This is a genomic window from Thiomonas sp. FB-6, assembly GCF_000377645.1.
Lineage (GTDB): Bacteria > Pseudomonadota > Gammaproteobacteria > Burkholderiales > Burkholderiaceae_C > Thiomonas_A.
In genome coordinates, this window is record NZ_KB898477.1 from 57185 (window position 1) to 113545 (window position 56361).

Genomic DNA, 56361 nt, shown 5'->3' on the forward strand with positions numbered 1-56361 from the left:
GAGTAGTTGGGTTGCACGAAGTGGTCGGCCCAGTCGACGCGGCCGCCGTCCAGCGTGATGCCGCCGATGCGCAGGCTCAGCGGCAGGGCATTGGCGCGGCCGGCGGAGCCCTGGGCGGGCGCCGCGCGCGCTGGCGGCGCGGCCGGCGAGGTGGGCGCGGAGGCGGCGGGGGCCGCGCCGGCCGGGCGCAGCACCTCGGCCACGTTCAGGCGGGCCTGCGGGCTCAGCGTGAGGCGGGCGTAGAAGTTGCGCAACAGCACCTGCCCGATGTCCACGTGGGTCGCCGGGCTGGCGGCCGGGTCCACCTGCACGTGCAGCGGCTGCAATTGCAGCGAGCGCCAGCCGAGCAGGCTCGCGTCGGGCTGCTGGGTGTTGAGCGCGAAGCCGTCGAGCGAGGCCTTGCCGTCGAAGCCCAGGCGCGGCCCGCCCGCGGCGAGCGACACGTCGAGGCTGCCGTCGGCGTCCGCGGTGCCACGCACCACGCGGGCATTCACGCGCGGCAGGTAGTCGCCGGCCACCTGCACCGGCAGGCCCTGCGCGCGCAGCTGCCCGTGCAGGCGCCACGGCGCGGAGCGCAACTGGCCCTGCAGGCTGATCAGCGCGCCGGCGGCGGCGCCACGCGGCCCCGAGGGGATGGGGGCCTGGCGGGCGTCGAGCACATGGGCCTGCAGACTCAGGCCGGCGGCGTCGCGCATGGGCCAGGAGGCGTGGTGCAGCTCGGCGTTCACGCCGCTGAAGTACAGCACCACCGGGCGCGCCGCATGGGTGTCGGCGAAGCCCACGGTGGCGCCGCGGATGCTGGCGTCGGCCACCTGCACGCTCCACGGCCGTGCCGCGCCGGCGGGCTGCCTGGCAGCGGGCGCCGCGGCGGACCCCGCGGGCTTGGCCGCCGGCAGCAATCCGGCGGGCAGCATCCGCTGCAGCGACCATGCGCCGCTGGAGTCGCGGGTGACGGCCGCCTGCGGCTGCAGCAGGGCGACGCTGCCCAGGCTCAGGCTGCGCGCGTCCACGTCCACCTTGGCGTCCCGAATCTGCAGGCCTGCCGCGTGCATGCCGGCCGGGCCGCCGATGGACGGCTGCTCGACGTCCAGCGCGCCCGCGCCGATGCGCAGCATGGCGGGGCCTGCGCTCCAGGCCACGCTGGCGTCGCGCAGCACCAGGGCCTTGGCTCGCGGGCCCTGGCCGGCCTCGGGGCCGGCGGGCTGCCAGCTGAAGTCCTGCCAGCGCGCTTCGGGCACCACGGCGTGCAGCGCGTGGCCGGCCCAGTTCAGCCGGGCGCGCGCCTGCAGCACCCCGGAGGGCAGCGGAGCGCCTTGCAGCCAGGGCTCGGCGTAGGGCTGCGCGAGCCGCGGATCCAGGCCCTGCAGGTCCACGGTGGCCTCGGCCTTGGCGGCATCGGCGCTGGCTTGCAGGCTCAGCTTCAGGCCCTGGGGCCCGAGCAGCTGGGCGCTGGCCTGCAGCGGCTTGGCGGTGCCGGCCGGCGGCAGGGGCCATTGCGCCGGGCCCACGCTGAGCTGGGGCATGCGCAGGGTCCAGTCCACCACCGGGTGGACGGTGGCGTCATGCCATTGCAGTTGCGCATCGCGCAGGCTGGCGCCGGCCAGTTCCACCCGCCAGGGCGGCGCCGCGGGCGCCGAAGCCGCGCCGCGGGGCCCGGCCGGAGCCGACGAGGAAGCCGTGGCCGGGGCGGAAGCGGAGGCTGGCGGAGCACTGGAGCGGGTGGCGGCGGCCGGGGCCGGCGCGCTCAGCTCGGAGCGGTCCAGCCGCGCCTGGACGCCGTCGACCTGCAGGCTTCCCAGGCGCACGCTGCGCAGCATCGGCTGCACCGAGACCAGGTCCAGGCCGGCCTTGGCGATCTGCACCATCGCATGCCCCGAACGTTCCAGGGTGACTGCCTGCAGCTGCACGTGCCCGGAGAGCTCAGGGCCTGCGGCGCTGCGCAGCGGCCACTGCATGTGCAGCGTGGTGTCCAGGCTGCCCTGGCTCAGGCGCAACGCCAGGTCCTTGGGCTGCAGCGCGCTCCACGGCGCCAGCGCCAGCTTGTCCAGCTGCAGGTCGACGCGCAGCACGGGCTTGGCGCCGAACACGGTGCCGCCGAAGCGCAGGCTCAGCGGCGCGCCGTCCAGCAGGCCCTTGGCGCTGGCGTGCAGCGTGCCGTCGGCGCTGCCCAGCGTGGACAGGTCGGTCAGCTGCAGGTGCAGGTTGCGCATGGTCGTGCGCAGGCCGCTGGCCTGGTCCTCGTAGGACAGGGTGCCGTCCGTGAGTTCGAAGTCGTCCAGCGAGAAGGCCGGGGTGCCGCCGGACGATTTCGACGAGGGGCTGGCGGCCAGGCGGCGCAGGATGTCCTCGAAGTCCATCCGGCCGGCCGCGTCGCGCACCACGCGCAGGCTCAGGCCTTGCAGGCGCAGCTCGCCGATGCGCGGGTGCAGGCCCCACAGCGAGGTCCAGTCCAGGCGCACGCTGCCTTGCTTCAGGCGCAGCGCATCCGCGTGCCCGGTTGCGTCGAGCACCTGCAGGTCCTGCACCCGCAGGCGCAGCAGCACGGGGTTGAAGCTCAGCGGCCCTACGTGGACGACGCGGCCCAGGCTCTGCTGGCCCAGCCGGGGGATCTCCCGGCGCAACAGGGAAGGCACGGCCCAGGGGGAGACGGCCATCAGCAACAGCACCAGCAGCGCGAGGACGGCGAGGACGCGCAGCGACCAGCGCAGCGAAATTCGAGCGTAGGGCGGCATCATCCTCTCATTATGAACAAAACCCGCGAGAAAAACGTGGGTTCAGCGCAAGTTCCGGCCCGTCAGAGCGGCCGCCCGCTGGCGCGGCCGGCGGGCCACAGCTGGCGCACCAGGTCTTCCGCGCGGCGCTGCACCTGGGCGTCGGGGACGATCGGGCGGCCCCATTCGCGCGAAGTCTCGCCGGGCCACTTGTGGGTGGCGTCCATGCCCATCTTGCCCCCCAGGCCCGCCTGCGGCGAGGCGAAATCGAGGTAGTCGATGGGTGTGTGGTCGATCAGCGTGGTGTCGCGCACCGGGTCCATGCGCGTGGTGATGGCCCAGATGACGTCGCGCCAGTCGCGGATGTTCACGTCATCGTCGGTGACGATGATGAACTTGGTGTACAGGAACTGGCGCAGGAAGCTCCACAGGCCCATCATCACGCGCTTGCCGTGCCCGGCGTACTGCTTGCGCATGGAGACCACCGCCAGGCGGTAGGAACAGCCCTCGGGCGGCAGGTACACGTCGGTGATCTCCGGGAACTGCTGGCGCAGCAGGGGCACGAACACCTCGCCCAGCGCGGCGCCCAGCACGGCCGGCTCGTCGGGCGGCTTGCCGGTGTAGGTGGAGTGGTAGATGGGGTCCTTGCGCCGCGTGATGCGCTGCACTTCGAACACCGGGAACCATTCCTGTTCGTTGTAATAGCCGGTGTGGTCGCCGAAGGGCCCCTCCAGCGCGTGCAGCCAGCCGCCGATTTCCTTCAACGCGACCCCGGTCTCGCTGCGGCCCTCGAAGCCGGGCGCGGCCGGCGGGATGTGCCCTTCCAGCACGATCTCGGCGTGCGCCGGAACCTGCAGCGGCAGCCCCACGCAGTCGGCCACCTCGGTGCGCGAGCCCCGCAGCAGGCCGGCGAACTGGAACTCCGACAGCGAATCGGGCACCGGGGTGACGGCGCCCAGGATGGTGGCCGGGTCGGCGCCCAGCGCCACCGCGATGGGAAAGGGCTGGCCCGGGTGCATCGCGGCGTGGTCGCGGAAGTCCAGCGCGCCGCCGCGGTGCGAAAGCCAGCGCATGATCAGCTGGCGCCTGCCGATGCGCTGCTGGCGGTAGATGCCCAGGTTCTGGCGCGGCTTGCGCGGGCCGCGCGTGACCACCAGGCCCCAGGTGAGCAGCGGCGCCGCGTCGCCGGGCCAGCAGGTCTGCAGCGGCAGCGCGTCCAGGTCCACCGCATCTCCTTCCAGGCATTCCTGCTGGCAGGGCGGGCGGCGCAGGGTGCTGGGGCGCATGTCCCAGACCGCGCGCACCAGCTGGAACAGTTCGCCGGCGTCCTTGAGACCGCGCGGCGGCTCGGGCTGGCGCAGCGCCGCCAGCACTTCGCCGATGCGCCGCAGTTCGCCGACCTCCTGCGCGCCCATGCCCAGCGCCACGCGGTGGGTGGTTCCGAACAGGTTGCCCAGCACCGGCATGCCGTGCCCGGTGGGGTGCTGGAACAGCAGCGCGGGCCCGCCGCGCTGCAGCATGGCGTCGCACACCGCGGTCATTTCCAGGCGCGGATCCACCGGCTGCGCAACGTCGACGAGGTCGCCTTGACCTCTCAGGACATCCAGGAAATCCCTTAGATCGCGGTATTTCATATAACGAAAAGTTTGGTATACAAAAGGCTTATCAATTGACAGGATATAAGCAAGCTCTAAAATGGCGCTCGTTCTCGCACCACCGATGGGTCCTGCTCGCTTGGGGTCAGGGCCTACGCAGCGGCCTACGGGCTTCGCCTCGCGCGGGGCGTGCGATGGAATCGCCCCGGAACCGTCCCGGCCCCGAGCCCGGTGACGGCGTGCCAGCCGCATCCTAGGCCAGGCACGCCCGCTTCGACGCGCCGGTTCCGGATCTGTGCCCGGTGGTGGCAACCGCGGCGCCGCTTGTCGGCCCCGTCTGCCCCGCCAATCGACACAGGAGAAGACGATGTCGCAAGACTCGCAAGTCCGGCTTCCCAGCTGGCGAAGCATCGGTGCGGAGGTCCTTCAGTGGACCCACAACACGCTGATGATGGTGGGTTTTTTCGTGGTTGCGGCGGGTGCCTACCTTTATGTGCATCCGCAATCGGTTCTGTCGCTTGAGCAGAACGTCGTGCAATGGGTGTCCGCGCGCAAGGTGGCGATGCAGGAACTGCAATCGCTCGGCCAGCGCGCCGCGGACATGGGCCCGAGCATCTCCACCGCCGACGCGGCGGTGCTCGAGCCCCAGCCGCTGCAGCCGCTGCAGCCGGGCCAGACGGCGGTGGCCGACTGGCTGGCGCGGCGCTACAGCATCGCCCCGGCGGCGATGCGCGAGCTGGTGGCGGGAGCCTGGGCGGCCGGCCACCAGGAGCACCTCGACCCGACGCTGATCCTGGCGGTCATGGCCGTGGAGTCCTCCTTCAACCCCTACGCCCAGAGCGCCGTCGGCGCCACCGGGCTGATGCAGGTGATGGCCAGCGTGCACCGTGACAAGTTCGCGCCCTACGGCGGCCCGCGGGCCAGCCTGGATCCGCTGACCAACGTGCGCGTGGGGGCCGTGGTGCTGCGCGACGCCATCGCGCGAGGCGGCTCGCTGCAGGCGGGGCTGCGCATGTACGTGGGCGCCACCTCGGATGCCAGCGAGGGCGGCTATGCCACCAAGGTGCTGGCCGAGCAGGCGCGCCTTCGGCAGATCCTCACCTCGGTCAAGCCGAACGCGCCGCGCACCATCGCGGCGCGGGTGCAGACGGCCAGCAGCGAGCCGGTGCGCCAGGCTGCGGCCACCTGAGTCGCGCGGGCCGTGGGCGCGGCCTCCGCGCCGTGCCCGACCCTTGCGACAACGCGCCTTTGCGGGGACACACCGGGCCGGGGGCTCGGTTACCATATGTCCGTTGCGCGACTGGCGATGAGGCCCGGCAACGCCTGTAGCGGCCCCCAGGGCCGCGGCCGGCGTGGCCGCTGCGGGCCGAGGTGGGAGTGACCACCGGGAAGCGCAACCGTTGCCGCCGTTCGCCTGGGCTCTACCACGCCGCCGGCCCGCTCCGCGGGCCGCGGCGGCCGTTCCATGCGCCTGTGTGCGCTTCGCCTCCCGGGAAACCTCCATGTTCGACCGCTCCATCGCCATTGCCCAGGCCGACCCCGAACTCTGGGCCGCCATCCAGAACGAGAACCGCCGCCAGCACGAGCATCTGGAACTCATCGCCTCCGAGAACTACGCGTCCCCCGCCGTGATGCAGGCGCAGGGCACGCAACTGACCAACAAGTACGCCGAGGGCTATCCCGGGCGCCGCTATTACGGCGGTTGCGAATACGTGGACGTGGCCGAGAGCCTGGCCATCGAGCGGGTCAAGCAGCTGTTCGGCGCCGAGGCCGCGAACGTGCAGCCCCATGCGGGCGCGCAGGCCAACGAGGCGGTGTTCCTGGCCTTCCTCAACCCCGGCGACACCATCATGGGCCTGAGCCTGGCCGAAGGCGGGCACCTGACCCACGGCATGTCGCTGAACATGAGCGGCAAGTGGTTCAAGGTCGTGCCCTACGGCCTGGACGCGCAGGAACGCATCGACTACGAGCAGATGCACCGCCTGGCGCTGGAGCATCGCCCCAAGCTGCTGATCGCGGGGGCCTCGGCCTACAGCCTGCACATCGACTTCGAGCGCTGCGCGAGCATCGCGCGCGAGGTGGGGGCCATCTTCATGGTCGACATGGCCCACTACGCCGGGCTGATCGCCGCCGGCGTGTACCCCAACCCGGTGCCCCACGCCGACGTGGTCACCTCGACCACCCACAAGACCCTGCGCGGCCCGCGCGGCGGCATCATCCTGATGAAGTCGCAGCACGAGAAGGCCATCAACTCGGCCATCTTCCCGGGGCTGCAGGGCGGGCCGCTGATGCACGTGATCGCGGCCAAGGCCGTGGCCTTCCGCGAAGCGCTGGCGCCGGAGTTCAAGGTCTACCAGCAGCAGGTGGTGGCCAACGCCCGTGCCATGTCCGAGGCGCTCGCCGCCCGCGGCCTGCGCATCGTCTCCGGCGGCACGCAGAGCCACCTGATGCTGGTCGACCTGCGCGCGAAGAACATCACCGGCAAGCTGGCCGAGTCGCTGCTGGGCCAGGCGCACATCACGGTGAACAAGAACGCCATTCCGAACGACCCGCAGAAGCCCATGGTCACCTCGGGCATCCGCGTGGGCACGCCGGCGATGACCACGCGCGGTTTCCGCGAGGCCGAGGTGGTGCGCACGGCCAACCTGATCGGCGACGTGCTCGAGGCCCCGGAGGACTCCGCGGTGCTCGAGCGCGTGCGCTCGCAGGTGCGTGAGCTGGCGGACGCCTTCCCGGTGTACTCGCCGGGCAGCTGAGCCCGCGGCCGCCGCTGCGGGCGGCCCTTGCGTGGCCCGCTTCGCGGGCCACGCGCTCAAGTTTCGCCGAAGCCTTCGGGGTTGGCCTGCTGCCAGCGCCAGGCGTCGGCGCAGATGGTGTCGATGTCGCGCACGGCCTTCCAGCCCAGCAGTTGCTGCGCCGCGCCGGGGTCCGCCCAGCACTCGGCGATGTCCCCCGCGCGCCGCGGGGCGATCTCGTAGGGCAGTTCGCGTCCGCTGGCGCGTTCCAGCGCGTGCAGCATCCGCAGCACCGAGCAGCCCTGGCCCGTGCCCAGGTTGACGGTGAACATGCCCTCATGGCCCAGCAGGTGGCGCAGCGCCGCCACATGGCCTTCGGCCAGGTCCATGACATGGATGAAATCACGCACCCCGGTGCCGTCGGGGGTGGGCCAGTCGCCGCCGAACACGCGCAGGCGCGGCAGGCGCCCCACCGCTACCTGGGTGATGTAGGGCAGCAGGTTGTTGGGCACGCCGCGGGGGTCTTCGCCGATGAGCCCGCTGGCATGCGCGCCCACGGGGTTGAAGTAGCGCAGGCGCGCGATGCGCCAGCGCGGGTCGGCGCGCTGCAGGTCCGCGAGCATGTCCTCGATCATCAGCTTGCTGCGCCCATAGGGGTTGGTCGCGCTGCGCGGGAAATCCTCGCGGATGGGTACCGTGGCCGGGTCCCCGTACACCGTGGCCGATGACGAGAAGATGATGTTGCGCAGCCCCGCGTCCTGCATCGCCCGCAGCAGCGTGGTGGTGCCGCCGACGTTGTTGTCGTAGTACTCGAGGGGTTGCTGCACCGATTCGCCCACGGCCTTCAGCCCGGCGAAATGGATCACCGCCTGCGGGCGGTGTTCGGCCAGCAGGCGCTGCAGCAGCGCGTGGTCGCGGATGTCGCCCTGGACCAGCACCGGGCGCACGCCGGTGATGCGCTCCACGCGGGCCAGCGATTCGGCGCTGCTGTTGCACAGGTTGTCGAGCACCAGCGGCGTGTAGCCGGCGTCGATCAGGGCCACGCAGGTGTGGGAGCCGATATAGCCGGCGCCGCCGGTGACGAGGATGGGGTCGGTCATCAGGATGTTCGGGGAGTTGCGGGCCGGCTCGGCAGGCCCGATCCCGCCATCCTACGCAAAGCCCGGGCCGGGATGTCCGGGCGCCTCCGACGCGCAAAAACAAAGCCGGCGCGCATCGCGGGCCGGCTTTGTCTTCTGTTCTGGTGGGGGCACAAGGATTCGAACCTTGGACCTACTGATTAAGAGTCAGCTGCTCTACCAACTGAGCTATACCCCCGAAAGCCGCACATCATACCCGAAGATTCGCGGGATGAACAAGGGGGCGTGGAGCATCCCGGGCATCAGGCCGGGGGCGGGCGGTTGGTGATGAGCCAGTAGGCGCCCAGGCTGGCCACGGTCTCTGCGAACTCGCCGAAGTCCAGCGGCTTGCGCACGAAGCTGTTGGCTCCGCTCTCATAGCTGCGCAGACGGTCCATGTCCTCGTCGGAGGAGGTCAGCATGACCACCGGCAGCAGCCGCGTGTGCTCGGCCTCGCGCAGGCGCTGCAGCACCTCGATGCCCGACAGGCGCGGCAGGCCGATGTCCAGCAGCACCACCGCGGGCAGCTGGTTGCGGTCGCGCGAGGCGAATTCGCCTTCGGCCATCAGGTAATCGACCGCCTGCTGGCCGTCGCGCATCACCTCGACCTTGTTGGCCAGGTGGATCTTGCGCAGGGATCGCAGGATCAGCATTTCATCCTGCGGGTTGTCCTCGACCAGCAGGACCGATGGTGGGTTCATGGGTACGGCGCGTCTCAGGTGGGGGTGGGCAGGCCCGCCGGATCCGGGGATCCCGCGGGAGCGGCTTGGGGCGCCGGTTGCGGCGCCAGCGTGAATTCGAAACGGGCGCCCTGGCCGGGAGCGGCCTGCGCGCGCATCGTGCCGCCGTGACGCGTCACGATGCGCTGCGCGGTGGCCAGGCCGATGCCCAGGCCGGGGAATTCGTCCTGCCGGTGCAGGCGCTGGAAGGCGCGGAACAGCCGGGCCGCGTGGGCCATGTCGAAGCCGGCGCCGTTGTCCTCCACGGCGAAGCCGCCGGCGCCGTCGAGTTCGGCCGCGCACAGGCGGATGCGCGCCGGCTCGGCCCGCGCCGTGTATTTCCAGGCGTTGCCCAGCAGGTTGCGCAGCACGGCCTCGACCATGCGCGGGTCGGCCTGGGCCCGCAGCCCGGGCTCGACTTCCCATTGCACGCGCCGCGCGGGCTCCTCGCGCGCCAGCTCGCCCAGCAGTTGTTCGCCCAGGGCCGACAGGTCCACCGGGTCGCGCCGTACCTCGCCGCGGGTGCTGCGGGACAAGGCCAGGATGCCCTCGATCAGTTCGCCCATCTTGTGGCTGGCGATGTCGACCTGGCGCAGGTACAGGCGTCCCTGCTCGGGCAGTTCGTCGGAGTAGTCCTCCAGCAGGGCCTGGCTGAAGCCGCTCATCGCGCGCAGCGGGGCGCGCAGGTCGTGGGACACGGCGTAGGCGAAGGCGTCGAGCTCGCGGTTGGCCGCGCTCAGTTCGGCGGTGCGCTCGGCCACGCGGCGTTCCAGGTCGGCGTTGAGTTGCAGCACCTGCTCGCGCAGCTCTTGCTGGGCCTTGCGCAGATGGGTGACGTCGCGCAGGATGCGCGCCGAGCCCACGGGGCGTCCGTCGATGTCGAGGATGGGCGAGACCGACACGAACACCGTGAGTTCGCTGCCGTCGCTGCGCACGCGCCGGGCCTCGTGGTGCTGCACCGCCTCGCCGCGGCGCACGCTTTCCAGCAGGCGCTGGCGTTCGACGGCGTCGTCCGGGTGGAACAGCATGCCCATGCTGCGCCCGATGGCCTGCTGCGGCGTGTAGCCGAACATGGCCTGCGCGCCATGGCTCCAGCCCATGATCATGCCGTCCAGGTCGGTGCCGACGATAGCGTCGTCCGAGCTTTCGACCACCGCGCGGTACCAGGATGCGGTGTCCGCCTGCAGCTCGCGCGCGCGGCTCTCGGCGCGCTGGGCGCGCTCGACGAACCAGGCCAGCACGCTGGCCAGCACGCCGTTGCCGGCCAGCAGGCTCCACTGCAGCAGGTCGCGCGGATGGGTGACGGAGAAGTTGCCGGGCAGCTGCTGCAGGCCGATGGCGCTGATCAGGCCGCTGAGCGCGGTGCACAGCAGTCCGGGGCCGAGGCCTCCGAGCAGCGCGCACACGGTGATGGGCACCATGAACAGCACCAGCAGCGGACGTTCGCCGTAGACGCCCGCCAGGGCCTCGCGCAGGCTCAGCGCGGCCAGCGGCAGCACGATCGCCAGCGCGTAGGCGGCGCTTCGCCGGGACGGCAGGTGCCTTTCGCGAAGCGGCATGGGCGGGCGCGGGCGGAGGGGGCGGGAGCGCGCGAAGGCGCGGGCCGGAACCGCGCGCCGCGAACGGCGTTCGCCCGGCAATCCGCACGAACATACGGGGAGCCCTCGCGCGCTGTCAACGCCGGGGGCATCGGCGCGTGGAACTCAGGCACCGGTCCATTGACGCACGCGGCCGACGTCCACGTGCACGAAATCCGAATGCGGGTAGTAGCCCACGCCGCCGCCGCGCAGCGACAGCGCCAGCGCGCGCAGGCGCGGCAGGTCGCAGCCGGGGATGCGGATGTCCGCGGCCATGCCCTGCATGTGCAGGCTGCCGCTGGAGACCTGGCCGCTGCGCGCGTGCAGCGCGGCGTTGGTGGCCGGCGAGCGGTAGCCGCTGATCAGCTGGATGGGCCGCGAGGCGCCCAGGCCCTCGCGCATGGCGTGCAGCAGGTTCAGCAGTCCGATGTCGATGGCGTGCACCTGGCCGTTGCGGTAGTCGCGCAGCAGGTGCTGGATGTCGAGCAGGGGCTGTTCCAGGTATTGCCCCTGTTCCCAGTAGACGGTGCGCAGGCTCTCGCCGGTGTGCAGGTTCTCGAAGGCCAGGCTGCGCGCCGCGGCGGGCGCGGCCCGGGCGTGCCGACGCGGCAGCGCGTACAGCGCGCCGCCGGCGGCGGCTGCCAGCAGGCGCCGGCGCGTGGGGCAGGGCAGGAGTTTCGGGGGCATGGGCGGAACTGGCACGGGCAGCGCACATGCTACGCGATGTAACTCATCTTCCCGCGGGCTGGTCGATGCGCCCGGCCAGGCCCTGGGGCGCTTGCAGCAGGGCTTGCGCCCGCGGCCAGTCGATGCGTGCCTGCAGGCCTTCGCGGGCGGCCAGTTCGCGCAGTTCGCGCAGGCTGGCGGCGGCGCTGCCGCGGCGATAGGGATCGGGGTTGGCCTGCAGCCACAGCTGGCCCCCGGGGGGTTCGGCGAGCAGCCAGCTGCGGTAGACGATGTGCACGGGGGTGCCGAGGCGCACGGCTTGCAGCAGCTGCGTCGCGTGGTCGTCGTCCAGCCGGATGCAGCCGTGGGTGCGGAAACTGTGGATGCTGGCGGGCGCGTTCGTGCCGTGGATGCCGTAGCCGGGGGCGTCCAGCCCGACCCAGGCGTGGCCCAGCGGGTTGTCGGGCCCGCTCGGTACCTCGCTGAGCACGGGCTTGCCCTCGCGGCGCATTTCTTCCTGGATGGACAGGGGCACGTGCCACACGGGGTCGCGCCGCAGTTGCGCCACGCGAAAGCGGCCCAGCGGGGTCGGCCAGTCGGGGCGGCCCACCGCCACCGGCCAGGCCGCCACCAGCTGTCCTGCGCTGCGCAGGAACAGCATGCGCTGGGGCAGGTTGATCAGGATTCCGTCGGCGGGCCCGGGCGGCACCACCTGCGGGTTGTCGATGCGCAGGCACTGGCCGGGACGCAGCGGGGCGCGCGCGTCCAGCGCGTTGTCGCTCAGCAGCCGGGCCAGGGGCTCGCCGTAGCGCGCGGCGATCGCCAGCAGGGTTTCGCCGCTGCGCACGCAATGCTGGCCGGGGCCGCCGGCCAGCTCATGCGAGAGCTCGGGCGGCGTCGTCTCGGACGGGCTCGCGCCGGCCGTGGCGGGCAGCGCGCAGGCGGCCCACAGCAGCAGCGCGGCCGCCCGCCGGGCCGCGCCGGTGCACCAGACCCGGCTCACGCGCGCCCGGGCCCGGCGCCGCGCGCCTGGGCTTCGGCGGCGCGCATCTCGCGTTGCAGGCGCTGGCGGATCTGGCCGATGCGCGCGGCTTCCAGGCCGATGCGCGCCAGGCGCGACAGCAGCGGATCGTCGCTGGCCAGCCAGTCCTCGGCGGGGCCGGGCTCGGCGCTGGCCGCGGGCGCCAGCCGGCGCAGCACGCGCTCGCGGCAGAGCTCGATCCATTGCAGGGCCTGCGCGTCGATGCGCCCCTGGGGCTGCAGCTGGGCGCGCAGCAGGCGCAGCGAGACCAGCTGCGAGGCCAGCAGGTAGGCGTGGGTGATGATGCCGGCCAGCTCCTGCGGGGCGCGGCGCTGCGCCTGCGGCTCCTCCAGCATGCGCCCGTACAGGCCGGTAATAGCCGCCAGATTGTCGAACAGCTGCTTGCGCGCCACGCGGAACTCGCGTTCCTGGTGCGCCTGCTGCTCCAGCACGACCTGCGCGTAGCGGCTGAGCGCGCTCAGCAGGTCGCGCAGCTGGCGCGGCGCGTCCAGGTATTCCCAGCGCGGCAGCACATGGCTGGCGGCCCATGCCAGCGCGGCGCCGATGGCCGTGTCCAGCAGGCGCTGCTGCACCAGGATGTGGGTGTTCTCCTGCAGCAGATGCGCCAGCAGCAGAGCCAGCGCGCTGCCCGCAATCGCGGTGAAGCGGTAGTGGGTGGTGACGAAGGTGCGCGCCAGCGCCATCGCCAGGAACAGCGCCAGCAGCAACCAGTCCAGCCCGGGGTTCAGCGCCAGGAACAGCGCCACCAGCACGCAGCCGGCGATGGTGCCGAACAGACGGTCGCGGATGCGCTGGCGGGTGACGCCGTAGTTGGGCCGCAGGATCACCGCGATGGTCAGGGCGATCCAGTAGTCGTGGGTCTGGTGCGAGAACAGCAGGCGCGACACCAGCAGGGAAAGCGCCAGCGCCAGCGCCAGGCGCACCGCGTGGCGGAAGATGGGCGAGCCCAGGCGCAGGTGCGACAGCACCTGCTTCGGGTCGTATTTCCAGGCGCTGACGAACAGCCGTACGTCGGGCACCTCGGGCACCGCGGGCGTGGCCGGGGGCGCGTGGCGCATGGCGTAGGCCTGGTCCAGCGCGCCGATCAGGCGGTCGGCCTGGCGCAGGGTCTGCAGTTGCGCGCCGAGCTGCGCGCGCGCGTCGAGCAGCTCGGGCTCGTGGCGCGGGCCCAGCCAGGCGTCGGCGAGCTGCTGCACGGCGTCCCAGCCCTCGGGCCGGGGCGCGCGCTCGGAGGTGTCGCGGTCGTGGAGCAGGGCCAGCGCCAGCGCGCCCAGCATGTCGGCGCTGTGCTGCATGCCCTGGCCCAGCGCGTCCAGCACGTCGCTGCCGTCGAAGGTCTCGCGCAGCGGGGCCGCGTCGATCTGCGCGGCCAGCTGGGTTTCGAACAGGTCCAGCGCGACCAGCAGCATGTGGGTCCACAGCGCGTCGCGCGGGCCGTGGCCCTCGCGCAGCACCAGATCGCGCGCCGACTGCAGCGCGTCGTTGACGGCGCCTTGCAGCGCGGCCGCCTGCGCGTAGGCGTCGCCCTCGCCGGGCACGGCCGGCCGCGCGGCCTGGCGCAGGTACATGGAGCCCTGCCAGCGCGCGTAGGCGGCCATGCCGTCGATCAGTTCGGCCAGCGCCTGCTGTTTCACGCGGGTGCGCAGCCAGCGCCCGATGAGCAGCGCGTAGCCGGTGTAGGCCAGCGCGCCCGCCAGCAGCAGCGCGGTGCCGGCGGCGAGGTCCCCGGGGCTGCGCGGCGCCGGGATGCCCATGGTGATGATGGTGATGAACAACAGGCAGAAGGCCACCGCCACCGCCCGCTTGCCCCACAGGCTGACCAGCCCGGCGAGAAAGCCCAGCAGCGGCACCACGGCCAGTTGCACCCAGGGATGGGCCACGCTGGCCCAGACGGCGGCGAAGCACAGGGTTCCGGCGATGGAGGCGAACAGCAGTTCCACCGCCTTGAGGCCGACCGGCGCGGGGTTGTCGGCGAAGGACACCATCAGCGCGCCGGTGCCCAGGCTGAGCGCGGCGCCCATGCCGCCCAGCGCGTAACCGGCGAAGCCCAGCACGAAGGTGCCGGTGGCGGAGATCAGCCCGCTGGTGAAATAGCGGCTGAACACCACGCGGCTGAGACTGTCGATCGCCCCCTGGGCCGGTCCCAGGGCGGACCGGCGATCTCCCATCAGGGATTTCACTTAGGCGGCGGCCTTCCGCAGCATCAGGTAAAGCTCGTCCTTGAGCTTGAGTTTCTGCTTTTTCAGGGTCTCGATGGTGACGTCGTCGCCCGTCTCGATGCCTTCCTCCAGGTTGCGGATGCGTTGATCCAGCTCGTTGTGGCGTTCGAACAGCTTGGCGAAGTGGGCATCGAGGGTCTTCAGCTTGGAAATCAGGTCGCGGTATTCGGGAAACACGTTGTTCTCCTGTTCAGGGGCGGGACCTGGCGCCGGGCCTTGCACCCGGCGACGCGATGGCTGCGCGTCCAGTATAGGAAGCCCCCGCCGCCCGCGCCAAGCCGAGGGTGCTTCAGATCGCCGCGTGCGCCGCGTGCGCCGCGCGCCAATCGGCCACGTGGCGGGGCAGGGCCTGCAGCGTGCGCAGCACCTGCACCCCGGCCGGGGGCCGGGACAGCGCGGGCGAGGAACCGCCGGCCCAGATCTCCACCGCGTCGGGCAGGGCCGAGCGCAGGGCCGACAGCGTGTCGCGCACCTGGGCCCGCGCCGGCTGGGCGCTGAAACTCAGCGCCAGCACGTCGGCGCGGTGGGCCGTCACCGCGAGCAGCATGTCGGCCATCGGGGTCTGCACCCCCAGGGACACGCAGTGGCAGCCTTCCAGGGACATCATCGCCTCGGCCATCAGCAGGCCCAGGCCGTGCGGTTCCTGGGCCATGGTGGTCAGCAGCACCCGCGGGCGCTCGCGGGCCGGGGACTCGGCCGCGCTCAGCGCGGCGATGGCGCCGCGCAGCACGCGGTGCATGGTCTCCGAGTACAGGTGCTCCTCGAACACCTGCAGCTCGCCGCGCATCCAGGCCTCGCCCACCTCGGTGGTCAGCGGCGCGACGAGTTCGGTCACGAAGCGCTCCAGGCCCAGGCGGATCTGCGCCTGCTGCAGTTCGCGCCGCAGGCGCTCCGCGTCGTGTCCGCGCAGCACGGCCAGCCAGTGGCCGAGCCCGGGCCCGGCGGGCGTGGCGGCCGCCGCCGGCGCGCGCGGCGCCATGGCCTCGAGCTGCTCGCGGGGCAGGGCCACGATGCGCCCCGGGCGGTGCCCCTGCATCATCAGGCGCCGCAGCAACTGCAGCTTGTGCACCTGCTCGGCCGGGTACAGGCGCTCGTCGGCCGCGTTGCGCAAGGGCGCCGGGAAGCCGTAGCGCCGTTCCCACATGCGAAGGGTGTCCTTCGACAATCCGGTGTCGCGCTCGACCGCGGCGATACTCAGGCCGCGCGCGTCATCCGGCGCGTCCTCGACCGGTTGCACGTTGATTTGCTGGGAATTCGGGAGCTGGGGCATGGCAGGACCGGATGATAATGGGTGCGGACTCTGCGCGCGTCGGGGTCGTCAATTGTCCTGGACATTTGCAGTTCTTGCCTACCTGGCGCGCCCGCGGATGGCGCCGCGCCGCGGGCGGTACCATCACGGCTTCGCGCTCCGGTCGCCGGCGCCGGCCGCGTCGGCCATCCTCGAAGGTTTCCATCATGATCCAGCGCCGCCCCGCCAGTTTCGAACTGCACCCCGACACCGTCGTCGACACCCTGGGCGAGGAGCCCGAGGGCGGCGGCACGCTCGCGTTCGAGGCGCCGGAGCCGGCGCCGGAACACCCCGGCGAGCCGGCGCTGCCCGAGCGCGCCCTGCTCCTGGAGGAATTCTTCAACGGGCGTCTGTGGGCCGAAGGCGTGGTGTGCGACCGGCGCGGACGCGTGCGCCGACGCCTGCGCATCGACATGCAGGCGCTGTGGGAAGGCGACTGGGGGCGCCTGCAGGAGTCCTACGTGTTCGACGACGGCGAGCGCCAGCAGCGCACCTGGAGCCTGCGCCGCTTTCCCGAGCACGAGGGCGTGCGGCGCTACGAGGCCACGGCCGCCGACGTGGTGGGCACCGCGCACGGGCGGGCGCAGGGCCACGAGATGCGCTGGAGCTACCGCATGGACCTGCCGGTCGGCCGCTTCAGGGTGCGCCTGCGCATGGACGACCGCATGTACCTGGTGGGCGACGGGCTGGCGGTCAACCGCATCGAGATCCGCAAGTTCGGCCTGCGCGTGGGCAGCCTGCTGCTGAGCTGCGGCAGGAGCGCCTCGCCCGCGGACCTGGAACTGGCGCCCCCGCCCCGCGCGCGCTGAGCCCCCGGGGGCCCGGCGCGCAAGGAGCCAGGGGCGGCGGCGGGCCCCGGCTCAATCCTCCAGGTTGGCGCCGAGCGCCTGGCGCACGGCCAGCAGTTCGTCGGGCACCCGCGGGGCCAGCCTGGCGAACAGTTCGTCATGCAGCGCCAGTTCCTTGCGCCAGTCCGCGGCGCCGGCCTCGATCACGCAGGCGTAGTTCTCGGCGCTGAAGTCCAGCCCGGCCCAGTCCAGGTCCTCGCGGCGCGGGCTGACGCCGAAGAAATGGTCCTGTCCCTGGGCGCTGCCCTCGATGCGCTCGATCATCCACTTGAGCACGCGGGCGTTCTCGCCGTAGCCGGGCCACACGAAGCGCCCGTCGGCCCCCTTGCGGAACCAGTTGACGCAGAAGATGTGCGGCAGCGTGGCCGACTCGCCCTGCAGCTTGTGCTCGACGTCCACCCAGTGGCGGAAGTAGTCGCCCATGTGGTAGCCGCAGAAGGGCAGCATGGCGAAGGGGTCGCGGCGCACCACGCCCTGCTTGCCGGCCGCCGCGGCGGTGGTTTCCGAGCCCATGGTCGCGGCCATGTACACGCCTTCCAGCCAGTTGCGGGCCTCGGTGACCAGCGGCACCGTGTCGGAGCGGCGCCCGCCGAACACGAAGGCGTCGATGGGCACGCCGGCGGGGTCGTCCCAGGCCGGATCCAGCGCCGGGTTGTTGGTGGCCGCCACCGTGAAGCGCGCGTTCGGGTGGGCCGCCTTCGCGCCGGTGGCCGCGGCGATCTCCGGGGTCCAGTCCCTGCCCTGCCAGTCGATGGCGTGCCGGGGTGCCGGGCCCATGCCCTCCCACCACACGTCGCCGTCGTCGGTGAGCGCGACATTGGTGAAGATCACGTCGCGCTCCAGGCTGCGCATGCAGTTGGGATTGGTCTCGGAATTGGTGCCTGGCGCCACGCCGAAATAGCCCGCTTCCGGGTTGATCGCCACCATGCGCCCGTCGGCGCGGGGCTTGATCCAGGCGATGTCGTCGCCGAGGGTGGTGATCTTCCAGCCAGGCATCGACGCCGGCGGGATGAGCATGGCGAAGTTGGTCTTGCCGCAGGCGCTGGGGAAGGCCGCGGCCACGTGGTACTTGCGCCCGGCCGGGGTGGTCACGCCGAGGATCAGCATGTGCTCGGCCAGCCAGCCCTGGTCGCGCCCCATGCGCGAGGCGATGCGCAGCGCGAAGCACTTCTTGCCCAGCAGCGCGTTGCCGCCGTAGCCCGAACCGTAGGACCAGATCTCCGAGGTCTCGGGGTAGTGGACGATGTACTTGTGCTCGGCGTTGCAGGGCCAGGGCACGTCGGCCTGCCCGGGTTGCAGCGGCGCGCCCACGCTGTGCACGCAGGGCACGAAGTCGCCGTCGGTGCCCAGCAGTTCCACCACCGCGCGGCCCATGCGGGTCATCAGGCGCATGTTCACCGCCACGTAGGGCGAGTCCGACAGCTCGACCCCGATGTGCGAGATCGGCGAGCCCAGCGGCCCCATGCTGAAGGGCACCACGTACAGCGTGCGCCCGCGCATGCAGCCGCGGAACAGCGCTTTGTCGCCGGTCTGCAGCAAGGCGCGCATCTCGGCCGGGTCCACCCAGTTGTTGGTCGGGCCGGCGTCCTCGCGGCGCACGCTGCAGATGAAGGTGCGGTCCTCGACCCGCGCCACGTCGGAGGGGTCGGAACAGGCCAGGTAGCTGTTCGGGCGCCGCACCGGGTCGAGGCGCCGGAAGGTTCCGGCATCCACCAGTTGCTGGCACAGGCGCTCGTATTCCTCCTGGCTGCCGTCGCACCAGTGCACTTTTTCGGCTTGCGTGAGGTGGGCGATGCGCTCGACCCAGGCGATGAGTTTGGCGTTGCGCACGTATCCGGGCACCGTGCCCGGCGCGCTGGCCTGAGGAATGGCGTTCATGGGACTGCTGGCTCCGTGTTCGGCGTCGCCGCGATCGGCGGTGTGCACCGCAACATCGAGCGTAGCCGTCGTTATGGTCGTTGACGGCGCCGAATGCGCCGTGAAGCCAGTGTACTCACCCGCCATGCGTGCCGAGGCGCTTCGTGCACGGCGCCCGCGCCGCCGCCTCAGGCGCGGTAGAAGGCCCAGAAGAATTCGCGCTGCGACTTGGTGGCCTTGACCTGCTGCATCGCGCATTTCGCATGCAGCACCAGATCCGCGGCCTCGCCGGGATCGTCGGGGAACAGGGTCACGCCCATGCTGATCGGGCACTGCCAGAACAGCGCGTCGGACAGCGCATAGGGCACGTCGAAGTCCAGCTGCAGGCGTTCCAGGAGCGGGGCGATGTTGTGCATGCCCTGGATGCCTTCGAGCACCAGCACGAACTCGTCGCCGTCGCTGCGCACGACCAGGTCGGTCTTGCGCAGCGCGCGCTGCAGGCGCTGCGTGAACTGTCGCAGCACGGCGTCGCCGGCGGCGCGCCCGTGGGCCGCATTGAGCTCCTCGAAGGCGTCGAAATCCAGCACGGCCACGGCCAGGCGCTGGCCGCTGCGCCGGCTGCGCTCCAGCGCGGGGGGCAGCATCTCGTCCAGCGCGGCGCGGTTGAGCAGCCCGGTCAGGCCGTCGCGCAGCGGGCTTTGCTCCAGGCGCTGGCGCAGTCCGTCACCGGCCTCGCGGTAGCCCTCGAGCTGCCAGGCCTCGTCGCGGCGCAGGCGCTTGTACAGCGCGCCCATCAGCGGGCGGCGCTGCTGCAGCGACATGCCCGCCGCGAAGAGTTCGAAATCGGCGGCGAAGCCCGAGGACATGGTCATGATCCACAGCGGGCCCAGGCCCCAGGCGTGGAACAGCTTGCCGGTCTCGAGCATGCGCTGCTGCAGCTCGGGCGTGTAGTGAGGCGCCAGCAGTTCGCGGTAATGGGCGGCGTGCAATTCCAGCAATTGCGCCAGCGCGTCCTCGCCCAGCGCCTCGAGCATCTCGCCGCGCCCGAGCAGCGCGCGCGCCTGGGTCTCGAAGGCCGCGCAGGCGGCGTCCGTGCGTGCCAGCAGCGCCGGCGCATGCTCGCGCAGCGCACGCGTCTCGTCGGCGCTGAGCTGCAGAAAATCGAGCAAGGTCTCCATCGTGCGTTCCCCGGCAGTGGGCGGACGGCGGGCGCGCGGCGGTTGCCGGGGCCTGTCCCTGTGCACCATTCTCGGCGTCAGCGGGGCGCCGTGGCGCCCGCGCAGCCCAGGAAAACGCCGTTTGCGTGACCGATTTCACGCCACGCCTCGCGCCGGGGCCGCACCCGGCCACGGCACAGGCCTCAGGCCAGGCGCTCGCGCATGCGGCGGCAGATCTGGTCGAAGGCCTCGCGCGCGGCGGGCAGGGTGTTGGCCATGGCCAGGAAACTGTGCAGCACGCCGGGGCAGCGCTGCATCTCGCAGTCCACCCCGGCCTCGCGCAGGCGCGCGGCGTAGCGTTCGCCCTCGTCGCGCAAGGGGTCGAGCTCGGCGCTGAACAGCAGGGTGGGCGGCAGCACGTGCAGCCGGTCGCCGTGCAAGGGCGATGCGTCGGGGTCCATGCGCAGCGAGGGATCGGCGCAATAGTGGTTCCAGAACCAGTGCATGTCGGCAGCCGTGAGCAGGTAGCCCTCGGCGAAGTCCCGGTAACTCGGCGTGTCGAAGCCGGCGTCGGTGACCGGATAGACCAGCACCTGCAGGTCGGCGCCGCGCGTGCCCGCCGCGGCGGCCAGGCGGCGCGCCGCCACCGTGGCCAGCGTGGCGCCGGCGCTGTCGCCCATGACCACGAGGCGGCGCAGCGGCCGGCCCAGCAGGCGCGCGCCCTCGGCGGCGCCGAAGCGCAGCGCGGCCTCGGCATCGTCCACCGGGGTGGGGAAGGGGTGCTCGGGAGCCAGGCGGTAGTCCACCGACAGCACCGCCGTGCCGGTGCGTTGCGCCAGCAACGCCGTGTAGGGTTCGAAGGCCGCCACCGAGCCGAGCACCCAGCCGCCGCCGTGGAAGTACACGACCAGGCAGTCGGCCGCTGGGTCGTCGGCGTACAGGCGTGCGTGCAGCGGCGTGCCGTCCAGCGCGGGCACGCTCAGGTGGCGCATGCGCGCCAGCGCGGGTGCCGGTCCGAACAGCAGCTCGAACCAGCTGGGGAACTGGCGTGCCTGCTGCACGCTCAGTCCGCTCAGGGGCTGGCGCCCGCGCGTGCGCGTGCGGCGCAGGAAATCGCGCGTGGCCGCGTCCAAGCCGTCGGCGGGAGAGGTCTGGGTCATCTCAGGAACGGCGCCCCTGGCGCCGCGGCTGCCATCCCTGCGCGAGCACGCGGCGCCAGATGGCCTGGCGCTCGGCGTCGCTCATGAACAGCCAGTTGGAAATTTCCGTCAGCGTGCGTCCGCAGCCGCGGCAGACGTCGTCGAAGCAGGCCGAGCAGATGCCCACGCAGGGGCTTTGCGGGAGGTCCGGCGGCAGGGGGGTGGGGTCGGTGGTTTTCATGGGGCCTCGCCTGCGACGGCCCCGCAGCCGTCGGCCTCGAGCAGGCGCACCGCGTCGAGGGCCGCGAGCTGCGGTTGGCACGCGCGCAGGATCCAGTGTGCCAGCGTACAGGTGTCGGTGTCGTCCAGCCCGTCGATGTCGTACAGCGGCTGGTGGTCCAGGCGTTCGAACAGCGGGCGGAACAAGGTCTTGACGTCGCCGAAGTCCACCACCCAGCCCAGCACCTGATCCAGCGGCGCGCTCAGGCCCAGGCGCAGGCGGAAGGTCTGGCCGTGCAGCCGGGCCTGCGCGCTGCCGGCGGGCGCGCGGCGCACGCGCACCGCGCTGTCCAGGCTGAACTCCTTCCAGATGCGGTAGCCCCGGCCGTCGTAGCGCGCGCCGGAGGAGCCGGTCTCGAACACGGACACGCTGCGCAGGGTGTCCAGCGAGGGGCGCAGGCGCTGCCAGATCCAGGCCGCCAGCACTTCGCTGGTGGGGTTGTCCAGGCCCTCGATGTCGTTGAGCAGCACATGGTCCAGACGCGCGGCCAGCGGCGCCCAGTGCGCGTCGAGGGTGTCGTGGCCGGTGCCGGCCGCGCACAGCTCGACCTCGAAGCCGTGGCCGTGCATGCGCCCGCACTTGTGTCCCGCGGGAACCCGGGGCAGGAAGTGCGCGGCCTGGAAACGGTAGCGCCGCAGGCTCAGCAGCGTGCCCTGCGCGTCGCTGCGCACGCCCTGGAACGGGGTGCTGCGCAGTTCCAGGGCCGCCGGCGCCGCATCGGTGCGCAGGCGCGCGGCCAGCCAGGCCGCCAGCGCGGCGTCGTCCGGGTGCTCCAGTAGCTGGTTGAGGTCGCTGTAGCCCAGCGGGTCCAGCGCCCGCGCCAGGTGCTCGCGCATCGCCTGCACTTCCCCGCCGGGTGGCGCGGGCAGCGCCGCTTCGGGCAGCTGGGCCCGCAGCTGGAAGCCGTGGCCGTGCAGGGCGTGCGCGCGGTGGCCGCTGGGCAGGCGCGGCAGGCGCCGCGCGGCCTCGAAGCGCCCGCGGGCGGTGAGCAGGGAAGGAGCGGAGCGGGGTGTTGGGGACGACATGGGCGAACGGCGGCTACGGAGCGCCCGGAGGCGGGGCCGGAAGGCCTTTCCGGGGGCGAGCGGGCGAGCGGGCGCGCAGGGCCAGGGCGGCCGCTCAGGGCGAAGTGTAGCCAGCGGCCCGCTGCGGCGCCTCCTAGAATCGGGGCCATGCGTCGAATACCCGCCGATTCCCCCCTGTTGCCCGTGCTGCTGGGCGCCTTGAGCGCGATGGTCGCCTTGTCCATCGACATGGGGCTGCCGGCGCTGCCGAGCCTGGCCGTCGCGCTGCACGCGCCGCAACGCGACGCCACGCTGACCCTGAGCCTGTTCCTGGCCGGCTTCTCGCTCGCGCAACTGGCTTTCGGGCCGCTGTCGGACCGCTTCGGGCGGCGCCCGACGCTGCTCGGCGGCTGCGTGCTGTTCAGCGTGGGCAGCGCCGCCTGCACCTTCGCGCCGGGCATGGGCACGCTGCTGGCCGCGCGTCTGCTGGCCGGCTGCGGCGCGGGAGCCGGCATGGTGGTGGTACTGGCCGTGGTGCGCGATCTGTACGAGGGCTCGCGGGCGCGCAGCCACCTGTCCACCCTGAACCTGATCCGCGCCATCGCGCCCATCCTGGCGCCGAGCATCGGCGCGTGGATGCTGCGCGTGTCCTCCTGGCGCGGCATCTACGCGTCGCTCACCGGCTTCGGCTGCCTGGTCACGCTGGTGGCCTGGCGAGGCCTGGGCGAGAGCCTGCGCCGACCTGATCCGCACGCGCTGCGCCTGCGCCGGCTGGCGGCGAACTACCGCGACATGCTGGCCCACCCCGAGGCCTTCGGGCACGCGATGGTCAATGCGCTGGCCTTCGGCAGCCTGTTCGCCTACGTCGCCGGCTCGCCGCTGCTGATGACCCGCGTACTGGGCCTGACGCCGGTGCAGTACGGCATCGTGTTCTCCTGCACCGCGCTGGGTATCGTGGCCGGCGCCAGCACCAGCGGCTACCTGGGGCGCCGCCACGTGCCGGGCCATCTTCCGCTGGCCGTCGGCCTGGGCGGCGCGATGGTCGCCGCGTGCATGGTGTTCGCGCTGGGCTGGTTGCCGCGGGCCGGGCTGGGCGCCTACGTGCCGCCGCTGCTGCTGGGCACCTTCTCCTACGGGCTTCTGTCTCCCAGCGCGGTGCACGGGGCCTTGCATCCCATGCCCCATATCGCGGGCGTGGCCGGCGCCTCGCTCGGATTCGTGCAGATGGCCACCGGTTCCGCCGCCTCCGCGATGGTGGCCTGGTTCGACGACGGCCGCAGCGCGCACTCGATGAGCCTGACCATGATGCTCTGCTCCACCTGCGCGCTGCTCACCTACCTGGCGGTGGTGCGCCCCGCGCAGCGCCGGCGCCCGGCGCAGGCGATCTGACAAGGACGATCCGACAAGGACGATGCGATGCGGGCTGCTGCCCGCGCGCCCACCCAAGGAAGCTTTCGCATGACCCTGAAATTCTCGGCACGTGCCCAGGCCATCGCGCCTTTTCTCGCCATGGAGTTCGGCAAGCGCGCCGCCGAACTGGAAGCCGGCGGACGCTCGGTGGTGCGGCTCAACATCGGCGAGCCGGATTTCGGGGCGCCGCCCCAGGTGCTGGAAGCCGCGGCGCGGGCCGCGCAGGGCACGCGCCTGACCTATACCGCCGCGCTGGGCCTGCCCGAGCTGCGCGAGGCCATCGCCGGCTTCTACCTGCGCGCGCACGGCCTGCAGTTGGACCCGCGGCGCGTGGTGGTCACCGCCGGGGCCTCCGCGGCCTTGCTGCTGGTGACCGCGGCGCTGGTCGACGCCGGCGACGAGGTGCTGGTGGGCGATCCCTCCTATCCCTGCAACCGCCAGTTCCTGGCCGGTTTCGGCGCCGACGTGCGCCTGGTGCCCACCGACGCCTCCACGCGTTTCCAGCTCGACGAGGCGCTGGTGCGCCGGCACTGGAGCGAGCGCACCCGCGGGCTGATGATCGCCACGCCGTCCAACCCCACGGGCACCTCGGCGCCGCCGGAGCAGCTCCGGGCGATGTGCGAGTTCGCGCGCGAGCGCGGCGCCTGGCGCGTGGTCGACGAGATCTACCTGGACCTGGCCGACGGCGATGCCTCGGGACGGCCCGCGCCCAGCGTGCTGGCCTGGGACGACGAGGCGGTGGTGATCAACAGCTTTTCCAAGTACTTCGGCATGACCGGCTGGCGCCTGGGCTGGTGCGTGGTGCCGCCGGAGATGGTGCCCGTGGTCGAGCGTCTGGCGCAGAACTACTACATCTGCCCCTCGACGCTGGCGCAGCACGCCGCGCTGGCCTGCTTCACCCCCGAGGCGATCGCCGTGTGCGAGCAGCGCCGCGCCGAATTCGCCGCGCGCCGGCGCCTGGTGCTGGAGGGCCTGCGCGAAGCCGGCCTGCAGGTGCCGGTGGAGCCCGACGGCGCCTTCTACGTCTACATCGACGTCGGCTCGACGCGGCTGGATTCCATGCGCTTTTGCGAGCGCGCGCTGGACGAGGCCGGGGTGGCGCTCACGCCGGGCCACGATTTCGGCGAATGCGGGGCGAGCCGCCACGTGCGCCTGTCCTACGCGGCGTCGCGCGAGCAGCTGAGCGAAGGCCTGCGGCGCCTGGCCGGCTTCGTGCGCGGCCTGGACGCGCAGCGGGGCAGGGCGGCATGAGCCTGGAATCGGTACGCGCCTTCCTCGGCGAGCACGCACCCGATATCGAGGTGCTGGAGAGTTCCGAGCCCACCGCGACGGTGAGCGCGGCGGCCACCGCGCACGGCGTGCTGCCGGCGCAGATCGCCAAGACCCTGTCGCTGTGGCTGAAGGACCATGCGGTGCTGGTGGTGCTGGGCGGCGACGCGCGCCTGGACAACCGCAAGTTCAAGCAGCACTTCGGGGTCAAGGCGAAGATGCTCGGGGCCGAGGAGGTGGCGCACTGGACCGGGCATCCGGTCGGCGGCGTGTGTCCCTTCGGGCTGGCGCATCCGCTGCCGGTGTATGCGGACCTCTCGCTGCGGCGCTTCGAGGTGGTGCTGCCGGCGGCCGGATCCATCCACTCGGCGCTGCGCATCGAGCCCGATCGTCTGGCACGGCTCACCGGTGCCCACTGGGTGGACGTGGCGCAGCTGCCGACCTGAGTGGGCCGGCGGCGCGGCGCCGCGCCGGGGCCCGCGCCGCGCCCTGCAGCTTTCGTGCTCGCGCGCTATGGTTCATGCTGGCTACGCCCTGGAGATCCGCGCATGAGTGAACAAGACACCTACACCCCGCCTCGGGTGTGGACCTGGAAGTCCGCCAACGGCGGGCGCTTCGCGAACATCAACCGTCCCGTGGCCGGAGCCACGCACGAGCGGGAATTGCCGGTGGGGCGCCATCCGCTGCAGCTGTATTCGCTGGGCACGCCCAACGGCGTGAAGGTGACGGTGCTGCTCGAGGAACTGCTGGCGGCCGGGCATGCCGGTGCCGAATACGACGCCTGGCTGATCCGCATCGGTGAGGGCGACCAGTTCGGCAGCGGTTTCGTGGACATCAATCCGAATTCCAAGATCCCGGCGCTGGTCGACCGCAGCGGCCCGAAGCCCATCCGGGTGTTCGAGTCGGGCGCCATCCTGCTGTACCTGGCCGAGAAATTCGGGGCCTTCGTGCCCACCGATCCGGCGCAGCGCGCCGAGTGCCTGTCCTGGCTGTTCTGGCAAATGGGCAGCGCGCCCTTCCTGGGCGGCGGCTTCGGGCACTTCTACGCCTATGCGCCGGTGAAGATCGAGTACGCGATCGATCGCTACGCGATGGAGTCCAAGCGCCAGCTCGACGTGCTGGACCGCCGGTTGGCGCAGTCGCGCTACGTGGCCGGCGAGGCCTACACCATCGCCGACATGGCCATCTGGCCCTGGTACGGGCAGCTGGCGCTGGGCGAGCTGTACGGCGCCGCGGAGTTCCTGCAGGTGCAGGAGTACCGTCACCTGCAGCGCTGGGCGGCGGAGCTGGCGCAGCGGGTGCCGGTGCAACGCGGGCGCCGCGTCAACCGCAGCTTCGGCGACGCCGCGCTGCAGCTGCCCGAGCGCCACGACGCCTCGGACTTCGACAAGCCGCCCCAGGCGCAGCCCGGGCAGGCCTGATCGCGCGCGAGCCGGGCGCGCCCGGCTCGCGGTGCCGGCGACGCTGCCTGGTTCAGTTCAGGGGCGGGGCGCGTTCGGGCAGGCGCGCCCACTGCTCGGGGCTTTGCTCGCGCAGCCAATCGCGGATCTGCATGGCGTCGACGAAGTCGTTGTAGGCGCCCCAGGTGCCCAGCAGCACGACGATCACGCGGCGCCCGCGCAGCCAGGCATCGAAGGCCAGGCAATGACCGGCTTCGTTGATGAAGCCGGTCTTGGACACCACCATGTGCCAGCCGCCGCCGTACAGCAGATGGTCGCTGTTGCGGTAGACCAGGCGCTCGCCGCCGGCCCGCACCACGGTGCCCACGTGGGTGGTGTCGCGGCGGATGGTCGGGTAGCGCGTGGCGGCGTCCACCAGCAGCGCGAGGTCGTGCGCGTTGGAACGGTCGCCGGGCCACAGCCCGGTGGGGTCCACGTAATGGGTGTGCAGCATGCCCAGGCGGCGCGCCTTGCGGTTCATCGCGCGGATGCAGGCAGCCAGGCCCCCGGGGTAGTGCCGTGCCAGCGCATGCGCGGCGCGGTTCTCCGAGGACATCAGCGCCAGCTGCAGCAGCCGTGCGCGCGTGAAGCGCATGCCCGGACGCAGGCGGGATTCGCTCCACTTCAGGGTGTCGATGTCGGAACGCCGGATGGTGATCACGTGGTTCATGCGCTGGTGCGCGTCCAGCACGACCATGGCGGTCATCAGCTTGGTCAGCGAGGCGATCGGGCGCACCGCCTCGGCGTTCTTGCGCAGCAGCACGCGCTGGCTGGCGGCGTCCACGACGATGGCCGAGGCCGCGTGCAAGGCCAGCGGATCGCGTTGCCACAGGCGGATCACCCGCGACGGAGTGCCCGCACCCGTCTGCCCTTGCGGCACGTTGGCTCGCGCCGCCGTCATGCCCGCCAAGCTCAACCCCATTGCCATGGCGATACGCGCCGCCGCTGCCCATCCCCTGACCAAGGCCTCTCTCCTGCCCGTGCCGGATTCCTGGCTTCCGGCTCGATCGTGAACTAATGCGCGATTGCATCATGAATCTCGGGCGCGGCCCAGCCTCGAATCGTGACAATCCCCGGAAAATGTCACCGTGGATCCGCACGCGGCGGTGGAGCCCGCTCGCGACGCCTTCCGGCGTGCGCACCCGCAGCCGCATCGGAACCCTCTCATGGATCACGTCTCCTACGCCTGGCCCCTCGTGCTGGCCTCCCTGCTCGTGGCGGTGCTGGCGGCCTATACCTCGCTGGACCTGGCGGCGCGCATTTCCACCGCGCGCTCGGCGCAGGCGCGCGCCTGGTGGCTGGGCGGCGGTGCGCTGTGCATGGGCGTGGGGATCTGGTCCATGCACTTCGTCGGCATGCTGGCGGCCACGCTGCCGGTGCCGCTGGCCTACGACCCGGGGCTGACGCTGCTGTCCCTGCTCATCGCCATCGGGGCCTCGGCCTTCGCGCTGTACCTGGTCAGCGGCGCCGATCTGCCGCGCACCCGCCTGGCCTTCGGCGCCGTGGGCATGGGCGGCGGCGTCGCCGCCATGCACTACACCGGCATGGCCGCCATGCGCATGAGCCCCTTCATCGCCTATGACCCTCTGCTGGTGCTGCTGTCCATCGCCATCGCCATCGGGGCCTCGGGGGCGGCGCTGTGGATCGCCTTCCGCCTGCGCCGGCGCACGCACCACATCCTGCGTCTGCGCGCGGGGGCCGCCAGCCTGATGGGCGCGGCCATCGCCGGCATGCACTACACCGGCATGGCCGCCGCCGGCTTCCCCCAGGGCAGCCTGTGCGGCGCGTTGCCGGGCGGCTGGAGCGGGCAGGGCCTGGCGCCGATGGTGCTGACCGCGGCGGTGGCCGTGCTGGCGGCGGCCATCGTGTTGTCCATGCTCGACCGCCGTTTCGAATCCCGCAGCGACCTGCTGCAAAGCTCGCTGTCGGAGGCGCACGGCGAGATCGCCTTCCTGGCGCTGCACGATGCGCTGACCAAGCTGCCCAACCGCCCGCAACTGGAGCGCCGCCTGGAGCAGGCCATGCGCGACAGCCGGCGCAGCGGGCAGGCCTGCGCCGTGCTGTTCGTGGACCTGGACGGTTTCAAGGCCGTCAACGACGCCTTCGGCCACCAGGCCGGAGACCGCCTGCTGGGCCTGATCGGCCCGCGCCTGCGCGAGACCATGCGCCCGGGGGACATCGCCGCGCGCATCGGCGGCGACGAATTCGTGGTCGTGGCCGAGGGGGTGCGCCGGGAGGACGCCGATGCGCTGGCGGCGCGCGTGGGCGCGGTGCTGCGCCAGGAGTTCGAGCTCGACGGACACCGTCTGCGCATTTCCGCCAGCATCGGCATTGCGCTGTACCCCAAGGACGGCCATTCGGTGCAGGAGCTGATCAGCCATGCCGATGCCGCGATGTACCGCGCCAAGGCGGGCGGGCGCGACGCGCACCACTTCTTCGACCCCTCGATGCTGGTCAACGCGCAGGAGAACCTCGAACTGCTGGCCGAACTGCGCGGCGCGCTGGCGCGCGGGGAATTCCGCCTGCACTACCAGCCCAAGCTCGACCTGCGCAGCGGCCGCGCGGTGGGCGCGGAGGCCTTGTTGCGCTGGGCAAGCCCCAGCCGAGGCAACGTGCCGCCCGACCGCTTCCTGGAACTGGCCGAACACGCTGGCCTGATCGTGCCCATCGGCGACTGGGTGCTCGACGAGGCCTGCCGCCAGGCCGCGGTCTGGCGTGCCGAGGGGCATGGGAACTGGAGCGTGGCGGTGAATCTGTCGGCCTTGCAGTTCGACCATCCGGGCCTGGTGCAGTCGGTGCGCGACGCGCTGCGCCGGCACGCGCTGCCGCCGCGTGCTCTGGTGCTGGAGGTGACCGAGTCCACCGCCATGCGCAACGTCGAGGCCAGCATGGCCATCCTGAAACAATTCGAGGCCATGGGCGTGGGGGTGTCCATCGACGACTTCGGCACCGGCTACTCCAGCCTGCTCTACCTCAAGCGCCTGCCTGCCAGCGAACTCAAGGTGGATCGCGGCTTCATCCGCGACGTGCAGCACGACGCCGACGACGCGGCCATCGTGTCGGCCATCGTGGCGCTGGCGCAGCGCCTGCAACTGCGGGTGGTGGCCGAGGGTGTCGAGACGATCGAGCAGCAGGACTACCTCAAAGGCCTGCACTGCGACCAGGCGCAGGGTTTCCTGTTCAGCGAGGCGGTGCCGGGGGCCGAGTTCGCGCGCGTGGTCGAAAGGGCCGAGGCCCAGATGCGCGAGGCCCAGGCGCGCGAAGCGCAGACGCGCGACACCCCGATGCGCGAGGCCGGTGATCTGCGCGCGGTCAACGCCGCGTAGGGTCGGGGCTGCGCGCCGGGCGCGGGGCGCGTAGGATGCGGCGCATGCGACGCAACCTGTTCATCATCGCGGTGGGAATCTTCGTGCTGGCGGGCACGGCCGTATCGGCGTGGATGCTGGTGCCGATGTCCGGGCGTCCGCTGGGCTCCCTCAGCGCCTCCGAGGGCAACCGCGTGATCTGGGGCTGGGCCCTGGCCACGCTGGTGTTCGGCATGGCCTGCGTGTGGCTGGTGCTGGTCCTGCACCGCGTGATCCACCGCGCCGACCAGCGCGCCGCGCTTCGCCGCACCGCGGAGCACTCGCGCTAGGGCTGTGCCCGGTAGGTCGCCAGCTCGTCGATGGGCGGGCGGGGCAGCTTGCACCCGAAGCTATCGCCTCCGGGAGGACAGGCTCTCGCGTCGGTCCTGCAGCTGTCGCCACCGTGTCCACCGGCGGGGCCAGGCGCGTGGATGAAATGGCCCTCGACCCTCGCGACCATCTGGTGATCGCGGCCAACAACGCCGACAAGCCGCCCTTTCCCAGTTTCATTTTCACGCGGCCCCCTTACCGCGTGCTCGGGCGCGTGGTGCGGGAGCGGGCCACGCACGGACCGGAGCAGCCGCTGTGGGACGCGCGCACGGGCAAGGTCTACGTGGCGATGCCCGAACTCGACGGCCTGCCCGCGCTGGGCGGCGTGGCGGTGGTCGATCCGCGCACGCTGGTCAAGCCTCACGAAGCGCCCCGGTGCATGCCCGGCGGGCTGGCGCTGGGCCCTGGTGGCAGGCTGCTGCACACCTATCGCCGGGTCGTCAGGCTTGCGGTGCCCCGCCCGGCTCAGAGTTCGAGCACCAGGCGCGTGCTGGCGGCGCGCGAGCAGCAGCTCATCATCTTGTCGTGGCGGGCGCGCTCCGTCGGGGTGAGCACCACGTCGCGGTGGTCCACCTCGCCTTCGAGCACGCGCACCTCGCAGGAGCCGCACAGGCCCTCGCAGCAGTCGCTGGGCAGGTCGATGTTGGCGGCGCGCAGCGCCTGCAGCAGGGTCTGGTCGGCGGCCACGCGGATGCGCTGGCCGCTGTCGCTGAGCTCCACGTCGAAGGCGTGTTCCTTCGCCGGGTCCAGCGCGCCGGCGGCGCCCTGGAATCGCTCCACGCGCAGCGTGCCGAGGGGCCAGGCGGCCGACAGTTCCTGCAGCGCGTCGAGCAGGCGCTGCGGGCCGCAGGCGTAGACGGCGCAGCCGCGCGGCAGATCGCGCAGCTCGCGCGCGTAGTCGGCGCGCGCGCCCTGGTCCGCGGCGTGCAGGCGCAGGCGCTCGCCATGCAGCGCGCGCAGTTCGTCCACGTAGGCCATGGCCGCGCGCGCGTGGCCGCTGTAGTGCAGCACGTAGTCGATGCCCAGGCTGCGCGCGCGCAGCGCCATGGCCGCGATGGGCGTGATGCCGATGCCGCCCGCGACGAACACCGCGGCGGGGGCGCTCTCGTCGAAGGCGAAGTGGTTGCGCGGCCCGCGCAGGCGCACGCGCTCGCCCACGCGCAACCGGGTGTGGATCCAGTGCGAGCCGCCTCGGCCCTCCGCTTCGTGCAGCACGGCCACGCGCAGGCTGCGCGGGTCCTCGGGGTCGCCGCACAGGGAATACTGCCGTGTCAGGCCGGTCTCGCCGCACTCCAGGTCCACGTGCGCGCCGGGGGTCCAGCGCGGCAGGGGGCGGCCGTCGTCGGCCTGCAGCTCGATCTCCAGCACGCGCTCGGCCACCGGGCGCAAGCCCGCCACGCGCAGCAGGCGGGCGCTGGCCGCGCGCGTGGATTCGCCGATGCGCACCGGCTGGCTCTCGCCCAGCCGTGCCGGGTCGCGACGCTCGGGGTTGTCGCGCGGGTCCCACTCCACCCACAGGTGTTCGGGGCCGCGGAAGGAGATGTTGGGCACGTAGCTGAAGCGCTGGCCGGCCAGGCGCATGTGGGGCAGGCGCCGCGACAGTTCCTCCAGGAACACTTGCAGTTCCAGGCGCGCCAGGTTCTTGCCCATGCATTGGTGCGAGCCGTAGCCGAAGGACAGGTGCTCGCCCGCGTTGTCGCGGTGGATGTCGAGTCGCTCGGCGTCGGCGAAGCGCGCCTCGTCGTGGTTGCCCGAGGTCATCACGATCAGCAGCCGCGAGCCGACGGGCAGGTCCACGCCTCCGACCCGGACCTCGTTCAGGGCCACGCGGCGCCAGGCGATGATCGAGCCCGAAAGCCGCAGGCATTCCTCCACGGCGTTGGGAATCAGCGAGGGATCCTCGCAGATCTCGCGCCAGGCACTGGGGTGCTCGAGCAGCAGGCGCAGCGCGTTCGCCGTGGCGTTGGCGGTGGTTTCGTGGGCGGCGACGATGCCCGCCATCATCATCGAGTGCAGATAGGAGTCCGTGACCACGTCCGGATGCTCGGCTTGCATGCGGATGCCGAATTTCATCCAGCCGGGGCCCGAGGGGTCGGCGCGCATCTTGTCGAGGATGCGACCGGCCAGCGCCCAGAAGTTGCCCACGGCGTGCGCCACCGCGAGCTGCTGGTCGGGGCTGGGACGGCCCCAGGTGTTGACGGTGTGGGCGATGGAGTAGCGCCGCAGCTGGGGCATGTCCTCCTCGTCGATGCCCAGGAAATGCAGTGCGATGGTCAGCGGAACCTCCCACAGCATCGCTTCCACCAGGTCGACGCGTCCGGCGTCGATGAAGCGGTCCACGTACTCGCGCGCCAGGCGCCGGGCCAGCGGCTCGTGCTCGCGCACCGCCTCGGGGGTGAAGGGGCCCAGCAGCAGGCGCCTTCGGGCCATGTGCGCCGGTTCGTCCTCGTTGACCAGCGTGCGGTTCATCGCGTAGCCGTAGGAGGCCATGACGGCCTGGGCCTCCTCGCTGGGAGGCGTGAGCTTTTCCAGGGCGTTGGAGGGGCTGAAGTCGCGGTGGTTGCGGAATACGCCCTTGACGTCCTCGTAGCGCGTGACCACCCAGTAGCCCAGGGCCTCGCTGAAGAACACCGGTTGCTGCTCACGGGCCCAGCGCAGGTATTGCGCGGGGTCGTCGAGGTAGCCGCTGGAGAAGGGGTCGAAGCGTTCGGCGCCGACGGCGGGGCAGGCGCCCTGGGCGCCGTGCACCGGGCAGCCGGCGGGGATGGGGGAGGAAGGATGCATGGTCAGGCTCCGCGTGTGGCGTAAGTCTAGTACGCAAAGCGTAATACGCACGCGGGCAAACCCGTGGCGGGCCGGGGCGCCACGGAGCCGGTTCGCGTGGAGGCGCCCGGCACGAGCCGGGCGCCGCATCATCCCCGGCGCTGGGGCGCGCCGGCACCGTGGCCCAGCAGGGTGCTGCAGGCCTCGGCTTCGCGGCGCAGGGCCTGCGCCACGGCGCCGTCCGGCGAGGCGTCGAAGCTACCGCTGGCACCCAGCACGGTGAGCACCGCGCACACCGCGCCGTTGACGTCGAACAGCGGAGCCGACACCGCGCTGATGCCAGGCAGGTAGACGTCGCGGATCACCGCCATGCGATGCGCGCGAATCTCACGACGCAGCGCGCCCAGCGGATCCTTGGCGTCCAGGGTGGCGCGCCGTTCGGCGCTGGAGCGCGCCAGTTCGGCGCGCGCCTGCGCCAGCATCGCGGCATCGTCGCGCAGCCCCAGGAACACGCGCCCGGTGGCCGACCACAGGAGCGACATCACCGAGCCGACGCGCACGTTGACGGTGACGGGCAGCACGGGCTCCTCGAAGCGCACGATGGTGGGCCCCTTGTTGCCCATGACCGCCAGGAAACTGGTCAGTTCCAGCTGCTCGCGCAGGCGCGCCAGCGCCGGTTCGCCGATGCGCACCGGGTCGGCCTGGCGCATCGCCGTCACGCCGATCAGGATGGCTTCCGGGCCGAGGTAGTACTGCTGGGAGCCCGGATCCTGGCACACCAGGCACTCCTCGACGAAGCTGGCCAGGTAGCGGTGCACCTTGGCCGGGTGTTCGCCCACTTCGGCCGCGAGCGCGCTGAGCCCGGCGCGCCCGCCCAGCCGGGCGAGTGCCTTGAGCACGGCCACGCCGGTGGCGGCAGCCTGCACGCGCTGGCGCCGCGGCTTGGCCGGCGCGGCGGCGACAGCAGCGCCAGGAGCGGCGGCGGACTTGCGGGGGGCGGGCGTACGGGGCATCGGCAAGGCGCGGCGAAGGGCCAGGGAAGGGGCGGCGCGGACCGCCGGGCGAGCGAGCCCGGGCAAGCGCGCCCGGGCGGGTGGCGCGGGCCTTGCCGGCCGGGGCCGGGGCGCCCGCGGGCGCCTTTATAGCCCACGGCGCCGGCTTCAGGGTAATCCCGGCGCCAGGAATTACGCAAAGCGTAGAGAATTTACGCACAAGACGCGCGCAGGCCGAAGCCTTCGCGTTCCCGCACAAACCATCGAGGAGATCCCGTTGAAACCCTTCGCCCGTCTCGCGCTCGGCGCGGCCCTGTGCGCCGCCGCCGTGTCCCCGGCGCTGGCCGACGTGCACGTCGGCCTCGTGCTGTCGCTCACCGGCCCCGCGGCCTCGCTGGGCATCCCGGAGAAAAAGACCCTGGACCTGCTGCCGCGGCAGATCGCCGGGCAGAAGATCGACTACACGGTGCTCGACGACCGCTCCGATCCCACCGAGGCCGTGAAGGACACGCGCCAGCTGATCGACGTGGACAAGGTCGCGCTGGTCATCGGCGCGTCCACCACGCCCAGCTCGCTGGCCATGGTGGACGTGGTGGGCCAGGCCGGGGTGCCGAACATTTCGCTGGCCTCGGGCAAGAGCATCGTGTTCCCGGTGCAGGGTCCCCGCCAGTACGTGTTCAACTCGGTGCAGACCACCGGGCTCATGGCGCAATCCACCGCGCAGTACATGGCGCAGCACGGGGTGCGCAAGGTGGCCTTCATCGGCTTCGCCAACGCGCTGGGCGAGGACTGGCTGCAGAACTTCGGCACCGAGGCCAAGAAGGTGGGCATCGACATCGTCGACGTCGAGCGCTTCGAGCCCACCGCCACCTCGGTCACCGGCGAGGTGCTGCACATCCTGGCGGCCAAGCCGCAGGCGGTGCTGATCGCCGCCTCCGGAACCCCGGCGGCGTTGCCCGAGCGCGAGCTCAGGAAGGTGGGGTACAAGGGGCAGATCTACCAGACCCACGGCGTGGCCAACCCGGACTTCCTGCGGGTGTGCGGCGCTGACTGCGACGGCACGCTGCTGTCGCTGTCGCCCGGAGTGGTGGCGCGCCAGCTGCCCGAGTCGAGCCCGATCAAGGCCTCCGCCATGCGCTACGCGCAGGCTTACGAGGGGGCCTACGGGCGCCACACGCTGTCGCAGTTCAGCGTGGGGGCCTGGGACGCCGGCGTCATGATGGAGCAGGCCATCCCGGTGGCACTCCGGCACGCCAGCCCGCAGGACCTGCCGGCCTTCCGCAAGGCCCTGCGCGATGCGCTGGAGGGCCTGCACGGCGTGGCGGGCGCGCAGGGCGTCTACGACATGGGCCCGGCCAACCACAACGGGCTGGATGAGCGCGCGGTGGCGGTGGCGCAGATCCGCGGCGGCGCCTGGAAGCTGATCCGCTACGGCAAGTAGGACGGGGGCGCCCGGGCGACCGGGCGCCAGGCCCCTCAGGCTTCCGTGAGGATGTCGCGCCCGGCGTCCAGGTAGGCCCGCATCTGTTCCTCGGGAACCATGCCGCCGCCGGTCGCCCAGGCCAGGTGGGTGGCGCAGGGTGCCGACTCCGGCAGGCGCGTGCAGGCGGCGAAACCCGCCAGCGCCGACGGCTCCAGGCGCAGGCCTTCGCTGCGGTCCAGCAGCGCCAGCAAGGCCAGCATCTCCTCGTCGCTCACGGTGCAGTAGCCGTCGACCAGGTGCTGCACGGTGCGCCCCACGAAGGCCGAGGCACGGCCCACGGCGAGGCCGTCGGCGATGGTTCTGTTGTCGATGCCGAAGTCCTGCACCGACACCGCATCGTGCAGTCCCGTGTACACGCCCAGCAGCATGCAGGGCGAGTGCGTGGGCTCGGCGAACAGGCAGTGCACGGCGTCGCCGAAGGCCAGCTTCAGCCCGAAGGCCAGGCCGCCGGGGGCGCCGCCGACGCCGCAGGGCAGATGCACCCAAAGCGGATGCTCGGCGTCCACGAGCACGCCGGCCTCGTCGAGCTGGCGCCGCAGACGCCGCGCGGCCACCGCGTAACCCAGGAACAGCTGGCGCGAGTTCTCGTCGTCCACGAAGTGGCAGCGCGCATCGGCGGCGGCCTCGCGCCGGCCTTCGCCCACCGCGGCGCTGTAGTCGCTGGCGTGTTCCACCACCCGCACGCCGCGCTCGCGCAGCAGGCGCTTTTTCCAGTCGCGGGCGTCCGCCGACATGTGCACGCTGACCTGGAAGCCCAGCGCCGCGCCGACGATGCCGATGGACAGGCCGAGGTTTCCGGTGGAGGCCACCGCGATGCGGTGGGCGGCGAAGAGTTCGCGCGCCGCGGGGCCGTCCAGCAGCGCGTAGTCGTCGTCCACGCGCAGCAGCCCCGCCGCCAGCGCCAGGCTCTCGGCGTGCTGCAGCACTTCGTGGATGCCTCCGCGCGCCTTCACCGATCCGGAGATCGGCAGGTGGCTGTCCAGTTTGACCCACAGTTCGCCATGGTGGGGGGCGCCGTGGCGAGCGCGCAGGGCCTCGCGCATGGCGGGCAGGCGGCGCAGCGGGGATTCGATCAGGCCGTGCGCGGCTGCGGTCTCGGGAAACACGCGCTGCACCCAGGGCGCGAAGCGCTGCAGGCGCCGTGCCGCCTCGTCCACGTCGGCCTCGCCGAGGCCGCAGCCGGCGAGCGCCCGCGCGGCCGGCTGCACGGCCGGGTTGAACCAGCTGATTTCGCGCAGCGCGAGCAGATCGCGCAGCAGCGGGTGGCTGTGCAGCCAGTCCTCGAGGCCGCGCCCGGCGACCGTGGTCTGGCGCGGACGGTTCTGCGTGGTGGGGTTCATCAGGCTTGATCCATCAAGCGGGATTCATCCGGCATGGAGCATGCGCCGGCATGGGTCAGGGCGCGGTCACCGCCACCAGGCGCTGGTAGCCGTGCCCGACGTGGGCGCGCATGGTGGCGGCCGCGCGCTCGGGATCGTGCGTGGCCAGCGCGTCGACGATCGCGCGGTGCTCGTCCTGCGAGGCCTGGCTCTCGTGGGTGACGGAGAAGTAGCGCCGGCGCAGCAGATGCATGCGGTCGATCACGCGGCGGTAGAACTCCAGCAGGGTGGCGTTGCCCGTCATCTCCACGATGCGGTCGTGGAAATCGATGTTCAACGAGAAGTACAGGGTCATGTCGCCTCGCGCCGCCGTCTCGTCCAGGCGCTTGAGCAGGGTGCGCAGTTCCTTGAGCTGTGGGTCGCCGACCCGCGGCGCCAGCAGGCGGCCGGTGGCCTCGTCCAGCGCGGCGCGCAGTTCGTAGAGCTCGCGTGCCTCGGTCTCGCCGATCTCGCGCACGAACACGCCGCGGTTCTTCTCCAGCTTGACCAGGCCCGCGGCCTCCAGGCCCCGGAAGGCCTCGCGGATGGGAGCGCGGCTGACCTTGAAGTGCTGAGCGAAGATCATTTCGTTGAGCTTGTCCCCGGCCGCCAGTTCGCCGGTCTTGATCAGACGCAGGATCTCTTCGCGCACCAGGTCGGACACCGAACGCGTCTGCAGGATCTGGAGCTTGCTGAGGGCTGTGGTCATGCACTTCCTTGGGGTCTTCCGGGGCGCTCCCGGGAGTGTGCGAATCGTAGCGTGAAGGCACTCGACCATGCTGCAAGGTTCATGTAGGATTGTCGACAATCGACAAAATGCCCTGCAGGAGGCCCCGCCCATGTCCCATCCGTCCGAGCCGTCCCATGCCGTCACCTCCAGGCTGGCGGCCTACCTCGTGGGGGCGCGCCCCGAAGCACTGCCCGCCGCGGTGCGCGAGGAGGCGGTGCGCACCTTCGTCAACTGGGTCGGCTGCGCGGTGGGTGGGTCGCGCCACGAAGCGGTGGACGCCGCGCTGGAAGCGTTGGGGCCCTTTTCCGGCCCGCCGCGCGCCAGCGTGCTGGGCCGCTCCGAGCGCGTCGATCCCTTGCTCGCCTCGCTGCTCAACGGCATCAGCTCGCACGTGTTCGACTTCGACGATACCCACCTGCGCACGGTGATCCACCCGGCCGGTCCGGTAGCCAGCGCCTTGCTGGCCTTCGCCGAGCACCAGCCGGTGCGTGGGGAGGACTTCCTGCACGCGCTGGTGCTGGGCGTGGAGGTCGAATGCCGCATCGGAAACGCCGTGTTCCCGGCGCATTACGACATCGGCTGGCACATCACCGGCAGCGCCGGCGTGTTCGGCGCGGCCGCCGCGGTGGGCAAGCTGCTGGAGCTCGACGCCACGCGCATGGCCTGGGCGCTGGGCCTGGCCGCCACCCAGCCGGTGGGCCTGCGCGAGATGTTCGGCTCGATGACCAAGAGCTTCCATCCGGGGCGCGCGGCGCAGAACGGCATGACCGCGGCACTGCTGGCCGCGCGCGGCTACACCAGCTCCGAGCAGGCGCTGGAGGCGCCGCGCGGCTGGCTCAACGTGCTCAGCGCCAGCCACGATGCGCGCGAGATCACCGAGGGCCTGGGCGAGCATTACGAAATCTCGGTGAACAGCTACAAGCCCTTCGCCTGCGGCATCGTGATCCACCCGGTGATCGACGCCTGCCTGCAGTTGCGCGAACGCGAGCGCCTCGATGCAGGGGCGCTGCGCGCGGTGCGCCTGCGCGTGCACCCGCTGGTGCTCGAACTCACCGGCAAGACCGAGCCGCGCAGCGGACTGGAAGGCAAGTTCAGCGTGTTCCATGCCGCGGCGGTGGCGCTGATCGAGGGCGATGGAGGCGAGCGCCAGTTCAGCGACCGCGCCGTGCTCGACCCGGCCGTGGTCGCGCTGCGCAGCCGTGTCAGCGCCAGCATCGACCCCGGGCTGCAGGCCGACGCAGCGCGGGTCGAGATCGAATTCGACGACGGTCGCAGGCTCGAGCTGCACGTGGAGCATGCCATCGGCAGCAAGCACCGCCCGATGAGCAACACCGATCTGGAGCGCAAGTTCCTCGGCCTCGGCGAGGACGTGCTCGGCCAGGCGCGCAGCCGGCGCCTGCTCGACGCCTGCTGGAGCGTCGAGCACGTGGAAGACGTCGCGGCCATCGCCGCGGCAGCGCGGACGTAGAAGCCGCGCCCAGCCTTTTCCCCTACAACGACAGGAGACGAACCCATGAATGCTGCAAGCGGCGCGCCCCGGCGCGCGGGACCGAACGTACTGGCACGTATCGATCGATTGCCTCCCTCGCGCTACCTGGTCAGCCTGGTCGGGCGTATCGCATCTGGAGGCTGGTTCGAGTTCTACGAGCTGTTCATGCCTGGGTTCATCGCCGTCGGACTGGTCAAGTCGGGCATCTACAAGTTCGGCGCGGGCAGCATGTTCGACCCGCGCCTGTTCGCCAGCTTCCTGGCCTCCTTCTTCCTGGGCATGCTGATCAGCACCTCGGTGTTCAGCTTCGTATCGGACAGCTCGGGCAGGCGCGCGATCTTCGCGCGCTCGATGATCGTGTACAGCGTCGCCCAGTTCGCGATCGCGCTGCTCAGCGACCCGGTGCTGATCAACGTGGCGCGCTTCGTCGCCGGCCTGGCCGTGGGCATGCAGCTGATCAACAACGACAGCTACGTGACCGAGCTGGTGCCGCGCGCGCGCCGCGGGCAGTACATGTCCATGTCCTTCATCTTCATTCTCACGGCCATCCCGGTGTCGGCCCTGCTAGCCGCGCTGCTGGTGCCGCATGCGCCGCTGGGCATCCAGGGCTGGCGCTGGGTGGTGGCCATCGGCGCTGCCAGCGGCATCGTCGTGCTGTTCGTGCAGAAGGGTCTGCCCGAATCCCCGCGCTGGCTGGAGGTGCACGGCCGCCTGGACGAGGCCGAGCGGGTCGTGGCCGGCATCGAGGCGCGCGTGCAGGCCGAGCTCGGGCGCCCCCTGCCGCCCCCGGCGGAGGACGTGCCCGAGGCGGAGGCCAACACCGGCCGCTGGAGCGAGATGTTCTCCGGCTTCTACCTGCCGCGCACGATCATGATCTCGATCTTCCAGTTCGCGCAGACCATCGCCGTGTTCGGCTTCACGGCCTTCGTGCCGCAGTTGCTGATCAAGCAGGGCTTCACCATCGTGCATTCGCTGGAATACACGGCGCTGATCGTGCTTCTGGCGCCCGTCGGCGCGGCCTGCGCGAGCTACTTTTCCGAGCGCATCGAGCGCAAGTGGCAACTGGTGGGCACGGCCGTATTGATCGGGGTCGCGGGCATGGGCTTCGCCAGCGGCCACAGCGCGGGCGTGGTGCTGCTGTGCGGCGCGCTGATCGCGCTGGGCAACAACTGGATGATCGCCATCTTCCACCCCTACGCCGCGGAGTTGTTCCCCACGCGCATCCGGGCCCGCGCGGTCGGATTCACCTTCTCGTGGAGCCGGGTGAGCTCGATTTTCGTCAGCTACTGGGCCGCCGCGCTGCTCGCCGGCTTCGGCCCGCCCGGAGTGTTCGCGATGATCGGCGCGGCCATGGCCGCCATCGTGATCAGCGTCGGTGCCTTCGGCCCCGCCACCAACGGGCGCAGCCTGGAAGTCCTTTCCCCCTGAGGCTTTGCATCCATTCGACGAGGTAAGCACACATGAAAATCGGGATCCTGAACGGCGACGACATCGGTCACGAAATCGTCCCCGAGACGGTCAAGGTGCTGCGGGCCGCCGCGCAGGCCAGCGGCGTGCCCATCGATTGGGAGCCCATTCCCATCGGGCGCGCGGCCTATGACCAGCTGGGCACGACCCTGCCGGAGGACACGCTGCAACGCCTGGGCGCGCTGGACGGCTGGATCCTCGGCCCCATCGGGCACATGGCCTATCCCAAGGTCCCCGAGGCGCCGAACCCGCATCCGATCCTGCGCAAGCACTTCGACCTGTTCGCCAACATCCGCCCGGTGAAGTCCTATCCCACGCTGCCCAGCGTGCACCAGGACGTGGACCTGGTGATCGTGCGCGAGAACAACGAGGGCTTCCAGCCCGACCGCAACGTGGTCGCCGGCAGCGGCGAATTCCGCCCCACCCACGACGTGACCATCTCGGTGCGCGTGATCACGCGCGCCGGATCGTCGAAGGTGGCCCGCGCCGCCTTCGAGCTGGCGCGTTCGCGGCGCGGCCAGCTGACCGCGGTGCACAAGGACACGGTGTTCAAGCTCGGCTGCGGCATGTTCGTCGAGGAATGCCGCAAGCTGGCGCCCGAGTTCCCGGACGTGCGTTTCGACGAGGCCATCGTCGACACTTTCGCCATGCGCCTCGTGATGACCCCGCAGCGCTACGATGTGGTGGTGACGACGAACATGTTCGGGGACATTCTCACGGACGAGGCCGCCGGCCTGGTGGGCGGCCTGGGCATGGCGCCCGGGCTGTGCGCGGGGCCGACCCATGCGATGGCCCAGGCCACGCACGGCTCGGCGCCGGACATCGCCGGACGCAACATCGCCAATCCCTACGCCATGATCATGTCCGGCAAGATGCTGCTCGACTGGCTCGGACGCCGCCGCGGCGACGCCGCGGCGGTGGCCGCGGCCGCTCGCATCGAGCGCGCGGTGGAGCGGGTGATCGCCGAGCGCCGAGCCTTGACCCCCGATCTCGGTGGAAACGGCACGACCCGCGGCATGGGCGACGCCATCGCGCAGGCGGTGCTGGTGGGTTGAACGCGTCACAGGGTCCGCACGCGGCCGCGCCGCAACCATCACCGGGATCCGCCTTCCCCGGCATGGCGCTGTCGAGCATGCTGCTCGTGCAGACCCTGGCCTCGGCCGCGGCCCTGGCCGTGCCGGCGATCGCCCCTGATGTCGCCGCGACCACGGGGCTGCCCTTGAGCGCGGTCGGGCTGTACAGCGGCGCGCTGTACGTGGGCGCGATGCTGTCGGCGATCAACGCGGGCCTGCCCGTGCTGCGGCTGGGGGCCATGCGCACGGCGCAGTGGTGCCTGGGCATCGTCGCCTGCGGCCTGTTGCTGGTGGCGAGCGCGAAGCCCCTGCTGCTGCCCGTGGGCGCCGTGCTGATCGGCATCGGGTACGGATCCTCCACCCCCGCCAGCTCGCACCTGTTCGCTTACGAGGTGCCGGCGCGCTGGCGCGGCCTGGTGTTCTCCATCAAGCAGACCGGCGTGCCCCTGGGGGGCATGCTGGCCGGGGCCTTGCTGCCCAGCGCGGACCAGCGCGTGGGCTGGCGTGTCGCCTTGCCGCTGCTGGCCCTGCTCTGCGTGGCGTGCAGCGGCTTGCTGCAGCCCTTGCGCGCGCGTTTCGATCGCCATCGCGAAGCCGGGCGGCGCGCCGGGGCCGGCGGGTCGCTGCGCACGCTGCGCATGGTGTGGGCCCATGGGCCGATGCGCGAGCTGGCGCTGTCCACGCTGTTCTTCGCGGCCATGCAGGGCAGCCTGGCCACCTACCTCGTGGCGCAGGCGCACGTGGGCGCGGGCATGGACCCGGTGCACGCCGGCCTGCTGCTGGCCGGCGCGCAGGCCGCCGGCGTGGTCGGGCGCATCGGCTGGGGCTGGATCAGCGACCACTGGATCCGCCCGTCGCGCATGCTGGCGCTGCTGGCGCTGGGCATGGGGCTGTGCGCGCTGCTCGCGGGCCTGCTCACTCCGGCCTGGCCGCGGCCTGCGCTGTGGCTGCTGGCGGTGGCGTTCGGGGCCACCGCCACGGGCTGGAACGGCGTGTACCTGGCCGAGGTGGCGCGCCTGGCGCCTCCCGGCATGGCGGGCGTGCTCACCGGAGGCACGCTGTTCTTCACCTTCTGCGGGGCCTTCGCCGGGCCTTCGGTGTTCGCCGCCGTGGCCTCGGCCAGCGGGCGCGTGGGCGACGGCTACCTGGCCATGGGCAGCGTGCTCGCCGCGCTGGGCCTGCTGCTGTCGTGGCGACACGCAGGCACGATGGCCCGTGGCCGATCGTAGCCCTGCGGCGCGGGGCGCCGATACGTAATACTGCTTATATAGATCATGCATAGCAGCTAGTCCGTCCGGCCGCTGGCATGGCGGGCCGGCCTGGCGGAGCATGCAGGCTGGGCGGTGCGTCCATGCGCGCGCCCCACACCACACATAACGAGGGGGACCCTTCCGTGCAAGCATCCCGAGCCGAAGCATCGGCCAGCACGCTCAGTCAGGCCCAGGTCAGCGCGGCGATCGCGTTTTCCGCGCTGGGCTGGGCTTTCGACCTGTTCGACCTGTTCATCCTGCTGTACGTCGCGCCCGTGCTGGCCAAGGTGTTCTTTCCCTCCGGGCAGCAGATGCTGTCGCTGGCGGGGGTGTACGCCGCCTTCACCGCCACCTTGATCATGCGCCCGGCCGGAGGCTGGGTGTTCGGGCGCTTCGCCGACCTGCGCGGGCGCCGGCGCGCCATGGTGGTGGCCGCCGTCGGCGTGGGCCTGTCCACCGCGGTGATGGGCGCGCTGCCCACGGTGCAGTCCATCGGCCTGGCGGCGCCGGCTCTGTTTCTCGCGCTGCGCCTGGTGCAGGGCGTGTTCATGGGCGGCATGGTCGCTTCCACCCACACCCTGGGCACCGAGTCCATCGCGCCGCGGCACCGCGGGCTCGCCTCGGGCATCATCTCCGGCGGCGGCTCCGGCGTGGGCAAGCTGATGGCCTCGCTGGTGTTCCTGGCCGTGACCGCGCTGTTCCCCGGCCCCGCCTTCGCGCAGTGGGGCTGGCGCTTCATGTTCTTCAGCGGCCTGATCAGTTCCCTGCTGGGCCTGTTCGTGTTCAGCCGCCTGCACGAGTCGCCGCTGTGGGAGGCGCTGCAGCGTGCGCAGCCTGACGACGCGAAGCGGGCCGCGCCCAGCGCGCCCGCCGCGCGCCTGGGCGCCTTCGTGCCGGTGGTGCTGCTGTGCATCGTGCTGACCACCTGCGGCGGCGGTCTGTCGTACCTGACGTCCGGCTACCTGCCCACCTTCATGAAGCTGGTGAACCACGTCAAGCCGAAGGACCTGGGGCAGATCCTGAGCCTGTCGGCGCTGGCCGTGATCGCCTCCTCGGTGCTGTCGGGCTGGCTTACCGACATCGTCGGGCGCAAGCCCGCCATGCTGGTCTACGGCCTGGTGTCGCTGGTGGCGATCCCGCTGATGTACCACGGGCTGGCGCAGGCCACCTCGCTGCACGAGATCGGCCTGTACTCGGTGCTGCTCAGCGGCGTGGGCACTTTCTGCTACGCGCCGCTGCTGATCGTGCTCAACGAGCGCTTTCCCACGTCGATCCGCTCCAGCGGCACCGCGGTGTCGTGGAACATCGGCTTCGCCCTGGGCGGCTCCATGCCGGTGGTGGTGTCGCTGATCGCCAAGGCCTCCAGCGGCCTGAGCGTCGCGCTGGCCATTTCCGCCGGCCTGCTCGCGGTGGCCTACCTGCTGGCGGCCTGGGCCACGCCCACGCGGCACAACCTCATGAACTGAAGCACGCGGCCCACGCCGCGCCAGGCCCCCCGAGCGCTCGCGCCGGGCCGGGCCGGGCCTCGTGCACCCCGAAGAACCATCACGAACCCCGGAGGAGACCCCCATGAAGACCCCCAAGCTGCTGGCCCTGAGCTGTGCCGTCGCCGCCGCCTGCGCGATGAACGCGCGTGCCGGCGAAGGCCCCACCGTGTACGGCAACATCGACGTGGGCATCACCCACGCCACCGGCACGCCCGGCGGCTCGCTCACCGAGCTGACCGCGGGCAGCGATTTTCCCGACCAGATCGGCTTTCGCGGCGCCGAGGCGCTGGGCGGCGGCAACTCGGTGATCTACGACCTGGCCACGGGCTTCTGCGGCACGGGCGACTTCACCAACGGCACCGCGGCCACCAGCCTGCCCTCCAACGGCTACTGCACCGGCGGCGGCTTCATGCAGCGCACCTCGCTGCTGGGCGTGAAAGGGCATTTCGGCAAGGTGATCGCCGGGCGCTTCCTGATGCCCGTGTACACCAACGCGGTGTCCATCGACCCCTTCCGCAACGGCACCACGGCGTCCATCACCAGCCTGAACCGCGCGGTGTCGGCCTTCAACTACCTGCGCGAGTCCCAGCTGGTGGAATACGCCACGCCCACGGTCGACGGCTTCAGCGCCCAGCTGGTGTACGGCTTCGGCGCCGTGGCCGGCTCCGTCCAGGCCGGCAGCCTGAGCAACCTGAGCGTGCATTACCAGCACGGGCCGCTGTACCTGGGGGCCGCGTACCTGTACAACGACCACCGCACCGCCACCGCGCTGGAGTCGGGCAAGATCCCGGTAGGCAGCACCGCGTCCACGCACGTGACCCAGTTGTTCGGCCACTACGACCTGCACGTGGCCGTGCTCAGCGCCATGGTGCAGACCTACACCAGCGGCTTTCCCGGCTCGGGCTTCACGCCGGTCAAGGCCTCCACGGCGAGCCTGGACAACCGCTTCTGGATGGTGGGTGCCGCGGTGCCGGCCGGGCGCGGGCAGTTCAACCTGTCGTACTCCCATACCGACAACAAGGAAGTGGCCTCCAGTAACGCCAGCATGATCGGCGTGGGCTATCAGTACTCGCTGTCCAGGTCGACCATGCTCTACGGCGGGCTGAGCCACATCTCCAACGGCAGCGCCGCCGCCTACGGGGTGCACGACGCCACCAACACCTTCGCCGGCAGCTACGGCCAGTCCGCCAACGGGCTCGACCTCGGCCTGCGTCATTCCTTCTGAACCGGGAGCCCGGCCATGCAAGCACTCCGAAACACGATCGCGGCGCTGGCCCTGGCGGCCGGCGCGCTGGGCGCGCCCGCCGCGCAGGCGGCGCAGGCGCCCGGCTTCGCCCTGTTCGACACCCAGGTGCACTTCTACAGCAACGACTTTGCGCACTTTGCGCTGCACGACGAGCACGCGTACATGGGCCAAGCGGTGATGACCCGGCGCGCCGCCGAGCACCCCACGCTGCCGCGGCGCGTGTTCGCCGACTGGAAGCGCGAGGGCGTGGGCGCGGGAGTGGGCATCCAGTACGGCGCCGCCTACGGTGGCGACAACCGCTACCTGCTCTCGGTGGCCTCGCGCTTTCCGGCGCGGGTGCGGCCCGTGGTGATCCTGAACCCCGAGGCTCCCGGCGCGGCGGCCGAGCTGGTGCGGCTGGCGCGCGAGCACGGCGTGGCGGGCTTTCGCAAGCTCGGCCACCGCGCGCCCGACGGCGGCTACCCCTGGCTGCGCACGCCGGGCATGCTGGCGCTGTGGCAGGCCGCCGACGAGCATGGCCTGGTGGTGGAACTGATGCCCTATCCGCGCACGCCGGACCCGCGCTTCCTGCGCGACATCGGCGAACTCGCCGCGCGCTACCCGCACGCGAAGATCGTGCTCGACCACCTGGCCTGGGCCATGGCGGGTCCGGCCCCCGATTTCGGCATCGGCGCACCCTTCGAGGCACTGGCCTCGGCCCGTAACGTGTACTGGAAATTCACCACCGAGAACCTGGAACACGCGCACTTCCAGCCCGAGGCGATGCAGCACCTGGTGCAGCGCGCGGTGCAGGTGTTCGGCGCCGACCACGTGATGTGGGGCTCGGACATGGGCAACACCATGCTGCCCTACCGGCGCATGGTGCAGGCCGCGCTGGTGGCCACCGAAAGCCTCGACGCTGCGCAGCGCCGTGCCGTGCTGCGCACGACCGGCGAGGCCGTCTACGCGGCGCCCAGGCCGTGAGCCTTCCGGGCGTCCGCGACGGGGAGGGCGGGGCCGGCTCCGCGGCGCCTCGCGCGGCGCGCCTGCACCTGCGCCCCGACGCGTTGCAGGGCCTGGTGCTGGCGGCCCAGCTGGGCAGCGTGCGGCGCGCCGCGCGCATGCTGGGCCTGTCGCAGCCGGGCCTGAGCAAGCTGCTGCACGAGCTCGAGGCGCAATTCGGTACGCCGCTGCTGGTGCGCAGCTTCCGGGGCGTGGCGCCGACGCCGCAGGGGAGCGCGCTGATCGGGCCGGCGCGGCGCATCTGCGAGGAACTGGAGCAGTTGCGTCAGTCCATACGCGCCAACCCCGGCCCCCGAAAGGACTGCGGCGGGACCGGTCATTAGCAGCCGGTCGAGATCCCGGGCCCCGTGCCGCGAGGGCCTGCTAGATTGCCGGGACCGCCACGCGCCGCCGCGCTTCGATGAGCACTCCCACCCTGTCCGCCCCCAGCCTGCCCGCGCCGCCCCGGCGCTGGCTGTGGTGGACCATGCTGATCGCGCTGATCGCGGTGGCGCAGACCTGGCTGGTGTGGCTGACCATGGATTTCCAGGCCTCGCGCCAGCAGCAGCGCGTGGACGCCATCACCGCCGAGCTGGCCGCCCAGCTGCGCCACCGCCTGTTCATCGACACCCAGCGCCTGGCGGCGCTGGCCGATTCCACGCAGCCGTCGGGCGAGTGGCGCAGGGAGGCCGCGGCGCTGCTGCTGTCGCAGCGCGAACTGTTGCGCGTGGAGCGGCGCGACGCCTCGCTGAAGGTGATCGGCGCGGTCGACAACCCCTTGCACAAGCCGCTGTTCTCGGTGCTGCCGCGCGACCAGCTGGACTTCGCCACGCAAAGCGCCTGCATCGCCGCGCGCCGAGCCGGAGAGCCGCAGTATTCCCAGAGCTATTTCGTCCCACTGGGCAACGGCCTGGGCGAGGAGGTGATGGACCTGTGCGCCGCGCAGGTCAGCGACGCGCATCTGACGGGCTATCTCGTCGGGTCGATTTCGCTGGGCGCCTTGCTGGAGAGCGTCGAGAGCCCGGATCTGGCGCGCAACCACGAGATCTCCTTCGTCGAAGGCGACGGCACCCGCATCGTGCGTACCGGTTCCCCGCACGGAGCGGGGGTGTTCGTCGCCGACCGCGTGGTGGGAGTGCCCGGCCACAGCCTGCAGCTGCACGTGGACAGCGCCGCGGGGCGCCCGGGGGTGATTCCCAACCTGAGCACCGCGCTGGTGCTCGGGCTGTCCCTGCTGCTGTTCGGCGTGGTGCTGGTCCTGGCGCACGACATGCGGCGCCGGTCGCGCGCCGAACGCGCGCTCGGCGAGTCCCTGGCTTTCCGCAAGGCGATGGAGGACTCGGTGCTGGCGGGGCTGCGCGCCCGCGACATGCAGGGCCGGGTCACCTTCGTCAACCAGGCCTTCTGCGACATGGTGGGCTACACGCCGGGGCAGTTGCTGGGCCGCGGCGAGGAACGCTACTGGCCCGAGGTGGCGGCGGCGCCGGGCGGGCGCCCCGGCTCGCAGGGCCAGGAGGCCGAGTTCGTCTCCAACGCCGGCCGGCGCTTTCCGGTGATGATCCACGAGTCGCCCTTGCTGGACGCCGACGGCCGGCAGACGGGCTGGATCTGCACCGCGCTGGACCTGAGCGCGCAACGCCGTATCGAGGACGTCTCGCGCCTGCAGCAGGAGCGGCTGCAGGCCACGGCCCGGCTGGCCACCGTCGGGGAGATGGCCTCGCTGCTCAGCCACGAGCTCAACCAGCCGCTGTCGGCCATCACCAGTTTCGCCGCCGGCTCGATCAACCTGATGAACGATCCCCAGGGCGCGGCCGAGCCCCCGTTGCTGCTGCAGGCGATGGAGCGCATTGCCGAGCAGTCGGAGCGCGCCGGGCGCATCATCCGCAGCGTGCAGGACTTCGTGCGCCGCCGCGAGCACGAACGCCTGCCCATCGAGGCGGATCTGCTGGTCGAGGCCATCCTGCCGCTGGTGCGCATGCAGGCGCGGCGCAGCTCCGCGCGCGTGGAGGTGCACGTGGCGCAGCCGGCGCCGCGCGTGCTGTGCGATCGCACGATGATCGAGCAGGTGCTGATCAACCTCGCGCGCAACGGCATCCAGGCCATGGAGTCCTGCGTGCAGGAGCCCGAACCGCTGCTGCGCATCGAGGTATTCCCGCTGGGCAACGGCCTGGTCGAGTTCGCCGTGGTCGACCGCGGGCCAGGCGTGGGCGAGGAGCTGCGGGCGCAGATCTTCACGCCCTTCTTCACCACGCGGGAGGAGGGCATGGGCCTGGGCCTGAGCCTGTGCCGCACGGTCATCGAGCAGCACGGCGGCTCGCTGGATTTCGACAATCTGCTCGACGCCACGGGCCGCGTCACCGGAGCGCGTTTCCGGTTTACGCTGACCGCCGCGCCGCGCAGGCGCGCGCAGGCCGCATCGCAGGAGGGCCACGATGCCTGAAGTCCTCGCCGCACAGGCCCCGCTGGGGATTGCGATGGTCTATCTGGTCGACGACGAGGCCGTGGTGCGCGACGCCCTGGCCTGGCTGCTGCGTTCGCGCCGCCTGCTGTGCGAGGCGCATGCCGACGCCGGCTCCTTCCAGGTCATGCTCGACGCGGCGCTGGCGCAGGACCCGGCGTGGCCGCGCGCGCCGTCCTGCCTGCTGCTGGACATCCGCATGCCCGGCACCAGCGGCCTGGCCCTGTTCGAGGAACTGGCACGGCGCGGCTTGTGCCAGGTGTTGCCGGTGATCTTTCTCACCGGCCACGGTGACGTTCCCACGGCGGTGGCGGCGCTCAAGCGCGGCGCCTTCGATTTCGTGGAGAAGCCCTTTTCCAACAACGGGCTGGTGGACCGCATCGAGCTGGCGCTGCGCGCCAGCGAGGCGGTGATCCGCGCCAGGCAGCACCATGACGCGCTGCAGCACCGGCTGCGCGAGCTGACCGAGCGGGAGCGCCAGATCCTGGACCTGATCGCCCGCGGCGAATCCAACAAGGAGATCGCGCGCGAACTGGACATCAGCGTGCGCACGGTGGAAGTCCACCGTTCGCGGGTGTTCGACAAGATGGGCGTGCGCTCGGCGGTGGAACTGGCCAACCGCATGCGCGAGCTGGGTGCCGGACCCCAGGGCCTGCCGCCCTGAGGCCGCGGCGCCCAAGCACAGCCCGGCCGGTACGTAATGTCCACATGCGCCGCGGGCCCGCGGGGTCCTACAGTCTCATGCAACCGTGGCCCGACCGCGGGAACCCCAGAAACCCCGGAGACATGCATGAGCCTGGCGTCCTCGCGCGCGAAAGACCGCATTGGTGCGCTGCTGCTGCTGGCGCTGGGCGCCGGGGTGGCGTGGAGCGGGCATGTCTACGGCGTGGGCAGCCTCACCCGCATGGGCGCGGGCTACTTTCCCCTGCTGCTGGGCCTGCTGACCCTCGGCGTGGGCCTGTTGCTGGGCCTGGGCGCGCTGGCGCGGCGCGCGCCGGGGCCGGCGCCGCGCGATCCGCACCTGCAGCGGCGCCACGGCGCCGACCCGCGCGGCGCCGGCCTGCTGCTGCTGGCCATCGGTGCCTTCATCGTGCTCGGCCGCTACGGCGGCATGGTGCCGGCCACCTTCGCCTGCGTGTTTCTGGCGGCGCTGGCCGACCGCGCCAACCGCCTGCGCGAGGCGCTGCTGCTGGCCGCCGCGGCCAGCCTGCTGGGCTACCTGGTGTTCGGGCTCGGACTGCAGCTGCAGTTCAACGCCTTCCAGTGGGGTTGAGGGCGCGCCCATGGGACACAGCCTGCTCGATCTCTGGTACGGCTTCGGCGTCGCGCTGCAGCCCGCGCATCTGCTGTGGGCGGTGTTCGGCGTGTTGCTGGGCAACATGGTGGGGGTGCTGCCGGGGCTGGGCGCGCTGACCACCATTTCCATGCTGCTGCCGCTGACCTACGCGATGGCCCCGGTGCCGGCCATCCTCATGCTCGCGGGTATTTTCTACGGCTCGCAGTATGGCGGGGCGATCGGCGCCATCCTGCTCAACCTGCCCAGCCATCCGCCGCACGCGGTGACCTGCCTGGACGGCTACCCGATGACCCGTGCCGGGCGTGGCGGAGCCGCGCTGGGCGTGACCATGCTGGCCTCCTTCTTCGCCGCCTCGGTGGGGATCGTGGTGATGATCTTCCTGTCGCCCTACCTGGTGCGCATCGCCTTCAAGTTCGGCCCCGCCGAGGTCAGCTCGATCATGCTGCTGGGCCTGCTCGCGGGCGCCACCATGTCGCGCGGCTCGCCGCTCAAGGGCGTGGCCATGACCCTGTTCGGCATGATGTGCGGCGTGGTCGGCACCGACGTCAACACCGGCGTGCTGCGCCTGACCTTCGGCATGCCCTCGCTCAGCGACGGCGTCGAGCTCGGCGCGCTGTGCATGGGGCTGTTCGCCATCGCCGATTTCCTGGTCACCGTGAACCGCGAGCGGGTCGTGACCGAGCACGCGCGCATGTCCATGCGCGACATGCGCCCGACCCGTGCCGAGCTCAGGCGCTCGCTGATGCCCATGCTGCGCGGAACCCTGGTGGGCACGCTGTTCGGCGCCATTCCGGGGACCGGGCCGACCATCACCACCTTCATCGCCTACGCCCTGGAGCGCAAGGTCTCGCGCCACCCCGAGCGCTTCGGAACCGGCTTGATCGAAGGCGTGGCCGCGCCCGAGGCCGCCTCGCATTCCAAGACTCAGGTGGACTTCATTCCCACCCTCACGCTGGGCATCCCGGGGGACGCGGTGATGGCCTTGCTGCTCGGCGCGCTGATCCTCAAGGGCATCGAGCCCGGGCCGCAGCTGATCACCGCGCACCGCGACATCTTCTGGGGCCTGGTGGCCAGTTTCTGGATCGGCAACGTGCTGCTGCTGGTGCTCAACGTGCCCATGATCGGCGTCTGGGTGCGCCTGCTGCGGGTGCCCTACCGGCTGCTCGTCCCCGCCGCGGTGTTCTTCACCTGCATCGGCGTGTACAGCGGACGCAACAGCCTGTTCGACGTCGGCGAGCTGGCCGTGTTCGGCGTGCTGGGCGCCGTGTTCCTGCTGCTGGAGTTCCCGATCTCGCCCATCATCCTGGGCTACGTGCTGGGCCCGCTGCTGGAGGAGAACTTTCGCCGCGCCCTGCTGCTGTCGCGCGGCGACCTGGGCGTGTTCCTGCACCGGCCGATCAGCGCGGGCTTCCTGGCCGCCTGCTGCCTGGTGCTGGGGGTGCAGCTGGCCTCGTGGATGCGGCGCCTGCGCGTGGCGGTGCCGGTGGCGGGGAGGGCCGTTCCATGAGCGGGCGCGGGTTTCGCAACGCACGCGTGTCGCCGGTCCGGCGCCGCCTGCTGGGCGCGCTGGGCGCGGCCTGGCCGCTGGCGGCGGCGGGTGTCGTGCCCGAGGCCTGGGGCCAGCAGCCGCTGCGCATCATCGTCGGCTACACCGCCGGCGGGGCGGTGGATACGCTGGCGCGCCTGGTGGGCACGGCGCTGTCGCGTTCGCTGCACGAGCCGCTGGTGGTCGAGGACCGCCCCGGGGCCGGGGGCAACCTGGCGGTCAAACTCATGCTGCAAAGCCGCGCCGACGGTCGCACGCTGCTGCTGGCGGCCAACGCGCTGGCGGCGAACGTCTCGCTGTACCAGCCGCCACCCTTCGACCTCGAGCGCGACATCGCGCCGGTGGGCATGATCGGGCGCGTTCCGGTGCTCATCGCCGTGGGCGCGGAATCGCCGCTGCGCAGCCTGGCCGATCTGCTGCGCGGCGCGCGCCGCAAGCCCGACAGCCTGACCTTCGCGTCCCCCGGCATCGGCTCCACGCCGCACCTGGCGATGCTGCAGTTCGAGCACGCCGCGCATGTGCGGCTTCGCCACATTCCCTACAAGGGCGGGGCACCGGCCATCGCCGACGCACTGGCGGGCGAGGTCGACTGCGTGGCCGTCAACGCCCTGGAGGTGGTGGACCTGGCGCGCAGCGGGCGCATGCGCGTGCTGGCGCTGATGAGCCCGCGCCCTTCACCCGTGTTCCCCGGGGTTCCCACCATCGCGCAGTCGGGCTACCCCGGCTTTTCCGCTTCCGTCTGGTACGGGCTGGTGGCGCCCGCCGGCACGCCTCGCCCCACCGTGCTGCGCCTGAACGCGGCGCTGCGCCAGGCCTTGGCCGACCCCGCGGTGCGCCGCCCCCTCCTGGGCGCCGGCGGCGAGATCGATCCGGGAACTCCCGAGCAGTTCCGCCAGTTGCTGCTGTCCGAGCGAGCGCGCTACGCGGCGCTGATCCGCAAGGAATCCATCCGCACCGAATGACGCCCCGGCCCGCGGACGCGGGCGGACGGGCATGGTTTTTCGACCCACAGGAGACACTCGCATGCATCGCAAACCCTGGCGCGCCGCCGCCGCGGCCCTCGGCCTGATCGGAGCCCTGGCCGGCGCTCCGTCCCATGCCGCCGGCTTTCCCGACCGTACCCTGACCATCGTCGTGCCCTTCGCCCCCGGCGGAGGCGTGGACATGATCGGCCGTGTGCTGGCGCAGCAGATGTCCAAGGAGACCGGCCGGACCGTGCTGGTCGACGACCGCCCCGGCGCCAGCGCCAACCTGGGCGCCGGCTACGTGGCGCGCGCCAAGCCGGACGGCTACACCATCCTGCTGGCCGCCAACGGCCTGGCCGCCAACGCCACCTTGTTCCCCGACGCGCCCTTCGATCCGCTGAAGGACTTCGCGCCCGTGGGCAAGGTGGGCGAGGCTCCGCTGGTGGTGATCGTGGCGCGCAAGTCGCGCTTCGACAACCTGAAGCAACTGCTCGACGACGCGCGCGCCCACCCGGGCAAGCTGACCTTCGGTTCGGCCGGCAACGGCAGTTCCCAGCACCTGGCCGGCGAACTGCTCAAGATGGACGCCCACATCCAGGCCCTGCACGTGCCCTACAAGGGCGGCGCGCCGGCCACCACCGACCTGCTGGGCGGGCGCATCGACTTCATGGTGCAGAACCCGCTGGAGGCGCTGCCGCTGCTGCGCTCGCACCAGCTGCGCGCGCTGGCCGTGGCCAGCGACCAGCGCCTGAAGCTGCTGCCCGAGGTGCCCACCGCGGCGCAGGCCGGGCTGCCCGGCTACGAAGCCTCGGTGTGGTGGGGCGTGGTGGCTCCGGCCAAGACCCCGGCGGCGGTCGTGCGCAAGCTCAACGAGTTGCTCGACCAGGCGCTGAACGATCCCGCCACCCAGGCCAAGCTCGAATCCATGGGCGTGGTCGTGCAGCCCGGAACCCGCCAGCAATTCGGCAGCTTCCTGCACGGCGAGGTGTTCAAGTGGCGCAAGGTGATCCAGACCGCGCATATCCACGTCAACTGAGGGGGACACGACGCGGGCGAGGGGCCTGACAATTCGTGGGGCTACTGCGCGCGAGCGCGGCGGCTGGGGCTAAATTGATCGGCTCCCTGCAGCCAGGCACCCGCTGCGCTGCTCCGGCACCCGCACCCCGAGGCCCACGCCATGCGTCCTTCCCCCGCTCCCTCCCGCGACCCCCAGCCCTGGTGGCGCGTCGGCTCGATCTACCAGATCTATCTGCGCAGTTTCCAGGACAGCAACGCCGACGGCATCGGCGACCTGCGCGGCGCGCTGCGCCGCCTGCCCCATGTCGCCCAGCTCGGCGTGGACGCGGTCTGGCTGACGCCGTTTTTCCGCAGCCCGATGAAGGACTACGGCTACGACGTCAGCGACTACCGCGACGTGGATCCGTTGTTCGGCACCCTGGACGAATTCCGCGAACTGGTCGCGCGCGCCCATGAGCTGGGCCTGAAGGTGATGATCGACCAGGTCCTTTCCCACACCTCGGACCGCCATGCCTGGTTCCGCGAGAGCTGCCGCGACGCGCTCAACCCCAAGGCGGACTGGTACGTGTGGGCCGACCCGCTGCAGGACGGCTCGCCGCCCAACAACTGGCTGAGCGTGTTCGGCGGCAGCGCCTGGGAATGGAACACGCGCCGGCAGAAGTACTACCTGCACAACTTCCTCCCCAGCCAGCCCGATCTGAACTTCCACAAGCCGGAGGTTCAGGAAGCCGTGCTCGACTCGGTTCGCTTCTGGCTCGACCAGGGAGTGGACGGCCTGCGCCTGGATACCGCCAACTTCTATTTCCACGATCCCCTGCTGCGCTCGAACCCGGCGCGCGGCTGGCCGGTGGAAAGCGACCCGGCGGTGACGGCGGTCAACCCCTACGCCTGGCAGCGCCACGTGTACGACAAGAGCCGCCCCGAGAACCTGCCCTTCCTGCGGCGCCTGCGGGCCCTGCTCGACGCCTATCCCGGTACCGCCATGGTCGGTGAGATCGGCGACGACGACGGCATCGGGCGCATGGTCGAGTACACCCAGGGCGGCGACAAGCTGCACATGGCCTACAGCTTCGACCTGCTGGGTCCGCGCCACGACGCCCCCTTCCTGCACGCCATGCTCGAGCGCCTGCTGCGCATCCTCGGCGACGGCTGGCCCTGCTGGTCGTTGTCCAACCACGACGTGCCCAGGCTGGCCAGCCGCTGGGGAGGCGAGCATCCCGACCCGCGCCTGCTGCGCCAGGCCGCGGCCTTGCAGATGACCCTGCTCGGCACGCCCTGCGTGTACCAGGGCGACGAACTCGGACTGGAGGAGGCCGAGCTCGCGGAAGGCGATTTGCGCGATCCCTACGGCATCGCCATGTGGCCGGAGTTCAAGGGGCGCGACGGCTGCCGCACGCCGATGCCCTGGGATGCCGCGCAGCCCTGCGCCGGCTTCAGCGAGGGCACGCCCTGGCTGCCGCTGTGCTCACGCCATCGCGCGCACGCGGTGGCGGGGCAGGCGCCCGGGGGGCTGCTCGAGTTCTACCGCCGGCTGCTGGCGTGGCGCCGCGCCGAGCCCGCGCTGCACGGCGGCACCATGCAGCTGCTGGAGCCGCACGAGCAGCTGCTGGCGTACACCCGCGAATCCGAGCGGCACGGCCGGCGTGTGTTGTGCGCATTCAACTGCAGCGACAAGCCGCTGCGCTGGCACCTGCCCGCGGGCTTCGAGGGGGCAGGGCAGGCGCCGCGAGACGGCGTCGAATTCGACCACGGCGCCGCGCTGTTCGAGCCCTGGGGCTTCCTGCTGGCCGAAGCCGGGCAGGAGGCCGCGGCTGCGCCGCGCGGCGTACAGGACACCCATGGACCCGACACCTGACACCGATTCCGCCGCGCCCGCGGCCCAGCCCTCGCTGGGTTGCGCCCAGTTGTTCTGGATGTTCACCCACATCACCATGCTGGGATTCGGGGGCGTGCTGCCCTGGATGTACCGCGTGCTGGTGGAGCGCAAGCGGGTGCTCTCGCCCGAGGAGTTCCGCGAACTCCTCGCGCTGGGCCAGGTGCTGCCCGGCCCGTCGATCTGCAACATGGCCGTGATGGTCGGCTGGCGCCACGCCGGCGTCGCCGGCGGCGCTTGCGCGCTGGCCGGCATGATGCTCGGGCCGATGGTGCTGGTGATCCTGCTCGGCCTGGGCTACGAGAGCCACGGCCGCGCGCCGCTGCTGGCCTCGGTGCTGGCCGGCATGTCCGCCGCCGCCGCCGGGCTGATCGTGGTCATGGCCCTGCGCATGGCCGCCGGGCTGCCACGGCGGGGACGCAACCTGCTGGTGGCCGGGCTGGCCCTGCTGGGCATCACCGTGCTGCACCTGCCGCTGTGGATGGTGCTCGCCGGGCTCGCCCCGGTGGGCATGGTGCTGCTGCGCCGCGAGCGGTCCCGGGTGGGCGGCGCGTCATGAAGGCGCAGCTGCTGATCGCCTGGGCGATCTTCAAGTACTTCTGCGGCATCTCGATGATGGCCGTGGGCGGCGGCGTGGTCTCGCTGACCCCCCAGATCTACCGCTTCGTCGTCGTCGAGCACCATTGGCTCAGTCCCCAGGGCTTCGTCGCCGCCTTCAGCATCGCGCAGGCGGCGCCCGGCCCGAATTTCCTCTACGCCACGCTGGTGGCGCTGCAGGCCGGCGGCGTGCTGGCCGCGGTGGGCGCCACGCTGGCCCTGGTGGTGCCTCCGGCCGTGCTGACCCTGGTGGCGCTGACCGTGCGCCTGCGCGGGCGCGCCAGGGAACTGATGGGGCTGCTGCGCTTCTCGCTGTCCCATGTGGCCGTGGGCATGATGCTGGCCACCGCGATCTCCCTGGTCGCCGCCGCCGACACCGGCTGGGCGACCGCGGCGCTGACCGCGCTGACCGTGGTGGCGGTGATGCGCTGGAAGGTGCACCCGCTGGCGCTGATCGGCGCCGGGGCGCTGGGCGGGCTGCTGCTGGGCCTGCACGGCTGAGCAGCGAGGGTGCGTCCCGTGCGCGGGCCTACAGGGCCCGG

At 71.8% G+C, this 56361-nt stretch carries 48 protein-coding genes, 1 tRNA gene, 1 pseudogene and 1 riboswitch (2 of these 51 only partly in view); of the genes and pseudogenes, 27 read left to right on the forward strand and 23 right to left on the reverse strand.

The annotated features are described in order from the left end of the window. A protein-coding gene (locus tag D466_RS0108235) for a DUF748 domain-containing protein (RefSeq protein WP_018913240.1) crosses the window boundary here: on the reverse strand, nt 1-2735 show its 5' portion. Its footprint begins 1123 nt before the window's first position; 2735 of the gene's 3858 nt are visible here — the first part of the coding sequence; the start codon lies at nt 2733-2735; its stop codon lies beyond the left edge, outside the window. A 59-nt stretch (nt 2736-2794) separates the two neighbouring features. Beyond that, the gene (locus tag D466_RS0108240) at nt 2795-4345 is read right to left on the reverse strand and encodes a UbiD family decarboxylase (protein ID WP_038165708.1); all 1551 of its coding nucleotides are present in this window, start codon (nt 4343-4345) and stop codon (nt 2795-2797) included. A 328-nt stretch (nt 4346-4673) separates the two neighbouring features. On the opposite strand from D466_RS0108240, the gene D466_RS0108245 reads away from it, so the two are divergent. Together D466_RS0108245 and glyA are read left to right on the forward strand one after the other, a co-directional pair. Next, nucleotides 4674-5495 carry a transglycosylase SLT domain-containing protein gene (locus tag D466_RS0108245; RefSeq protein ID WP_018913242.1) on the forward strand — a complete coding sequence of 274 codons (822 nt, stop codon included), beginning with the start codon at nt 4674-4676 and terminating at the stop codon, nt 5493-5495. A gap of 97 nt (nt 5496-5592) precedes the next feature. Then, nucleotides 5593-5733, forward strand: a riboswitch (ZMP/ZTP riboswitch). Nucleotides 5734-5808: 75 nt separating this feature from the next. Then, nucleotides 5809-7062, forward strand: a complete 1254-nt coding sequence (gene glyA / locus D466_RS0108250; protein ID WP_018913243.1) for a serine hydroxymethyltransferase — start codon at nt 5809-5811, stop codon at nt 7060-7062. Between the two features lie 56 nt (nt 7063-7118). Here the strand turns inward: glyA and galE are convergent, their stop codons facing one another. From galE to D466_RS0108295, 9 genes are all read right to left on the reverse strand, one after another. Continuing rightward, on the reverse strand, nt 7119-8141 hold the full coding sequence (gene galE / locus D466_RS0108255; RefSeq protein ID WP_018913244.1) for a UDP-glucose 4-epimerase GalE: 1023 nt from the start codon (nt 8139-8141) through the stop codon (nt 7119-7121). Nucleotides 8142-8282: 141 nt separating this feature from the next. Then, nucleotides 8283-8358, reverse strand: a tRNA-Lys gene (locus D466_RS0108260). A gap of 64 nt (nt 8359-8422) precedes the next feature. Next, the gene (locus tag D466_RS0108265) at nt 8423-8860 is read right to left on the reverse strand and encodes a response regulator (protein ID WP_018913245.1); all 438 of its coding nucleotides are present in this window, start codon (nt 8858-8860) and stop codon (nt 8423-8425) included. A gap of 14 nt (nt 8861-8874) precedes the next feature. After that, nucleotides 8875-10437 carry a PAS domain S-box protein gene (locus D466_RS22740; RefSeq protein WP_018913246.1) on the reverse strand — a complete coding sequence of 521 codons (1563 nt, stop codon included), beginning with the start codon at nt 10435-10437 and terminating at the stop codon, nt 8875-8877. 144 nt (nt 10438-10581) lie between these two features. Further along, on the reverse strand, nt 10582-11142 hold the full coding sequence (locus tag D466_RS0108275; protein ID WP_018913247.1) for a DUF882 domain-containing protein: 561 nt from the start codon (nt 11140-11142) through the stop codon (nt 10582-10584). 43 nt (nt 11143-11185) lie between these two features. Further along, complete coding sequence (locus D466_RS23875) at nt 11186-12124, reverse strand: L,D-transpeptidase family protein (protein WP_018913248.1); 939 nt, start codon at nt 12122-12124, stop codon at nt 11186-11188. Next, nucleotides 12121-14331: an FUSC family membrane protein gene (locus tag D466_RS21125; RefSeq protein ID WP_051083709.1), complete on the reverse strand. Its 2211-nt coding sequence runs from the start codon at nt 14329-14331 to the stop codon at nt 12121-12123. The genes D466_RS23875 and D466_RS21125 overlap by 4 nt, the downstream gene beginning before the upstream one ends. Before the next feature lie 12 nt (nt 14332-14343). Beyond that, nucleotides 14344-14559, reverse strand: coding sequence for a YdcH family protein (locus D466_RS0108290; protein ID WP_018913249.1), 216 nt, complete (start codon nt 14557-14559; stop codon nt 14344-14346). 112 nt (nt 14560-14671) lie between these two features. Then, nucleotides 14672-15652, reverse strand: coding sequence for a B12-binding domain-containing protein (locus D466_RS0108295; RefSeq protein WP_018913250.1), 981 nt, complete (start codon nt 15650-15652; stop codon nt 14672-14674). A 185-nt stretch (nt 15653-15837) separates the two neighbouring features. On the opposite strand from D466_RS0108295, the gene D466_RS21130 reads away from it, so the two are divergent. Continuing rightward, nucleotides 15838-16479: a DUF3833 family protein gene (locus D466_RS21130; protein ID WP_018913251.1), complete on the forward strand. Its 642-nt coding sequence runs from the start codon at nt 15838-15840 to the stop codon at nt 16477-16479. Between the two features lie 51 nt (nt 16480-16530). Here the strand turns inward: D466_RS21130 and D466_RS0108305 are convergent, their stop codons facing one another. The 6 genes and pseudogenes from D466_RS0108305 to D466_RS25035 form a co-directional block, all read right to left on the reverse strand. After that, entirely contained in the window at nt 16531-18396 is a 1866-nt protein-coding gene (locus D466_RS0108305; RefSeq protein ID WP_051083716.1) for a phosphoenolpyruvate carboxykinase (GTP), read from the reverse strand. Between the two features lie 167 nt (nt 18397-18563). Further along, a complete protein-coding gene (locus tag D466_RS0108310) occupies nt 18564-19553 on the reverse strand; it encodes a GGDEF domain-containing protein (RefSeq protein WP_018913253.1) in 990 nt (329 codons plus the stop codon). 182 nt (nt 19554-19735) lie between these two features. Further along, the gene (locus tag D466_RS0108315) at nt 19736-20692 is read right to left on the reverse strand and encodes an alpha/beta hydrolase (protein WP_018913254.1); all 957 of its coding nucleotides are present in this window, start codon (nt 20690-20692) and stop codon (nt 19736-19738) included. 1 nt (nt 20693) lies between these two features. Then, nucleotides 20694-20912 carry a DUF1289 domain-containing protein gene (locus D466_RS0108320; protein ID WP_018913255.1) on the reverse strand — a complete coding sequence of 73 codons (219 nt, stop codon included), beginning with the start codon at nt 20910-20912 and terminating at the stop codon, nt 20694-20696. Next, nucleotides 20909-21232 carry a 6-pyruvoyl tetrahydropterin synthase family protein gene (locus D466_RS25030; protein ID WP_369759412.1) on the reverse strand — a complete coding sequence of 108 codons (324 nt, stop codon included), beginning with the start codon at nt 21230-21232 and terminating at the stop codon, nt 20909-20911. The genes D466_RS0108320 and D466_RS25030 overlap by 4 nt, the downstream gene beginning before the upstream one ends. Before the next feature lie 42 nt (nt 21233-21274). Continuing rightward, nucleotides 21275-21598 (reverse strand): annotated as a pseudogene (locus D466_RS25035) (6-pyruvoyl tetrahydropterin synthase family protein); the annotation flags it as partial. A 525-nt stretch (nt 21599-22123) separates the two neighbouring features. Here D466_RS25035 and D466_RS0108330 point away from each other — a divergent pair. The 4 genes from D466_RS0108330 (at nt 22124) to yghU (ending at nt 26055) form a co-directional block, all read left to right on the forward strand. Next, complete coding sequence (locus D466_RS0108330) at nt 22124-23344, forward strand: multidrug effflux MFS transporter (RefSeq protein ID WP_081629887.1); 1221 nt, start codon at nt 22124-22126, stop codon at nt 23342-23344. 69 nt (nt 23345-23413) lie between these two features. Continuing rightward, nucleotides 23414-24616 carry a pyridoxal phosphate-dependent aminotransferase gene (locus D466_RS0108335; RefSeq protein WP_018913258.1) on the forward strand — a complete coding sequence of 401 codons (1203 nt, stop codon included), beginning with the start codon at nt 23414-23416 and terminating at the stop codon, nt 24614-24616. Next, nucleotides 24613-25080, forward strand: a complete 468-nt coding sequence (locus tag D466_RS0108340; RefSeq protein WP_018913259.1) for a YbaK/EbsC family protein — start codon at nt 24613-24615, stop codon at nt 25078-25080. Before D466_RS0108335 ends, D466_RS0108340 begins: the two co-directional genes overlap by 4 nt. 102 nt (nt 25081-25182) lie before the next feature. Then, on the forward strand, nt 25183-26055 hold the full coding sequence (gene yghU / locus D466_RS0108345; RefSeq protein WP_018913260.1) for a glutathione-dependent disulfide-bond oxidoreductase: 873 nt from the start codon (nt 25183-25185) through the stop codon (nt 26053-26055). A gap of 52 nt (nt 26056-26107) precedes the next feature. On the opposite strand, the gene D466_RS21135 is transcribed toward yghU, so the two are convergent. Further along, entirely contained in the window at nt 26108-26974 is an 867-nt protein-coding gene (locus D466_RS21135; RefSeq protein WP_018913261.1) for a serine hydrolase, read from the reverse strand. Between the two features lie 265 nt (nt 26975-27239). Here D466_RS21135 and D466_RS21140 point away from each other — a divergent pair, with 265 nt between their 5' ends. Continuing rightward, a complete protein-coding gene (locus tag D466_RS21140; RefSeq protein WP_018913262.1) occupies nt 27240-29399 on the forward strand; it encodes a bifunctional diguanylate cyclase/phosphodiesterase in 2160 nt (719 codons plus the stop codon). 44 nt (nt 29400-29443) lie between these two features. Beyond that, nucleotides 29444-29707, forward strand: coding sequence for a hypothetical protein (locus D466_RS0108360; RefSeq protein ID WP_018913263.1), 264 nt, complete (start codon nt 29444-29446; stop codon nt 29705-29707). 505 nt (nt 29708-30212) lie between these two features. On the opposite strand, the gene D466_RS0108365 is transcribed toward D466_RS0108360, so the two are convergent. Both D466_RS0108365 and D466_RS0108370 read right to left on the reverse strand, forming a co-directional pair. Then, on the reverse strand, nt 30213-32531 hold the full coding sequence (locus tag D466_RS0108365; RefSeq protein ID WP_018913264.1) for a cytochrome P450/oxidoreductase: 2319 nt from the start codon (nt 32529-32531) through the stop codon (nt 30213-30215). A 128-nt stretch (nt 32532-32659) separates the two neighbouring features. Further along, on the reverse strand, nt 32660-33523 hold the full coding sequence (locus D466_RS0108370; RefSeq protein WP_081629889.1) for an IclR family transcriptional regulator: 864 nt from the start codon (nt 33521-33523) through the stop codon (nt 32660-32662). A gap of 256 nt (nt 33524-33779) precedes the next feature. Here D466_RS0108370 and D466_RS0108375 point away from each other — a divergent pair, with 256 nt between their 5' ends. Then, nucleotides 33780-34943 carry an ABC transporter substrate-binding protein gene (locus D466_RS0108375; protein ID WP_018913266.1) on the forward strand — a complete coding sequence of 388 codons (1164 nt, stop codon included), beginning with the start codon at nt 33780-33782 and terminating at the stop codon, nt 34941-34943. Nucleotides 34944-34978: 35 nt separating this feature from the next. On the opposite strand, the gene D466_RS0108380 is transcribed toward D466_RS0108375, so the two are convergent. Together D466_RS0108380 and D466_RS0108385 are read right to left on the reverse strand one after the other, a co-directional pair. Continuing rightward, entirely contained in the window at nt 34979-36325 is a 1347-nt protein-coding gene (locus tag D466_RS0108380; RefSeq protein ID WP_018913267.1) for a D-serine ammonia-lyase, read from the reverse strand. A gap of 55 nt (nt 36326-36380) precedes the next feature. After that, nucleotides 36381-37052 carry an FCD domain-containing protein gene (locus D466_RS0108385; protein ID WP_018913268.1) on the reverse strand — a complete coding sequence of 224 codons (672 nt, stop codon included), beginning with the start codon at nt 37050-37052 and terminating at the stop codon, nt 36381-36383. Between the two features lie 130 nt (nt 37053-37182). Here D466_RS0108385 and D466_RS0108390 point away from each other — a divergent pair, with 130 nt between their 5' ends. From D466_RS0108390 to D466_RS0108470, 17 genes are all read left to right on the forward strand, one after another. Then, nucleotides 37183-38541 carry an MmgE/PrpD family protein gene (locus D466_RS0108390; protein WP_018913269.1) on the forward strand — a complete coding sequence of 453 codons (1359 nt, stop codon included), beginning with the start codon at nt 37183-37185 and terminating at the stop codon, nt 38539-38541. A 45-nt stretch (nt 38542-38586) separates the two neighbouring features. Then, nucleotides 38587-39990: an MFS transporter gene (locus D466_RS0108395; RefSeq protein ID WP_026285039.1), complete on the forward strand. Its 1404-nt coding sequence runs from the start codon at nt 38587-38589 to the stop codon at nt 39988-39990. 32 nt (nt 39991-40022) lie between these two features. Further along, nucleotides 40023-41084, forward strand: a complete 1062-nt coding sequence (locus D466_RS0108400; RefSeq protein ID WP_018913271.1) for an isocitrate/isopropylmalate dehydrogenase family protein — start codon at nt 40023-40025, stop codon at nt 41082-41084. Between the two features lie 62 nt (nt 41085-41146). After that, a complete protein-coding gene (locus D466_RS21145; protein WP_018913272.1) occupies nt 41147-42331 on the forward strand; it encodes an MFS transporter in 1185 nt (394 codons plus the stop codon). Between the two features lie 164 nt (nt 42332-42495). Continuing rightward, nucleotides 42496-43818, forward strand: a complete 1323-nt coding sequence (locus D466_RS0108410; protein WP_018913273.1) for an MFS transporter — start codon at nt 42496-42498, stop codon at nt 43816-43818. Between the two features lie 103 nt (nt 43819-43921). Then, nucleotides 43922-45064 (forward strand): porin, encoded by a 1143-nt coding sequence (locus tag D466_RS0108415; RefSeq protein ID WP_018913274.1) that lies wholly within the window; start codon nt 43922-43924, stop codon nt 45062-45064. Between the two features lie 15 nt (nt 45065-45079). After that, nucleotides 45080-46048 carry an amidohydrolase gene (locus D466_RS0108420; protein ID WP_018913275.1) on the forward strand — a complete coding sequence of 323 codons (969 nt, stop codon included), beginning with the start codon at nt 45080-45082 and terminating at the stop codon, nt 46046-46048. Continuing rightward, entirely contained in the window at nt 46045-46410 is a 366-nt protein-coding gene (locus D466_RS0108425) for a LysR family transcriptional regulator (protein ID WP_018913276.1), read from the forward strand. Before D466_RS0108420 ends, D466_RS0108425 begins: the two co-directional genes overlap by 4 nt. A 77-nt stretch (nt 46411-46487) precedes the next feature. Then, nucleotides 46488-48506: an ATP-binding protein gene (locus D466_RS0108430; RefSeq protein ID WP_018913277.1), complete on the forward strand. Its 2019-nt coding sequence runs from the start codon at nt 46488-46490 to the stop codon at nt 48504-48506. Continuing rightward, entirely contained in the window at nt 48499-49188 is a 690-nt protein-coding gene (locus D466_RS0108435; protein ID WP_051083710.1) for a response regulator transcription factor, read from the forward strand. Before D466_RS0108430 ends, D466_RS0108435 begins: the two co-directional genes overlap by 8 nt. Nucleotides 49189-49314: 126 nt before the next feature. After that, nucleotides 49315-49797 carry a tripartite tricarboxylate transporter TctB family protein gene (locus D466_RS0108440; RefSeq protein ID WP_018913279.1) on the forward strand — a complete coding sequence of 161 codons (483 nt, stop codon included), beginning with the start codon at nt 49315-49317 and terminating at the stop codon, nt 49795-49797. Nucleotides 49798-49807: 10 nt separating this feature from the next. Then, a complete protein-coding gene (locus tag D466_RS0108445) occupies nt 49808-51328 on the forward strand; it encodes a tripartite tricarboxylate transporter permease (protein WP_018913280.1) in 1521 nt (506 codons plus the stop codon). Then, nucleotides 51325-52329, forward strand: a complete 1005-nt coding sequence (locus D466_RS0108450) for a tripartite tricarboxylate transporter substrate binding protein (protein ID WP_018913281.1) — start codon at nt 51325-51327, stop codon at nt 52327-52329. The genes D466_RS0108445 and D466_RS0108450 overlap by 4 nt, the downstream gene beginning before the upstream one ends. 61 nt (nt 52330-52390) lie before the next feature. Next, complete coding sequence (locus D466_RS0108455) at nt 52391-53368, forward strand: tripartite tricarboxylate transporter substrate binding protein (RefSeq protein ID WP_018913282.1); 978 nt, start codon at nt 52391-52393, stop codon at nt 53366-53368. 141 nt (nt 53369-53509) lie between these two features. Further along, a complete protein-coding gene (locus D466_RS0108460) occupies nt 53510-55204 on the forward strand; it encodes an alpha-glucosidase (protein ID WP_018913283.1) in 1695 nt (564 codons plus the stop codon). Next, on the forward strand, nt 55188-55781 hold the full coding sequence (locus D466_RS21150) for a chromate transporter (protein WP_018913284.1): 594 nt from the start codon (nt 55188-55190) through the stop codon (nt 55779-55781). The genes D466_RS0108460 and D466_RS21150 overlap by 17 nt, the downstream gene beginning before the upstream one ends. Beyond that, nucleotides 55778-56320 (forward strand): chromate transporter, encoded by a 543-nt coding sequence (locus D466_RS0108470; RefSeq protein ID WP_018913285.1) that lies wholly within the window; start codon nt 55778-55780, stop codon nt 56318-56320. Before D466_RS21150 ends, D466_RS0108470 begins: the two co-directional genes overlap by 4 nt. A gap of 28 nt (nt 56321-56348) precedes the next feature. Here D466_RS0108470 and D466_RS0108475 read toward each other — a convergent pair whose 3' ends face one another. Next, a protein-coding gene (locus D466_RS0108475; protein WP_018913286.1) for an inorganic phosphate transporter crosses the window boundary here: on the reverse strand, nt 56349-56361 show its end. It continues 941 nt past the right edge of the window; 13 of the gene's 954 nt are visible here — the last part of the coding sequence; its start codon lies off the right edge, out of view — the gene reads right to left on this strand; the stop codon is at nt 56349-56351.

Excerpts from the sequence above, each read along its gene's own strand:
- D466_RS0108240 (WP_038165708.1), bottom strand. The coding sequence starts at position 4,345 with ATGAAATACCGCGATCTAAGGGATTTCCTGGATGTCCTGAGAGGTCAA.
- D466_RS0108245 (WP_018913242.1), top strand. The coding sequence starts at position 4,674 with ATGTCGCAAGACTCGCAAGTCCGGCTTCCCAGCTGGCGAAGCATCGGT.
- glyA (WP_018913243.1), top strand. The coding sequence starts at position 5,809 with ATGTTCGACCGCTCCATCGCCATTGCCCAGGCCGACCCCGAACTCTGG.
- galE (WP_018913244.1), bottom strand. The coding sequence starts at position 8,141 with ATGACCGACCCCATCCTCGTCACCGGCGGCGCCGGCTATATCGGCTCC.
- D466_RS0108265 (WP_018913245.1), bottom strand. The coding sequence starts at position 8,860 with ATGAACCCACCATCGGTCCTGCTGGTCGAGGACAACCCGCAGGATGAA.
- D466_RS22740 (WP_018913246.1), bottom strand. The coding sequence starts at position 10,437 with ATGCCGCTTCGCGAAAGGCACCTGCCGTCCCGGCGAAGCGCCGCCTAC.
- D466_RS0108275 (WP_018913247.1), bottom strand. The coding sequence starts at position 11,142 with ATGCCCCCGAAACTCCTGCCCTGCCCCACGCGCCGGCGCCTGCTGGCA.
- D466_RS21125 (WP_051083709.1), bottom strand. The coding sequence starts at position 14,331 with ATGGGAGATCGCCGGTCCGCCCTGGGACCGGCCCAGGGGGCGATCGAC.
- D466_RS0108295 (WP_018913250.1), bottom strand. The coding sequence starts at position 15,652 with ATGCCCCAGCTCCCGAATTCCCAGCAAATCAACGTGCAACCGGTCGAG.
- D466_RS21130 (WP_018913251.1), top strand. The coding sequence starts at position 15,838 with ATGATCCAGCGCCGCCCCGCCAGTTTCGAACTGCACCCCGACACCGTC.
- D466_RS0108305 (WP_051083716.1), bottom strand. The coding sequence starts at position 18,396 with ATGAACGCCATTCCTCAGGCCAGCGCGCCGGGCACGGTGCCCGGATAC.
- D466_RS0108310 (WP_018913253.1), bottom strand. The coding sequence starts at position 19,553 with ATGGAGACCTTGCTCGATTTTCTGCAGCTCAGCGCCGACGAGACGCGT.
- D466_RS0108315 (WP_018913254.1), bottom strand. The coding sequence starts at position 20,692 with ATGACCCAGACCTCTCCCGCCGACGGCTTGGACGCGGCCACGCGCGAT.
- D466_RS0108320 (WP_018913255.1), bottom strand. The coding sequence starts at position 20,912 with ATGAAAACCACCGACCCCACCCCCCTGCCGCCGGACCTCCCGCAAAGC.
- D466_RS0108330 (WP_081629887.1), top strand. The coding sequence starts at position 22,124 with ATGCGTCGAATACCCGCCGATTCCCCCCTGTTGCCCGTGCTGCTGGGC.
- D466_RS0108335 (WP_018913258.1), top strand. The coding sequence starts at position 23,414 with ATGACCCTGAAATTCTCGGCACGTGCCCAGGCCATCGCGCCTTTTCTC.
- D466_RS0108340 (WP_018913259.1), top strand. The coding sequence starts at position 24,613 with ATGAGCCTGGAATCGGTACGCGCCTTCCTCGGCGAGCACGCACCCGAT.
- yghU (WP_018913260.1), top strand. The coding sequence starts at position 25,183 with ATGAGTGAACAAGACACCTACACCCCGCCTCGGGTGTGGACCTGGAAG.
- D466_RS21135 (WP_018913261.1), bottom strand. The coding sequence starts at position 26,974 with ATGACGGCGGCGCGAGCCAACGTGCCGCAAGGGCAGACGGGTGCGGGC.
- D466_RS21140 (WP_018913262.1), top strand. The coding sequence starts at position 27,240 with ATGGATCACGTCTCCTACGCCTGGCCCCTCGTGCTGGCCTCCCTGCTC.
- D466_RS0108360 (WP_018913263.1), top strand. The coding sequence starts at position 29,444 with ATGCGACGCAACCTGTTCATCATCGCGGTGGGAATCTTCGTGCTGGCG.
- D466_RS0108365 (WP_018913264.1), bottom strand. The coding sequence starts at position 32,531 with ATGCATCCTTCCTCCCCCATCCCCGCCGGCTGCCCGGTGCACGGCGCC.
- D466_RS0108370 (WP_081629889.1), bottom strand. The coding sequence starts at position 33,523 with ATGCCCCGTACGCCCGCCCCCCGCAAGTCCGCCGCCGCTCCTGGCGCT.
- D466_RS0108380 (WP_018913267.1), bottom strand. The coding sequence starts at position 36,325 with ATGAACCCCACCACGCAGAACCGTCCGCGCCAGACCACGGTCGCCGGG.
- D466_RS0108385 (WP_018913268.1), bottom strand. The coding sequence starts at position 37,052 with ATGACCACAGCCCTCAGCAAGCTCCAGATCCTGCAGACGCGTTCGGTG.
- D466_RS0108390 (WP_018913269.1), top strand. The coding sequence starts at position 37,183 with ATGTCCCATCCGTCCGAGCCGTCCCATGCCGTCACCTCCAGGCTGGCG.
- D466_RS0108395 (WP_026285039.1), top strand. The coding sequence starts at position 38,587 with ATGAATGCTGCAAGCGGCGCGCCCCGGCGCGCGGGACCGAACGTACTG.
- D466_RS0108400 (WP_018913271.1), top strand. The coding sequence starts at position 40,023 with ATGAAAATCGGGATCCTGAACGGCGACGACATCGGTCACGAAATCGTC.
- D466_RS21145 (WP_018913272.1), top strand. The coding sequence starts at position 41,147 with ATGGCGCTGTCGAGCATGCTGCTCGTGCAGACCCTGGCCTCGGCCGCG.
- D466_RS0108415 (WP_018913274.1), top strand. The coding sequence starts at position 43,922 with ATGAAGACCCCCAAGCTGCTGGCCCTGAGCTGTGCCGTCGCCGCCGCC.
- D466_RS0108420 (WP_018913275.1), top strand. The coding sequence starts at position 45,080 with ATGCAAGCACTCCGAAACACGATCGCGGCGCTGGCCCTGGCGGCCGGC.
- D466_RS0108430 (WP_018913277.1), top strand. The coding sequence starts at position 46,488 with ATGAGCACTCCCACCCTGTCCGCCCCCAGCCTGCCCGCGCCGCCCCGG.
- D466_RS0108435 (WP_051083710.1), top strand. The coding sequence starts at position 48,499 with ATGCCTGAAGTCCTCGCCGCACAGGCCCCGCTGGGGATTGCGATGGTC.
- D466_RS0108440 (WP_018913279.1), top strand. The coding sequence starts at position 49,315 with ATGAGCCTGGCGTCCTCGCGCGCGAAAGACCGCATTGGTGCGCTGCTG.
- D466_RS0108445 (WP_018913280.1), top strand. The coding sequence starts at position 49,808 with ATGGGACACAGCCTGCTCGATCTCTGGTACGGCTTCGGCGTCGCGCTG.
- D466_RS0108450 (WP_018913281.1), top strand. The coding sequence starts at position 51,325 with ATGAGCGGGCGCGGGTTTCGCAACGCACGCGTGTCGCCGGTCCGGCGC.
- D466_RS0108455 (WP_018913282.1), top strand. The coding sequence starts at position 52,391 with ATGCATCGCAAACCCTGGCGCGCCGCCGCCGCGGCCCTCGGCCTGATC.
- D466_RS0108460 (WP_018913283.1), top strand. The coding sequence starts at position 53,510 with ATGCGTCCTTCCCCCGCTCCCTCCCGCGACCCCCAGCCCTGGTGGCGC.
- D466_RS21150 (WP_018913284.1), top strand. The coding sequence starts at position 55,188 with ATGGACCCGACACCTGACACCGATTCCGCCGCGCCCGCGGCCCAGCCC.
- D466_RS0108470 (WP_018913285.1), top strand. The coding sequence starts at position 55,778 with ATGAAGGCGCAGCTGCTGATCGCCTGGGCGATCTTCAAGTACTTCTGC.